Below are 57671 nucleotides of genomic sequence, written 5' to 3'. Positions count from 1 at the left end.
GTTTGCCTTCGTGAGGCCGTCTATCTCGACGAAGCGCGCCGCTTGGAGCATCAGAAGAGAGTCTTCCAAATCTAGCCCGAGCTCGGCGGAGGCGGCAATCTCAGTGATCTCGTCCCAGAAGAGTAACCCATTCCCGCGCCTGGTGGCATGGTCGCGCAGTCGGCGCATCAGGTCAAACGTGTCGTTGTTCAGAAAGGCCTTGCCGTTGGACATAGTCGAGATGAAGCAATGTTCGCCTTCCATGACCGTCCCGTCGGCGACATTGGTGCGGTAGGGTATAAGTCGGATGCCGACGAGCTCTCCCTGGTGCTGAGATGCAGATCAATTTGCCGTCCGGAAACCTTGGATCGTTGACGATCTCGACCGGATCGGCATGTATGTGTCCATGCAGGTAGACGATAGGCTTGTTGCCCTGCAGCAGCTGAGTTCTGACAAATCCGCTGTTGAGCATCTCCGCGTATGGCGTAATGCGCGGAGTCTTTTGTGGCAGCAGATTGTGATGGCCGATCATGATGCCGTAACGCATGTCGGGCTGCTGGAGCAATTCCTGTAGGCCTGCAAGCATCTCACGCGAGATGTATGGCGTGTCCATCTGACCGTAATACTCGTCGTCGGACGCCTCCTTGTCTGGATCGCTGGGAGGTGTCGCGGGCGAATGTCCCGAGGTGTCCGGCGAGCCGAGATCTACAGGTTCTGTAGAAGGACCGAGTGCCTCGAGACGATCACGAAGGAACGCGGGAAGGTTCTGAAGCTCCCAACTGCCTATCGCTGTGTTGACGAGGATGAAGTTTGCGCCTGCGGATCCTGTCGGAAGTCTGAAGTGCACGGGTTGGTCCACGGGAACGGTCTGCCAACCCAAGCGGGCGGCTAAACTCGCCATTTCGCTGAATTTCTCAGTCGGTCCAAGTTCGCGCGCGTCATCACGGTTCACATCGTGATTTCCCGGTACGAATATCAACGGAAGCGCCTTTGAACTGCGCCCCTGTGCGCGGCAGAGCAACGTGAAATGCTGGAATGCCGAAGCAATGAAAGTCTTGTCGCCACGGCTCGTGAAATCCCCCATGAAGGCGATCGAATCCAAGGGCTTCGAAGTCGTCAGCCGCCGAAGCTTCGTCAAGACGGCACGCAGCGAAGACGCGCGTAGCTTCTGCGTTATTTTCGGAGCGAACTTGCTATCCTTGGCATCGATGTTGCTAGAGGAAGGATGCCAATCCGGATAGTGAATATCGCCTACTTGAAGGATTCGCACCCGTCGCATAACTCGCCCCCCCGCCGAGAGCCATAGACTAATCCGTTCGCTTTTGCCAAGCGCGAAACGATCATCCGACCGCATCGCCTGGAAAGCGCGTTTATCTTTTTGTTGGTAATGGAGAGGCACGACGCAATTGTGCCCCCGGTTGCTTGTCTGCCCACCAAATGGGCACTCAATCTGGGCGCATGGCTTATGATTTCTCGAGTTTGTCCCATAACGAGTTTGAGGATTTGGCCCGCGACCTCGTAGGTCGCGAGATCGACAAGCGTTTCGAGGCCTTTCCCGAGGGACCGGACGACGCGATGGATGGTCGACATGCCCTTGCCGGCGGCGACATTGTGCAGGCGAAGCACTACCAGCGGTCAGGCTTCTCGGCGCTGAAATCCAAGATGAAGAGCGAGCGCACAGCCATTGATGGCTTGGCGCCCTCGCGATACTTCCTCGTCACGTCGGCTTCGCCCGCGGCAGGCGGACACCGGCATGCGCAGCAGGATGAAGCCAGTGAGGGCCAGTAATACACGACAATAGTCATTAGGCTAGAGTACAGTCGCCTTGGGAGGCTGTTCGAATTCAATCCGGCGCTTTTCGGCATCCTTTTTTCGTTTGGTGGTGTCGATACGATATTGGTCAATTCCATCAAGATCGCTCTTCATATCGTTTGGTGTTGGAACTGGAATGGCCTTGGCGGACGCCATGTCATGTCCAGAACGCTCCGAAACTCGCTTCATGGCCCAATAGATTCGCTTGTGGTCTTCGTCCTCGACCACCACACCCTTCAGGCTCTGTGTCTTGACATCGCTGTTAAATCGCTCGACGACTTTACCGAGCAGGATTTCTTCAACGAGCCTCTCCCAGGTTTCCCGAAGATCGCTGTAGAAATCCTTCGCTGACCTTCGCCAAGCATCGGTGGTGAAATCAGTGGCGCCGTCGAAGCTCTTCAGGCGCGTCTTGAGAGTCTCGATGCGCTTCGTGACAGACTGTGCGATCCACGGCTCGTCAGTTTCGCTAATCAAGCCAAAACCGGCAGATTCGGACTTGTTGATGTAGTTTCGAACAAGGGGAATCGGCGGATTGGCCTGCGCAGCTGCGTCAACCACCTCGTTGAAGAACAGAAGATTATGGGTGAAAATAATAATCTGACGTCCTGTGGCCGCTTCTTTTACGAGCCTTGCCGCGACCCGCCTGATCCGAACATGGTCGAGAGATGACACGGGGTCGTCGATGATCATGCCTTGACGCGATGTGTCTCCTCCGACCTCGGCTAAGAAACAGGCCAGGGCAAGCGCGCGCTGCTCTCCTTCGCTTAAGACCTTGCTGTTTGAGATCGCTTTTGCCGCGTTGAGCCCGACCTCGAAATAGCTCTGCCCATCTTGACTACGATCATTAACTGCGAACGGGATGTGCGTTAACGCCAGAGTCTCAATCTCGGCGACGACGCGCTTTTCGAGATCCTGCATGACGAGGCTTCGTCGAAGCGACGTCATCTGCCGTGACACCGAGCCTGTTTCGACAGCATCGCAGCATGAGAGAAGCTTGCGCCGCTCTTCGAGATTCGCCAAGCGCGCGAGAACGATGGTGAGATCGTCGCCCAGTTTTTTCCGATCCTTGAGTGTATCGCGACGAGCTCGATCGGTAGCGCGGTTCCCGTCGTCGGCCGCTGCCTTGTCGTCCGTCAGCGCTTCGGCCTCTAGCGCCTCCGCCTCCGTTCGGAGTTTCGATGCAACTGGCGCCGCAAGTTGCGGGAACGCAGCGTACTCGGACAGCGCAGCCGCAACGACAATTGCATCACGCCTTTTACCTGCCTCGACATAATATGCCGAGATCAGGGCCACCATCGCCTTGCGTGCGGCGGACAGATCGCCAAACTCTCCGAGAGCCGCCTCAACCGCCTCCCCGGTCGCAATGGTGAGTCCTTTGATTTGGCGCAGGGCCTCTTCATGGGCAATAGATGCGACTTGCGCCGCCTTATTTGCGGCGCCCGTTACGAAGTCATTGAAGGATTGGATCCGCCCCGCGGCGTCCGCCGTCATCGGCTCCTGGCAGAGCATGCAACGATCGCCTTCCTGATCTGGCAAGTGCTGATGATCGATGCCAGTGACGCTCGCTAAATAGGCTCGTGCATGGTCGAACATATACCGCCAGGGAGAAAGCCCAACGCCGCTCAACGGCATAGTCGCGAACGCTCCTGAGGCGGCAAGTTGTGCAGCCTGCGCTGTAGAATCGGCTGTTGCATATAGATTGCGATAAATCTCGAGGGCCGCCGCTGAGAGAGCCGCGTCGATCTGTTCAGATGCAGTCAGCAGTTTTTCCAAGGCCGCCTTGGCACGCCGACGCTTTGTCGCCATCGTTGAAGGGTCGCTTGCCAGAGCCTGTTCGAGGCCAGCGAGATCAGCCATGTCCTGCTCTGAGAGGGCAGCGAGGTTTTTGATTTCGGCTGCGGAAGGCATCACGTCCTTTGACTTGATTTCGAGACGAGCCAGCAGCTTTACGACCGCGCCGGCAGCTGTGTACCCACTCGGCAATGGTGTCTTTAGGTTCTTTTCGATCGCTTTGATTTCTTCCCGGAAGTCGGCTTCGAGCTCGGTGCGGTGACGTCCATGGCTTTCGAGAAGCGCGATGGCTGCGGGCAGAAAACCGATACGGTTTTGCTTATCGACGTAGAGGCGAGCGTTCGCGGAGTCGAAAACGGAGATCCGTGCAATTGACGCGGGGGGCAGCGTTCCGTCCTTCCAGGTTATGGGGGTCGGTTCCGTAGCACCCTCTTCGAGAAACCGGACAAGCACTTCGGCTGGCGGTTTGGTGCCGATCTCGAACACGTTGCCAAGAAGATCATCCGCCGTCAGACTACGGCAAAGCTTCTTCGCGATCCGGCAATAGCCGCTCTTTCCGCTTCCATTGTCGCCGTAGATAATGGTGATGCCATCGGTGGCGAAACGCAGTTGCTGCTCTTCGGCGAGGCGGTTCAAATGCTTGACGGGGCCGAGTGAGCAAAGCACCGCGCGCGGCTCGTTCGAACTGTTGGCCCTCAAATGCTCCGCCGAGAGCGGAGAGCATTCGGGCAGATCAGCGGTAAATCCACCGACGTGGCGGACCCGAGCTGTTACACCGGCCTTATCCTCCTGCTCGAGGTTGAAGCCCGGCCGCGCGGCGTGTCTTCTTAAGGCATCCCTAATCCAGTCGGGCTGCTTATCCGCCCATTCCAAAAGTCCAACCTCGGCCATTCCTGCCCCCCGAATCTTACCATCATTATACTTATTGATCTGTCCAGATTCGATGAATTCGCTTGTCTGGACAAATTTTCCTCGCGATCGCACATAGAGTGCTGGAGATGTACCAAATAAATGACCTCCCCCCGCGCCGCTAGGTCAGCAAACAAATGCTTCAGCGATCAAACGTCTCCACAACGACATCAGCAATCAAAGGCATTGGACCGCGCGCACGAATTTAGGTAGCCGGCAACGCGTACGAGGAGATAGAGCTGGAAGTGCGTGCCTTTCGATAGTCTATGGGCGGAATTCGACCGCCTCACCGATAGGCCGATCGAGGTTCGCCGTCACTGTCGGGCTGGGTCCGAGTCCGCGATAGGCGCCACGACAGCGCTCGCGATAGGCGCGCAACGCTTGGTCCATGGCGCCCGGACCGCCACACATTTGCGGATGACGTCCTGCCCGTCTTGGGTTTCAGCAGCGTGCGCCGGCGCTCCGATTTCCGCGACTTTTGGATCCCCTCCAATCGTGACGACCGATTATCGCCTGTCTCCATTTCGACCGTTATCTGGGCGGTAACACTTTTAGAAATCTATGCTGCTGGACATAAGCGGCGACCATACCGAGAATTTACTTTCAAATTCTGGCGGCAAAGTTCTATCGTAAATGAAAATAGGGGATGGGGTATGGAAACGAGTTCGGAGACTGGCGATGCTGCCGGTATATCAGCCGCGCCCGTAATAGAAGTCGTGGCGGACATCGCCGCCAGCTTTACATATGCGTCCTTCCAAAATGCTATTCCGGTGATCCGGTCTATCGCGCTCAACAACCCGACCCAGCAGGGTTTCGAAAAATGCACTCTCGAGCTGACATCGAACCCCCCTTTTTTGCGCGCCAAAAGCTGGACAATTGATCGGATCGTTGCTGGCGACCGGCTTCCCTTAAGCGATCGAAAAATCGATCTCGACGCCGGCTATCTGGCCGGTCTCAACGAGGCTGAGCGCGGGGAGATAACGTTGCGCCTAACCTCAGGAGGCGCAGTGCTGGCCGAGCAGCGCGTTGCGGTGCGCCTGCTTGCCCGCGACGAATGGGGTGGCGTCGTCGATATGGCGCAATTGCTCGCCGCATTCGTCATGCCGAACGACCCGGCGATCGCAGGACTGCTGCGTTCCGCAGCGGAGCTGCTCGCAGCGCATGGTCATCCTTCCAGCCTCGATGGCTATCAAAGCGGCAATCCGCAACGCGCATTCATGCTGGCGGCCGCAATTTATTCGGCCATTGCTGGCCTATCGCTGCATTATGCAGAGCCACCTGCGAGCTTCGAAAGCCGCGGCCAAAAAATTCGACGTCCCTCAATTATTACGGCAGAAAAGCTGGCAACCTGTCTCGATACCAGTCTGTTATTCGCGTCCGCCCTGGAGGCGACGGGCTTGCATCCCGTCGTTTTGATGTTTCAGGGACACGCGGCCGTCGGCGTCTGGATGACACAAAGGACGCTCGCCAACGCCATTGAACCCGATGCCATGGAGGTCCGCAAGGCGCTGGCATCGCGCGAACTCATCGTGTTTGAGACGACAGGCGTGACGCATCGGCCGGCGATGACGTTGGAGGCTGCCCAACACGCAATCGAACAGCGGCTCGACGAAACGCAGGTAGCCACCTTTGTCGCAGCCATCGATATACGCCGCTCGCGCAGCGGCGGCATCACACCGCTTGCTTCGCACGAACCGACGCGCCGCAGCGTGGATGCAGAGGTGGCAACCGAAATCGCGTTGCCGTTGCCAGCCGCACCGGCCGTGGTAGCCCTGCCGGTCGAGATCGTCGAGGTAAAGCCGACGACAGCGGCCGGACGGATCGACCGCTGGCAGAAAAAGCTCCTCGATTTGACACTGCGGAACCGCCTGCTCAATTTTCCGGACTCCAAGAAGACAATTCCGTTTCTTTGTACTGACGTCGGCTACCTCGAGGACCGTCTGATGGCAGGCGCTTCGATCCGGCTGATTTCGCTCCCCGAACAGAATCCACTGGGCGAGCGGGATGCTGTCCTCTATCGCGAGGTGCACGGACGTGACCTCCAGCGTGGCTTTGCCGCGGAAGCGCTTCTGCGCGACGAGCTCCCGTCGACGCTCGATGGGCGTCAATTGGAATCCCGGCTGATCGATCTTTACCGGCAAGTGCGCAACGATTTTGCCGAGGGCGGCGCGAATACGCTCTTCCTGGCGGTCGGCTTCCTGCGCTGGAAGAAGAAGGCCGAGGACGAGCGCAGCTATCGCGCGCCATTGCTGCTCGTACCGGTCAAAATCGAGCGCCGCAGCGCAACATCGCATTTTACCTTGCGCTTCCATGAAGATGAACCGCGATTCAACGCAACCTTGTTGCAGTTTCTCGAACGCGACTTCGAGCTCAAACTGCCACAGTTTTCCGGTGAGCTGCCCGAGGACGAAAGCGGCGTTGATGTGCCGAGGCTGCTCGGTCTTATGCGCCAGGCAGTGCGCGACGTCCCCGGCATGGAGGTGGTGGACGAGACGGCGCTGTCGACCTTTTCCTTCGCCAAGTTTCTCATGTGGAAGGATCTGGTCGAGCGTACCGATGCGCTGCGCGAAAACCGTGTCGTGCGCCATCTGATCGACACGCCGGAGATAGCTTTCGAGGGCAATGGCGCATCATTCCGCGACGAGCGCGAACTCGACCGGCACTATGCCCCGTCCGACATGGTTTTGCTGCTGCCGGCCGACTCCTCACAGACCGCCGCAAGTCTTGCCGCCGCTGAGGGTCGCGATTTTGTCATCATCGGTCCTCCCGGCACTGGCAAGAGCCAGACCATTGCCAACATGATTGCCAACTGTCTTTCAGTTGGCAAAACCGTGCTGTTTGTGGCCGAGAAGACGGCGGCGCTCGATGTGGTGTATCGCCGCCTGCGCGAACATGGCCTGGGCGCGCATTGTCTCGAACTCCATTCCAGCAAGGCGGACCGACGCAACTTTCTCACCCAGCTCAGGATCAGCTGGGAAAGCGGCGTGCGCGTGGACGCAGCGGAGTGGATTGCGATCAACGAGCGGCTTCGCGTCCGTCGCGACGAACTGAATGCCTATGTCGAAGCGCTGCATCGGCACCATGTCAATGGTCTGACGCCTTATCTGGCGCTCGGCATCGCTCTCAAGAACAAGCGGCAGCACGCTCCGAGATTGTCCTGGCCATCGCGCGATTCCCATGACGAGGCAAACCGGCTGGCGCTGGAGCATATTGCCGCCGAAACAGGTCTCGCATTTCAGTCGGTGGAGATGCGGTCGGTCTTGCGTCTTATAGATGTCACCGAGTGGACGTCAGGCTGGCAGGACAATTTGCTCGAAGGGGCAAAGACCCTCAAGAATGCGTCCGAGGTTCTAGCGACCGCACTCGACGCCTTCCTGGTGAGCATCGGCCTGCGCGCCAAAGGCGACGCGTCAAAAGCGGAGCTCGAAGCGCTGCGAAAACTAGCAGCGGCACTCCAGGACAGTGCCGGCTATGACGTCAGCATTGTCTTTGATCGAGATTTCGCCCAGTTGCGGGGAGCCCTCGCCACTCTCAATGAGGCAATCGGAGACTATCGCAAGTCTCGCAAGGACCTGTCGGCCCGCTATGACGAGGCTGCCGTTGCGCGCATACGGGTGGAGGACATAGAGCAGCAATGGCAGCAGGCCGCTTCTGCATTCTGGCCAAACAGTCAGTTGGGCAAACGCAAAGTCCAGAAGCTGCTTCAAGGCTATGTCACAGAGGGGGTAGCCGATCCTCAGCACGACTTGCTGCTGTTGCGCCTGATGCAGGACCGCCGGGCCACTGTCGAAGCCAACATCCTATCTGGGAAGCCGATCGGATTTGCCGCACTTGATACCGACACCCACCGTATCGATCAGATACTCTCGATGGCCGAAAGGCTTCGACAGACGCTACGCCTGCCCGGCCTCGGCACGGAGGATTTCAAAGCGCTCCTGCAAGCAACCGCCCCGAGCCTGCGAAGCGGTGCAGCAGATAGCACGATGCGCTATGGGGCAGCCCGCTTCCTTGCGGCTTCTGCAGCATTCGAGGCTGCCAAGACCCAATTTGCGATCCCTGCTGGAAAGACGCCTTCTTGGGCAGAACATGATAACCCGCTGACCGAATTGACGACTGCGATGGGAGACTTGCTCGACGCCCGTCATCTTCTCCGGGACTGGACTTCGTGGTGCGGCATTCGTCGCAGGGCTGTCAGTCACAATCTGGGAGCGTTGGTCGACGATATCGAGGCGGGTCTAGTGCGACCAGCTGAAGCTCAATCCGCGTTCCGCCTGGCCTATGTACGCTGGTGGCTGCCGGCCACGCTGGATGCCGATCCGGTGCTGCGGAATTTCCGTCGCTTCCAGCACGAGCACGCCATCGAAGATTTCCGGGAAATCGACGATCTTGTCCGCGCTCAAGCAAGCCTTCGCGTCATCAGTGCCATCGCTCATGGTTTGCCGGCTGTGCAAGGCGTCCCGCGCAATTCCGAGTTGGGCCTGTTGCGCCATCAGATGGAATTGCAGCGGCCCAGCCGGTCAATCCGCGAGATGATTGGCGCGATGCCGACGAGCTTTGCCAAGCTCGCGCCGTGCATGCTGATGTCCCCTCTTTCAATCGCTCAATATCTACCGCCCGACCAAGCCCTGTTCGACGTGGTGATTTTCGACGAAGCATCGCAGATCACCACCTGGGACGCCGTCGGTGCCATCGCGCGAGCCCATCAAACCATAATCGTAGGCGATCCCAAGCAGTTGCCGCCCACCAATTTCTTTGGCCGCAACGAGGAGGACGAGGAAGTCGTCGAACACGAAAAGGATCTTGAGAGCATTCTCGACGAAGCCAAAGCGGCCGGCATCCCGGTACGTGACCTGCGCTGGCATTATCGTAGCCGCAATGAGTCGCTGATCGCCTTTTCCAACCATCACTACTATCAGAACCGGCTCATCACATTCCCTTCGCCAACGGTGGAAGATCGGGCAGTTCAGCTGCGAAAAATCACGACCGGCATCTATGACCGTGGCAAAAGCCGCACCAATCGAATCGAAGCCCAAGCGGTAACCGACGAGGCGGTCAGCAGGATGCTGCGTTGGCTGGCCCTACCGGAAAAGGACCGACCCACGCTCGGAGTCATCACTTTCAACGCGCAACAGCAGTCGCTCATCCTCGACCTTTTCGACAAGGCACGCCAGACAGAGCCGGAGCTTGAATGGTTCTTTGCCGACGAGCGTATTGAGCCCGCCATCGTCAAGAATCTGGAAAATGTCCAAGGGGACGAGCGTGACATAATCCTGTTTTCGATCACCTTTTCGCAAGATAATGCCGGCAAGCGCAGCATGGATTTCGGCGCGCTGAATCGGGACGGCGGCGAACGCCGGCTGAATGTCGCGGTGACGCGTGCGCGGCAGGAACTGATCGTATTTTCAGGTTTTGCCGCCGACCAGATCGACCCCAACCGAACCAAAGCGATCGGCGTACAGCATCTCAAAGCCTTTCTCGATTTTGCCGAACGCGGCGCTGTGGCATTGCCAGCGCAGGAACGCGGATCGGTCGGAGCCCTGGAATCCCCTTTCGAGGAGGCCGTCGCTGCCGAGCTTGAGAAGCGCGGATGGACCATCGTTCCTCAAGTCGGCATTTCGGGCTTTCGAGTGGATATAGGGATCCGGCATCCCGATCTCGCCGGCGCCTATCTGGCTGGGGTCGAATGCGACGGCGCGACCTATCACAGTTCTGCCACGGCGCGAGATCGAGACAAGGTCCGCGAGCAGGTCCTGCGCGGCCTCGGGTGGAACATTGTCCGGGTATGGTCAACCGATTGGTGGTTTGATCTCGAAGGTTGCACCGAGAGGCTTCATGCCAGCCTGGCCGCGCTGCTCGAGGAAAGCCGTCGCAAACAGGCTGAACAACAGGAAAGTGAAGCCGCGATCCATTGGGACATGGGACATAAGGTCGACCCCATGGACCCATTGCCAGCCGAAGACCTAGCATCGGCCGGCGAACCGGAACATCCGTCGATAAAATCAGAGCCAGAACTTGTCGCCGCTCCCCTCGCGACGGGAGAGCGCCCATCGGCATCTGCAGGAATTTTGCCTGCGGCCGCGCATTCGACGCATGATACCGTACCGACGGGCGGCCGTTATCGCCTGACTGATCTAACCGGATTTTCCACCAGCCCGGATCAGTTTTATGACTTCGTCTACCGAGGCACGCTGCGGTCCATGGTCGACGCGGTGATCGAGCAGGAAGGACCTCTGCGAGAAGACGTCCTTGCGCAGCGCATCGCACGGGCGCATGGCTGGCTCAGAACGGGCAACAAGATTCGGGAGCGGATCGACCTGCATCTGCGCGAGTTCGATAGAACTGAAGAATCCAGCGGCAGCTTCCTATGGAAGAGAGGGACGGTGGTCGACCTGCTTGATTATCGCATGCCGTTCGATGCCGATGCCCGCCGGTCCATTGCCGACATTCCAATCGCCGAGCTGGCCGCTGTCGTCGTTGCGAACGAGGACATTCTGGAACAGTCCGACCCCGCTCTCGACCTTGCACGTCTGCTCGGTGTCGAGCGACTTGCGGCGATTTCACGCTCCCGGCTGGATGAAGCCATCGATCGCGCCCAGCGCAACCTGGCATCGACATAGTCTCGGAGACTCCATGTTTCGATTCATCCACAGCTCCGATCTTCATATCGGCAAGCGGTTCGGCAACATGCCAGAGGATCTGCGCGGGCGGCTCCGTGAAGCGCGCCATGGCGCGATCAGCCGGCTGGCAGAGCAGGCACGCGTCCATGGTGCATCCACCATACTTCTGGCCGGCGATACGTTCGATACCGAAACGCCCACTCCAGCGATGTTGCGGCAGGCCATGGCCGAGATGAGCCAGAGCGCGCCTCTGCGCTGGATATTGCTGCCTGGCAACCATGATTCCCTGTTGGCTGATCAATTGTGGAGTGCAGCGGACAGCGTTGTGCCGGACAATGTCCTGCTGGCGACGCGGCCCGAAACCCTGACCATTGGCGCGGACGTGGCGCTGCTGCCTGCACCTTGCACCACCCGCAGACCCGGTCGCGACCTTACCGAGTGGATGAACAGCGCCGCGACGCCGCAAGGCGCCATCCGGCTCGGCCTTGCTCATGGCGCTATTCAGAACTTTTCCGAAGATTCAGCAGCGTCCGATGTCATTGCACCAGATCGCGCGACCAAGGCCGGCCTCGATTATCTGGCACTTGGCGACTGGCACGGACCCGTCACCATCAATGAGCGCAGCCGTTATAGCGGTGCGCCCGAACCTGACCGTTTCAAGCATGATACACCCGGTCAGGCCCTTGTCGTTTCCATTGCCGGGCCTGGCGCCGTGCCCGAGATCGTGGCCGTTGAAACAGCTAGCTTTTCCTGGAAAACCGCTCCCCTGCATCTGCTGTCTGGCGACGACAGCGCCGCGGCATTTGAAGCGTTGCTTCCACCGGCTCATCTGCGGCGTCAGACTTTGCTGCGAATTGCCGCGTCTGGCCGGGTGCGGTTAAGTGGGCGAACGATCCTTCAAGCGGCGATCGCGGTAGCCGCGCCCGACTTCGCCTATCTGGAACTGGACGGGGACGGGCTCGCGACCGACTGCGAAAGTGGCGATTTGGATCGGATCGACCGCTCTGGTGCCCTTCGCGAGGCAGCGCAGGCACTGTTGGATGAAAGCAGCGACGAAACCCGGTCGGCTGTCGAACGCGACATATCGCGAGAAGCACTGGTTCGGTTGTTCAGCTATTGCGAGGCGATGGGATCATGAAACTTACGGCCCTTCGGCTCCACAACGTCAAACGGTTCGCCGGGCAAGGCGTCGCCATCGAAAACATCGGCGACGGCGTCAACGTGCTTTGCGCGGTCAATGAGTTCGGCAAATCAACCTTCTTCGAAGCGCTGCACGCACTCTTTTTCCAGCCTCACACGGGCACACCCGAAGGCGTGCGACTGTTGCGGCCTTATAGTGGGGGCAATCCGGTGGTGGAGGCCGACATCACCACTTCAGAAGGACGCTATCGACTTGCCAAGCAGTTTTATGGCGGCAGGCTGGCCAGCGTTATTGACCTCGACGGCGGGCGACTGTTGGCTCAAGCCGATGAGGCCGAAGCCTTTATCGGCAAACTAATCCATGGCGGAAGCGCAGGACCGGCAGGATTGCTCTGGGTTCGCCAAGGGGTCACCGGCATCGAAAGGCGCAGCAAAAGCGAGGAGGACGGCGAAAAACGCGTGCGCGAAAGCCTACTGTCCTCGGTTCAGGGGGAAGTTGAAGCCCTGACCGGCGGGCGACGCATGGCCGAAATCGCCGCGGCATGTGAAGAAGAACTCTATAGCCTGGTTACGTCAACGCTGCGTCCCAAGAGCGGCGGTCTCTATGCGGCAGCGCTCGACGAGCGTGACAAGCTGGTGAAAGACGAGCAGCGTCTCAGCGCCGAAGTCACCGGTCTGCGCGATTCGCTCGACAAGCGGCGCATGGCGTTGGCGCGTCTGTCTGAGCTTGAAAACCCCGAAGAAGGCGCCACTCGGCGGGAAGCCATCTCGGCCGCGGAAGCCGCAGTCGAGGCCGCCAAATCGCACAGCGAAGCCTTGAAAGCCGCCGAGGCGGAAGCTGCCCTTGCCGCAATTCACCACGACGCGGCGCAGCAGGCCCTCGATAGTTTTCGGACCGCGCTCAAACGAGCCACGGATTTGCGCCAGCAGTCGACGATTGCGCAGCTTCGCCGCAGTGAGGTTCTCGATCGGCGCGCTTCTGCCATTGCCGAAAACGAACAAGCGATGGGCGAAGTTCAAGCAGCCGAACTGGAAGAGCGCGAAGCACGCGAATTGCTCGCGCGGCTGGATGCGACTCTTTTGGCGCGTGACGCTGCCGAACAACTGGCCGGCTCGGACAACCGGTTGAAACAAGCCGAAGTCGCCAGAACCCAGATCGAAGATGGAGAGGCAGCACTGGCGATGCTGGCGGTGCCGGAACAAGCTGTCGAGCAACTCCAGGCGCTCGAAATCGAGATCGCCAGCCTTCGTGCAGCTCACCTGGCAACCTTGCCGACGCTATGCATGGAATACCGGGACGGCGCCGCCGATTTGGTGACCATCGATGCCAAGCCCTTGCCCCATGCAGAAGACCAAAGCTTTGCTGGCACCGTACGCCTGGATATTGCCGGCATCGGAGCCTTGACCCTGCGATCGAATCGGCCGCAGCAGGCCGACCGGACCATCGAAGACGCCGAAGCGAAGCACCGCAGCCTGCTTGCGTCCCTCGGTGTCGATAGCCTCAGGACGGCACGCCAGCGCCTAGTGGAAGCGCGCGACAAAGCTACCGAACTGGGCTTGGCGCGTCAGCGACTTGCCGATCTCGCGCCCAAGGGGATACAGCAATTACACGAGGAGCTTGCTCGTCTGAGTGCCCTCGGGGCCGGGGACCTCGAACTCAAAGTCGATCCAGAACAGATCCGGCAACATCATGCCGCAGCCGAGCAGCGTGTGGCGACAACACGCAACAGCGTGCGCGAGGCCTTGCCTTTGCGCAGCCATGCCGACGAGGCTGTCATGGCTGCGGAGACGGCTTATGTCACCATCCAGGCGGAACTGACCAGCCTCGAGGTCATATTGGGACCCGATGCAGCGCGCGAGGAAAAGGGGCGCTTGCTGCTCACCGAGGCCACCGCACGACAAAAGCTGCGCGAAGCGGCCGAAATGCGCGCTGCTCCCCTGCGCGACGGCGCTCGCGATCTCACCAGCGCTGAAGCCGTTCTGCGCCGCGCCCGTTCGGTTCAGGATGCCGCCACACAGGAAGCAAGTCAGTTGCGTGTAACCCTGGCCGATCTCAATGGCCATATTCGCACTCGGTCCGACGACGCGGTGGAAGAAGCTTTGCGCGAGGCCACAGAAAAATTGGAAATCGCTGGAGAGCGAGCGAGACGCTTCGAATTCGAAAAAGCCGTCCTCGACCGGCTGCGCACGACGCTGGTCGCTGCGCGCTCGACGGCACGCGATCTTTATCTGAAGCCGGTCATGTCCGAGCTGCGACCGCTGCTTGGATTGCTATTCGATGACATCTCCATAGTGTTCGACGAGAACACACTGTTGCCACAGACCGTTCGCCGCAATGGTCAGGATGAGGATGTCGATAGGTTGAGTGGCGGCATGCGAGAACAGCTTTCGGTTCTGACACGTCTGGCCTTCGCCCGTTTGCTTGCCCGCGACGGCCGACCCACACCGGTTATCCTGGATGACGCTTTGGTTTATTCCGATGACGACCGCATCGAGCGCATGTTCGACGCTTTGCATCGTCAATCACACGATCAGCAGATTCTCGTTTTCTCCTGCCGCCAACGCGCGTTTGCAAAACTCGGCGGTAACATTTTGCAGATGAGCGACTGGCAACCGGGTCGGTCATAAGCGGAGATCGCGCAGCCTCAGCTAGGGCGACGGCAGATCGTATCGTGTTACGATTGCAATGCCGTTTTCGATCTCGATTTCGATAACTTCATTAATCAGGAATTCCTCTGGGCCAAGATCCTCGAGGAGAGCATCGAAGAGCTCTCTCTGTTTTTCAGGCCCGACCTGAGGGACGACGATAATCAGGCCGGCGTGAACCGGTTCTTTGGCATAGAGCTTCCTGAAGTCCTTAGCATTGTTGGTGACGAAGGTGAAATCCTCATCGATAATGAGCGGCATGAGGTCCCAGTCGGTTTCGCCGCTTAGCCCAAGCCAGTTGACGTGGTTTGCTTCATGTCCGCGTTCTTGGGCTACCGCAACCAGAGACGTGTGCAGGCACTCATCGATCAGAAACCTCACGAGGTCACACGCGTCTCGACCTGGCCGACGGACCTGGGTCGCCCTTCAAAACCACGCGCTTCGACGACTTTATTTTCACGCCCTGCTCGACCAGCTTCTTAGGCCGCCCACGAACCGGGTGCGCGGCGACCCACATTCTGGCGAGCTCAATCACGCGCGGCGTTAGCTTCGGATATCCCTCCAGAACCTCCGCTTCATCTGCGCCCTGCGCTAGCATCGTCGTGATCATACGAACAGGGATGCGGGTTCCTTTGAAGACAGGCTCTCCGCCCATCACCCCTTTAACGCGGCCGATGGCGGCCTCCGCTTCATCAAGATCCACGATGCGCGCTTTGAGCTGTTTACGTGCCTCGGCGACGTCGACGATCAGCAGGTCGTCGGCCCTTACGGTCTTGGCCCTTGGGGCAGCTTTGATTTCCTCGAACAGGCGGTAGCGACGATCAGCGGGCAATGTCGCACCCACGCCATACCAAAGCTTGAGCCGCAGCAAATCCTCGCCGGTCAATGCCCGTCGGACGACCCCACCGATGCGCCGAGCAGTGCTTGGCACAGTATCGACAATGCGTTTGTCGATCGCATTGTGCACGGCCTTGATTCCTATCCCGCTGACGGCGGCTGCCTCTGCGGGGGTGTAGATGCGAGCAAGTGTGCCCATTATTCTTCTCCTTATAAAGAATAATATAGGCCGTTTGACCCCCTCCGTAAAGGCACGCGTCTTTGGAATCACGGCGGTTAGCAAAGGCGGTGGTGAGCCGAGAGGCCTCACAAACCCTTGGGGCTCGAGATGGCAGACTCGGCGCAGTATAATTGCGCTAACTATCGAATTTGCAGTTGGCGACAAACGACACACGAGTTCGTCGCGGACTTTTAACTCTGCGAAGGCGCGTCTTCGAGCGCTTTGAAACCCTACACCCATCTGCAGGCCATCTGTATCAAGCTTTGGACCAAAACCGTTTCCATCGCTCACGAGCGTTCTCTCTGGGGGTCTCAAGTGGGGCTTGCCCATGGCCACGAATTTTTGGGCGACAGCGGTGCAGAGGCCGCATACCGCTGCCTGCTTGACGTCGCTGACCGTGTCCATGTCCGAAATTTGCCTACAAATTTCGGACGCCCTTGGGCGCGCTAGATTCGCTATGGAAAGCTGGAAGCACTCGCAAGCCCGGTGGCCACAGCGTCTGCAGCGCCAAGCTATTCCTCCGTATCCAAACCCGCATCCTCATGGCCACTAGCCAACTCTGGCATAATTTCACCAGCAAGCAGCTCATCTCTGCTCAGCAGCCCGGCATCCTCGAGCGCCTCGCAGTCCGGGAGATCGCGAAGCGTGTCGAGGCCGAACTCGAGCAGGACGCTTTTGTCGTCACATAGGTGTAGGGAGCGCCGGGCGTCGGACTGCGCGGGTTCGACGCGATCAGGCCGGTGCCGCAGATGGCCGATCAGGTCGCGACTGATTACTTCCCGAAAACCGACGACAATTCGGCGCGGGTAATCGGCTGGAAGTGCCGATGCACATCAGCATCAGCACGTCCGACCACGTCAGGTCCACGGCACGCCCGCTGCTTCCGCAGGCGCGGATGGCATCGGCATAGGCCGGCCGTGTCAGGTGCTTCCAGCCGCCGGCGACAGCGACGAGGTCATAGGGCCGTCCGCGCAGCTCTCGGATGTCGTCGATGAGAAGGTCACGGGCGAGCTCGCGGGAGAGACTGCACCGCAAGCGCGTCCCGCGCGCGCGAACTGCTCGATCAACTGATCTCAGACGACGACGAATCTCGTCCAGATTCCAAAAGCGGTGGCCGCAGCGGCGCTTTGCGGGCTCGCGTTACCACAGATCGCAGAACTGTGATCTCGCCTTGTGCCCGAGACCGCAATCTGGGCTCGCGACGAAGCATATCGCTTGCGATCATCAAAGGACGCGTCGACGCCGTCGGTTGCCTTTTCCACCGCCGCCTCACACATCGTGTTGGGGCTGAAGAGCTACCTGCAAATCCTCGCAACGGGCGCGGCCGCATCCTTGATTTTACAAATTGACACGTCTTGGTTTTTAGAAAATGCCACGTGCGATGATGGCGCCAAAAAAAAATGTCACGCGAGATGATCATGCCTGAGGTAAATGGTCCGCCAAAGTTGGGAAAGGTATACCGGTTGAATGGTGGATAGGTACGCCGGATAAAAAGGGCTTCGGGTTCCGGAAGACGAACTAATCGACGGATAGGCGCTGCTCGTGAGGGAAACTGCATGCGCATTACGGTTATGACCATCCAGGGATGTCGGATATGATCTTGAATAGTGACATTGCAGGCCAAAGAGCGGCCGAGAAGCTAGCAGAGGGCCTGAAATCGCAGGGCAAGCAGCAATACGAAGAAAGGTCGAGGGAACGCGAACGAGATGTGTCTCGTTAGGTCGCACGTTGCACCAGGGGTGCGTCGGAAGGCACTCCGCCGTGTCCTGAAGAGGTAGCCTGCACTTGAGAATAGCCACGGTGGTACCTTATTTTCGGCTGTGAAGCACACGAGACCCGCGACGTGAGACCCAGTTGCTCAATACCCAGTTGCTGGGTGAGCGTGCATGACTGCCAACGGAAGGTCTTGCACGCACCCTCGCGATCTTGAGCAATGGTCGCCATGACTTTCTTCTTGCAGGCTTTTGAGTGGCCCAGCCTGCAATCACCAGACCCCACCGACTCTAAAGAGCGTGGCAGACGGGATAGTCGAGGTTGCCCGGCACAATTACGCTCAAGGCTTGCGCCGCCCAGAGGACACGCTGAAAAGGCAGCATGGGCGCGCAAGCACGCCATTCACGAGAGTTCGACATGAAGACTATGCAAGAAAAAGACATTCCGGCATTCGTGCAAGCAGTTGTGGAGGCCGGCTGCAACATTTGCGCGATTGGCAACTTGGGATATGTCTTTGGCGATGCTGATTTGACGCCGGCGCAACGGAGGTCCGTCGAGCCACAGCTGCGCAGGATTGCTGAGATCTACGGCGAACGCGATCATCTCATGGACGAGATAGCTGTATATCTGCGGTCGATCGGACGCCATGTCGAGGTTGAGCCGAAGACAGGTGTTTCCTGATGGCCGCGATCGATCGCGTTCCGTAGTCGCCATTTCTATTGGGTAACGAGCAGCCGTCTTCCAACCTCTGAAACAAAAAAGAGGTGACCCCCAAAGGCCGCTCTCGAGACCGCAAGTCTGAGCCGCTAACGCATTGCGATAACCAGGCTGTCCGAACTGGGCGTCGATGCCTTCCTCGACCAGGTCGCGGTAGGCGGCGATCTCATCTACCGCATGCATAGCCAAGCCAGAGAAGTTTTCGGCAGCGGAATTCTCGGTCGCTTCCCCTTTTATGACTAGAGGGTGCGGCCGATCCGGCCGCGACGATCTCGCAGGGATTGCCATATACGGCAACACGAACACCGGCGGATCAATACTCGGATAATGGCGGCCGGCTATGTAGCGATCGATCGCGCACCAACATATCAATGCAATAGCTTAGTTGCTTTCAAAGGCGGGTCTCTACGAACTGCAAGCAAGCTAAACGATTGCGTCAACTCTTCCTCGCAGAGCGAAAACTCCGCGCCCACGCGATTTCTCTGCTGGAACAGCGGCACATCCTCAGCGCCAGGACACGGCCGCCGCCGTCGGGTTTTACGAAGCCGGTGATTGCATAAGTTGCCCGCAAGATATCATTGGTATCGGGAACGCCGCCGATGCCGCATCCTGAATAGAGCGGCCGCTTGCACCTGCCAGCCCGACGACCAGATCATATCTGCAACTCCATCTACCTGGACGTGGTGCAAATCACCTCGCTGAAGCCGCAAATCGTCGCCTTCGACCAGGATAACCACATCCGTGACCGCCTGAGCTACTCGGTCGATCTCGACGCACATGGCCGATACAGTTTTTCCATCCTTCACGAAGCGAATGAGACTTTGGCCATTCCAGCCCTGGTCTACGGGGCGTGACTTGTCCCCGATGCATGCGCGAGCTCTCCGCTCGGCCGGCCGCCGGACGTCGCCACCGGCCGAAGGCGCCCGAAGGCGCCCGAAGGCGCTTGACAAAGCAGCACCGGCCCATTCAACTTGAGGCATTCACCAGGGGAGTCCCGGTAAGGGGCTGAGATACTGCTGGCTTTCGCGGCGCAGTGACCCGTTGAACCTGATCCAGTTCATACTGGCGTAGGGACGGTGCAAGCGCTTTGCGGGAGTTTACGCCCGAGGTCCTGCTGCAGCAGGTCTACAGAAGCGTCTTTTCATCCTTCCGGCACAGAACTGGGTCTCCAATGCATGAGCAAAGGAGCCTCACGATGAATGCCCTCACCCCCGCCGTGTCGACGGGACCACTGCCCGCCTCGCGGAAAATCCACAAGCCCGGCGTCCTCTACCCGCAGATCAGGGTGCCGATGCGCGAGATTTCCGTCCATCCGACGGCCGGCGAACCGCCCGTCACCGTCTACGATCCGTCCGGCCCCTACACCGATCCATCAGTCCAAACCAGCATCGAAAAAGGCCTTGCCCGGCTTCGCCACGAATGGGTCACGGCGCGTTGCGATGTCGAAGCCTATGACGGCCGCCACGTCCGGCCGGAAGACAATGGATTCGCCACCGGCGAGCGCCTGACACCGGAATTTCCGATACGCAATCGGCCGCTCAAGGCCAAGCAGGGCAAGGCGGTGACCCAACTTGCCTATGCGCGCGCCGGCATCATCACGCCAGAAATGGAGTTCGTAGCCATCCGCGAGAATCTCGGCCGCGAGGTGATGCGCGGCAAGCTGCAACGCGACGGCGAAGCCTTCGGCGCGGCGATCCCAGATTTCGTCACACCCGAATTCGTGCGCGACGAGGTGGCGCGCGGACGCGCAATCATTCCCGCCAACATCAATCATCCCGAGAGCGAGCCGATGATCATCGGTCGCAATTTTCTGGTCAAGATCAACGCCAACATCGGCAACTCGGCTGTCACATCATCGATGGCCGAAGAGGTCGAAAAAATGGTCTGGGCGATCCGCTGGGGCGCGGACACGGTGATGGACCTGTCGACCGGCCGCAACATCCACAACATCCGCGACTGGATCGTGCGCAATGCGCCGGTGCCGATCGGTACGGTGCCGCTCTATCAGGCGCTGGAAAAGGTCAACGGCATCGCCGAGGATCTGAACTGGGAGGTCTACCGCGACACGCTGATCGAGCAGGCCGAGCAAGGCGTCGACTATTTCACCATCCACGCCGGCGTGCGGCTGCACTACATACCGCTGACCGTCGACCGGGTCACGGGCATCGTCTCGCGCGGCGGCTCGATCATGGCCAAATGGTGCCTGCACCATCACCGGGAGAGCTTCCTCTACGAGCATTTCGCGGAGATATGCGACATCTGCCGCGCCTATGATGTCTCCTTCTCGCTCGGCGACGGCCTTCGTCCCGGCTCGATCGCCGACGCCAATGACGCGGCGCAATTCGCCGAGCTGGAAACGCTGGGCGAGCTGACGAAAATCGCCTGGGCCAAGGATTGCCAGGTGATGATCGAAGGCCCCGGTCACGTGCCTATGCATAAGATCAAGGAGAACATGGACAAGCAGCTCGCTGTCTGCGGCGAGGCACCGTTCTATACGCTTGGACCGCTGACGACCGACATCGCGCCGGGTTACGACCATATCACCTCAGGCATTGGGGCGGCGATGATCGGCTGGTTCGGCACCGCCATGCTCTGCTACGTCACGCCGAAGGAACATCTCGGCCTTCCCGATCGCAACGATGTCAAGATTGGCGTGATCACCTACAAGATAGCCGCCCATGCCGCCGACCTGGCGAAGGGTCATCCGGCTGCTAAACTCAGGGATGATGCCCTTTCCCGCGCTCGCTTCGAGTTCCGCTGGGAAGACCAGTTCAACCTGTCGCTCGACCCCGAAACCGCGCGCTCCTTCCACGACCAGACCTTGCCCAAGGAGGCGCACAAGCTGGCACATTTCTGCTCGATGTGCGGGCCGAAATTCTGCTCGATGCGCATCTCCCACGACATTCGTGCCGAGGCACAGAAAGAGGGCATGGCGGCAATGGCGGCGAAATACCGCGAGGGCGGCGATCTCTACATGCCAGCTGACGAGACTGGCGTACCGGTCGTGCCAGAGGCTCCCAAACCATCATGAGGGTGCTCGTCAAAGGGGCCGGCGTTGCCGGCCTCACCGTCGCTTTCGAACTCGCCGCCCGCGGCGCGACGGTTACAGTCGCCGAGATGCGGCATGGCCTTGGCGGCAACGCGTCGTGGTTCGCCGGCGGCATGCTGGCGCCATGGAGCGAGCGCGAAAGCGCGGAGCAGCCGGTGCTGGATCTCGGACGCGACGCTGCCGACTGGTGGGATGCGGTGCTGTCGGGTCAGGTGACACGGGCCGGGACATTGGTCGTGGCCGCGCCGCGTGATGCCGGTGAGCTTGACCGGTTCGCCAGTCGCACGTCAGGGCATCGGCGCGTCGATGAAAACGAAATTGCGCTCCTGGAACCCGACCTCGCCGGCCGCTTCCGGCGTGGATTGCTCTTCCCCGACGAGGCTCACCTCGACCCACGCCAGGCGATGGCGGCACTTCATGACAAGCTTGCGACCATGGGTGTCAAATTCCACTTCGGCTGCGACGCCCGGCCTGTTTCGGGTTTCGCCCGTCAGATAGACTGCATGGGAATGGCAGCGGCCGATGACAGGCTGCGCGGTGTTCGCGGCGAAATGCTGATCCTTCGCACGCCTGATGTCTCGCTGTCGCGGCCGGTCCGTTTGCTTCATCCACGCTTTCCGCTTTATGCCGTGCCGCGCACCGATCACCGTTTCATGATCGGAGCGACGATGATTGAAAGCCAGAGCGCCGGACCGGTGACGGCGCGTTCCATGATGGAGCTGCTGGGCGCCGCCCATGCCCTCCATCCGGCCTTTGGTGAGGCCGAGATCGTTGAAACCGGTGTGGGTGTCCGTCCGGCATTTCCCGACAATTTGCCACGCGTCGAAACAGACGGTGAGATCATCGCGATCAACGGTCTTTATCGTCACGGTTTTCTCCTCGCCCCCGCCATGGCGCGCCAGGCTGCCGACCTGGTTTTCAGTCAAGACAGAACCAAGGAGCATGCTCATGAAACTGATGGTCAACGGCGAGGCGCGTGAGATTGCCGCCACCATGCTGGCCGAGTTGCTTGCCGCGCTCGACTATGAGGGCGATTGGCTCGCCACCGCCGTCAACGGCGACCTCGTGCACAAAGCCAACCGCGCGGAGTTCCAGTTGAGCGACGGCGACCGGATCGAAATCCTCTCGCCCATGCAGGGCGGCTAGCATGTTGGAGCTTTATGGAACCGAGCTTTCGTCGCGCCTGCTTCTCGGCACGGCTCAGTATCCTTCGCCGGCCATCCTTGCCGACGCGGTCAAGGCGTCGGGCACGTCGGTGGTGACCGTCTCGTTGCGGCGTGAGATGGCGGGCGGTAGGGCCGGCGAACAATTCTGGTCGTTGATCCGCTCGCTGGGCGCCAGAATCCTGCCCAATACCGCCGGCTGCCTCTCCGTCAAGGAAGCCGTCACCACCGCGAAAATGGCGCGCGAGGTCTTCGGCACCAACTGGATCAAGCTCGAAGTGATCGGCAATCACGACACGCTACAGCCGGATGTGTTCGGTCTGGTTGAAGCCGCCCGCATCCTGTGCGAGGACGGCTTTGCGGTATTCCCCTATACCACCGACGATCTCGTTGTCGCCGAGCGGCTGCTGGAAACGGGCTGCAAGGTCCTGATGCCGTGGTGCGCACCGATCGGTTCCGCCTTGGGACCGGTCAACATGACGGCGCTGCGCTCGATGCGCGGATATTTCCCTGGCGTCCCGCTGATTGTGGATGCGGGGCTCGGACGGCCGTCGCACGCGGCCACCGTCATGGAACTCGGCTTTGACGCCGTGCTCCTGAACACAGCGGTCGCCAAGGCGGCATATCCGGTCGGCATGGCGCGTGCTTTCGGTAAGGCGGTCGACGCCGGTCGTGAGGCGTTCAGCTCGGGAATGCTCGAACCGCGCGAAGTCGCCGTGCCATCGACACCGATGATCGGCAGGGCAGTTTTTTCATGAAGCTCGATCCCTTCTACCTGATCGTCGACAGCGCTGCCTGGATCGAACGGCTGGTCCCACTCGGAGTCCGGCTTCTGCAACTGCGCATCAAGACCGTGGATGAGGCTGGGTTGCGCGCGGAGATCCGCACCGCGAAGGCCTTGTGTGCTCGATACCAGTGCCAACTCATCGTCAACGACCACTGGCGCCTGGCAATCGAGGAAGGCTGCGACTTCATACATCTCGGCCAGGAGGATTTGCAGACCGCTGACCTCTTGGCGATACGGGCAGCCGGCGTAAGGCTCGGACTGAGCACACATGATCATCAGGAGCTGGAAACGGCGATGGCCGCCGAGCCTGACTACATAGCGCTTGGACCCATCTATCCGACCATCCTGAAGAAGATGAAATGGGCGCCGCAAGGGGTCGAACGGATCAGCGAATGGAAGCGCCAGGTCGCGCCGTTTCAATTGGTCGCCATTGGTGGCCTCAACCCTGAGCGGCTCGACGGTGTCTTTGCGGCTGGCGCGGACAGCGCGGCGGTGGTGACCGACATCACGCTCAACGACGACCCCGAGGCGCGCACGCGAGAATGGATCGAGAAGACGGACCAATGGCGCTGAGGCGAGAACCACATGTGCTTGTCGTCGGTGGATCGGACTCCAGTGGCGGTGCTGGAATTGCACGCGATATCGAGACGATCTCTGCCATTGGCGTGCGCACCTGTCTCGCCGTCACAGCGCTAACGGTGCAAACGCATGACGCCGTGATCGAAATCTATTATTCGCCACCTAGCCTGGTGGCCAATCAGATGTGCGCCGCGCTGCAGGCCAACGACGTGGCCACAATCAAGATCGGCATGCTGGCGACTGCCAAGATCATTGTTGCCGTTGCCGCAGTGCTGCGCAAATTTCCGCATGTCCCCGCAGTACTCGACCCTGTGCTGGCCTCCACCTCAGGCCGCGCACTTCTGCAAGCAGGCGCTATCGCTGCCATGAAGCGCGATCTTATGCCGCTTTGCTGCATTGTCACGCCCAACCTCCCTGAACTGGCGCTCCTTAGTGGCTCCGAACTGGCAGTGGATGAGGACGGAGCGCTCCAACAAGGAAAAAGACTGCTGGCCGCCGGCCCTCAAGCCCTGCTGATCAAGGGTGGGCATGCGTCGGGAACCCGGTCGACCGATATTCTGTTACGCTCCGGGCACGAACCCATCCGCTTCGATGCACCGCGCCTTGCCACATCGATGCGCGGGACAGGTTGCATGCTGGCCAGCGCGATTGCGGCGCATCTGGCGAAGCCGAAGCCGCTCGAAGACAGCGTGCGCGAAGGCAAGCTGTTTGTCTTGGAGAGGCTTCAGAAATGCCGGCTGAATAACCACAGCGTTCTGCGTCCAGCCAAGCAGACCCATTTTCCAGAATTTTTCCCGTAGCGAGACTAGAGAAGGGGCTACTGCTTCTCTATGCCATCCTCACAACGCGTTGAGTTTCTCACTGCCAATTATGCGACTTTCGAGGTGCAAATAGCGAATATCGAGTTCTTAGTGACAGAAACGACCGGAATTGGTTGCGTGGATCACCAGGTCGCTACCGATTGGGTCAGCGACTCAATAGAACGTCACATCTCTGTCCACACTCGAGCTTATTTGCCGCAAACGCGTCGAGCCCCGCGTCAATCGGTCTTATAATAGTATCCGGGGCAGCTCCAAAGCTGTGGCATCGGCTACCCGCCGGCCGTGGCGCTTGCTGTTCGAGCGTCGGACGCCGCCTGCCATTGAACATCTGATGGGCTATTGGGTGGCGGCGACACACTCATCCAGGTGCAACTGGCTTTTTCAACTCGGGAACCAGCAGAAGCCTTCGCTGCGTCGCAACATTTGGATTATGTCGTACAGCCCGATCTTCCAGAGAAAACAAGACCTAACGTTCGAAACCTGTCACGCAACCAACCACCGAATGAAAGATCCAGCGTGCGATCGCAGGGAGGTAAGAATAACCGGTCTGGCTTTCCTATCGCCGGTCCAGGTTAAGACCAACGACGTCGTCACGACATCAACACAGTGCGCGAAGCGCTCGTATTCCTGAATCAGTGGCCAAAAGCGCGTCGGGGACCGGTATTCAGTTGCGCGGTGAGAAGCAGCAACGCAGCGATCGCCGGACAGATGACACCCGAGCAGGCGCGGCAAGCATTGTGGGATTTGCCAGGATTGCCGGGCGTGCTGGCCAAATCTGATTTCGTCGTTGGTGGCGACTGATTTAAAGCTGCAGGAAGATCACCGCCGGTAACGCGTTGGCCCGCTGCTCGCCAAGACGGAAAGAACGCCGCCTTGTGAGTTCCAATAATGGGCGATGCGGGAATTGCACATGTCTGTGCCCATCTGTCCGGCCGAAATGCAAATGGCGTCACTGGCGAAGGTCAGCGAACGCGGCACGCAGGGCTGGATTCTTTTGACTTGCGGCAAGCCGACATAGGTGCTGGCTTGATGTCTCGGTCACTGCGACGTGTCATGCCGATTCATTCGTCAGCTACCATGACGATGCGGCGCGTCGCCTGCGATCAGTTGATCGAACCGCGGTGCAATTCGGGACGCTTCGTCGATCCCGACAGTTGCGCAAAGGGAAGCCAAATCAGCGACTAGAGGCAACGTGGCTACGGATTCGAAGGGACCCCGCTGTTGCCGAAGAGGTGACTGGTGGAATGTCAAAGATCACCTCTTGAAAGGCCATTTGGGGCCACCTAATTCGATAAAGCCGGATGCCGCTATCGGGTCCTGGCACGGGAATGACGGTCCGGCCCTACGGTGGATCGAGTTCGGTTCATGTCGCTTCGCAAGGAGGATGTGTTCCGGCGTCTGCCCGAACCCCTCTTTCTCGCATTCTGCGAGGTTGCGCGATCGGGCCGCTCGGTCTCTGTGCTGATCGCCCCTCCTGTTGCCATCGATCGATTCCGCTTCCGGTGCGCACGCACGTGTCGCGCGTGGCAATCATGCAAGGTCGTGAATCATAGGAGGATGTACATGCTTTTGTCGGATTTCGGCCGCATCGGGTTCGATCCGTTTGTGGAAATGCGGCGCATGCAACAGGAAGTAAACCAGCGTTTGGCCGGGCTGACCGCCAGCGCCGCTCAGGAGTTTCCGCCGATCAATCTTTGGACTGGCGAGGACAGCGTGGCGGTGGCCGCGGAACTGCCGGGGATATCACCTGACGAAATCGGCCTCACGGTGCGCGAGAACATTCTGACATTGAAGGGAACGCGCGAGCCTCGAACGGAGGACGAGAAATCCGTCTGGCACCGCCGTGAGCGCGCCTATGGGACCTTCTCCCGGACAGTGCAATTGCCATTCCGCGTCGACCCGGAACGGGTCGAGGCGCGTTTCGCCAACGGGCTGCTCGAAGTCGAGTTGCACCGGCCGGAGGCGGATCGGCCGAAGAAGATCCAGATCAAGGGATAGAGGGAGGCAAGCATGGCTCAGGAACTGAAGACAACCGAGCGCCAGGTGCCAAGTACGCTCGACGGTAGCGAGCGTACCCGTTCGCGTCCGGTGTTCGTGCCGCGCGCCGATATCTACGAGACTCAGGACAATGTCGTCCTTCTCGTTGATATGCCCGGCGTCGCTTCCGACGGGGTCGATATCACGCTCGAGAAGCGAACGCTGGCGATCCGTGGCTACGCGGCCAATCAGCAGCACCAGAACTATCGCCAAGTCTACGCGGAATATGACGCGGGCGACTACGAGCGTGTCTTCACCTTGTCCGAGGACATAGATCGCGACGGCATCGAGGCGTCGCAGAAGGACGGCGTCCTGCGTCTTGTGTTGCCAAAGGCGGCGCCGGCTAAGGCCCGCAAGATTCCACTCAAGATGGCTTAGCCTTGGAGATATGAGGAGGTTGACGATGCAGATCAGAGACCTGATCCCCTGGGGCAATAACAGGGGAAACGAAGTCGCGAAACGCGAGGAGGATAACCCCGTCCTTTCGCTGCAGCGTGACGTGAACCGATCTTCGAGGATTTCTGGAAACGGTTCGATCAACCGTTCGGCGCATTCGGACGCCTGGATGTCAGCGGACCTCCAGTTGATATCGCTGAAACCGACAGCGCGCTCGAGGTATCGGTCGAGCTTCCCGGCATCGATCGGAAGGATGTTGACGTCTCTGTGACGGACAATGCGATCACCATCAAGGGTGAGAAGAAGAGCGAACGAGAAGAGAAGTCGAAGGGCTATCACCTGTCGGAGCGTGCGCGTGGTTCGTTCTATCGGTCGATCCCTCTGCCGTTCGGCGTCGACACGGAAAAGGTCAACGCCGAATTCAGGCACGGCATCCTTACCGTGACGCTGCCAAAGACCCAGGAAGCACTGTCACGGGTGAAGAAGATCGAAGTGAAAGCGAACTAAAAACGCCACACGAATATCATCAGACGCGGCGGACAATTTACCGCCGCGTCTCATGTTACTGCGCCAATTTATGCCGCGTATATACAGTGAGCGCGGTTCGGGCGCGCGCCAAATCTTCTCGCGCAACGAGCAGCATCTCGTCCGCCGTATCCAGCGCGGCCAAGGCTCTCGCGGTCGGACTGGGGCACTCGATGTTGACGCGAGCCCATGCGCGGTCGATTTCGGCCAGAGCCGCGCGAACATTGGCGATCGCGCGTTCGATGGCGTCGTAAAGTGCGATCTCCTCCTCAGCCAGGGCTTTGCCAGCCATTAAACTTCAAGCGAAACGCCGTCACTTTGCCCGCTGAATATCATCAAAAACGAGGCTGCCAACACCACATCACGTTATCGCGCAGCGACGGCGCAATCATCATCTTTGGAGGTGCACCTGCCGGAGTTCGCGGAGTGCTCATACAGGCGCGCACAAAGGTGATGAGTTGCTCAAGGGTCGTTGGATCCCACGGTTTGGTGATCGCACCCAGCGCGCCTGGGATCTGCTCAGGAGTGCCGGTCACGAAAACAACCAGAGCGGCAAATTCATGGGCCAATGCCGATGCAATTTGCGGTCCGGTGAGGCCGTTATGCAGGTTGAGATCGACGAGCGCGAGATCGGGAATGGCGGCCTGCCCAGAGCAAGAGTCTGCTTGGCGTCAGAAGCTGTCCCGACCACTTCGTCACCGAGCGTGGTCAGGTGTGACTCCAGATCCATCGCGAGAACTATCTCATCCTCGACGATCAAAACCTTGAGCGGCTCTATTGCCTCTCCATCTGCTTTCGTAAAAATGCGCGTCGGCGTATCTCCTGCCGAAAAGCGCGCCGAGCAGCCCCCGGTAACGAGGCTAACGCCTGACCGGTCGAACCGCCGCCACGTTCAAAGGGGCCATAGTAGGCGTCGAAGGACGGCAGCACGAAGCTGTGCTCTTCAGTGCCAGTCTGAATGTCCCGAAAGCCGATCTCGGCGAAGAGCCGCTAGAGCCGCTCCGCGTCGCCGAGTGCGAATGTCCGAGATGCGCCCTGAACATCGATCTAAGTGCCGGACTGCCAGCGCCGCGAGGGTAGCCCGAAGTAGGCCGCGACGTCTCGCGAGCGGCGGAAGCGCGTGGGATCGTCGATCGCGTCATGAACGAAAACCGCCGTTACCGAGCCGACGCCGGGATGGCCATGAAGCGCCGGCATGGTTCGCTGCGCGCCACCGTTTTGACGACGCAATCGTGCAGCCGGCAATACTGTCTCCACAGTGCCGCGCGCGCCGACAGCGTTGCATCCATCAGTTCGGTTGACAGCAGATTGTCCGCCACAGCCCCTGCTTGAAAACCCCGCGTCCGTGGCAATCCAAGTTTCTCGAGTTCTGGATTGCAGCCAGGGCGACAGCGATCCGGCCTCGTGGCCGACGCGGTGCAGTCGCGCCAGACACGGCTCCAGCACCGCAAACTGTGCCTCGGGATCCGTCACCATCGTTGCCGCCAGATCAAAGACGACGTGCGTTGCCTGGTGGTGGTCGCAGTGGAGGAGATAAACGGCTTGGTGATGCTGAAATGCGGCGCCTCCCTGCCACCGGAAAGCGCTCGATTCAGGCTTGCTTGTAAAAGTCGTCCGGAGTTCCCCCCGTTCGGACGGGAGTGCGGCACGCAGCTTGATGGACGATGGTCTGGACGCACCCAAAGAGCTTACCGCGAGATGCCACCAATAAAAGCTAGGTCGCCATGACACAGAAAAACAGCAAACTTTGCGGTCAAAAACAGCGACGAGAGGGCACGAAGCTACCGTGGCCGGCGAATTCAATTCGCGACAATGGTCGGGCAAGGGTATAAGGTCCATGCTTGGAGAGGCAAAACGCCGCTCGTCCGGCTTTTTGCCCATGTTTCAACCCGTCGTGAATATCGAAGACGCGCAGACGCTGGCGCAGGCGATCGTCAATACGATCACCGAGCCGTTTCTCGTGCTCGACGAGCAGTTTCGCGTGCTGGCGGCCAGCCGCTCCTTCTACTACACATTCGAAGTCGACCCAGGGCAGACCCAAGGCTCGCTGCTTTACGCGCTCGGCGACGGTCAGTGGGATATTCCGGCACTTCGCCTGCTGCTGGAGACGATCATTCCCGAGAAGACCGCCATGGACGATTTCGAGGTCGAACATGATTTCCCGCGGATCGGCCGTCGCACCATGCTGCTCAATGCCCGCAAGGTGCTTTACGACCATAGTTCGGCCATCACCATCCTTCTCGCCTTCAATGACATAACGGCCCGTCGTATCATCGAGCGGGAGAAGGAAGAACTGCTCGGTCGCACCGAAGACCTGCTTCGGCAGAAAGACGTCCTGCTGCGCGAGATGGAGCATCGGGTTGCCAACAGCCTGCAGATCATTGCCTCGATCCTGTTGCTGAAGGCACGCTCGGTGACGTCGGAAGAGACGCGCCAGCATCTCAAGGACGCCCATCAGCGCGTTCTGTCCGTGGCCGAGGTGCAACGCCATCTCCACACCTCCGCCGGCGTCGACGAGATCGATGTCGGCTCTTACCTACCGAAATTGTGCAGCAGCCTCGCCTCGTCGATGGTCGGCGAAGCCCAGCCGATCACGGTCACCGTGATGGCCGAAGGCGGCAGGATAGATTCGCAAAGGGCAGTCAGTCTGGGACTAATTGTCACCGAACTCGTGCTCAACGCCATCAAATATGCTTTCCCCAAGAAGAGAACCGGCGCTCGCATCCAGGTGAGCTACGAGACCGCGGGCAGTGACTGGAAACTGACGGTTTCGGACAATGGCGTCGGCAAGATCGCCAACGACGTACCGGCTACCGGACTTGGAACAGCCATCGTCGAAGCACTGGTGAAACAACTGGAGGCCAGGGTGGAGATTATCAGCGATATTGACGGCACCAGCGTGTCGGTCACCCGGGCGACGTTCACCTCGCGCGTGCCGCGAGCGGCGTAAAAACCGTTACTACGATGCTGCCTTCCGGACATCGCCTGATGTCCAGGGGATCTTCTGCCGCCACGGCCTTGTCCCCGGAGCGCAGGACTGCCAGTCGCATCGCATAAGCCGAAACCTCTCAGTCGGTTGAGGGCGCTTCCGATGGCCAAGATCCGCTTTTTTGGCGTTCAGCCGGTGGGACCAAGCTCTGAAGCTGACGCTGCGCAGGTCTTTGCGTGGATGACTCGGTGCGGTCGGTAAACTCGAAGTGGCGGTTGTGTGCGTCAAGTTCTGCAAAATGGGGCGGCCACGATGCTGGTCATGCGGCTTGGCGTAGAGCGAGCTTCTTGTGCTCGCGCAGGTCGTCAATGTTGATGTAGGGCCTCCATCCAGTTTTCGTTGGTTTCGACAGCCGGCGCCCTGACGAGGCGCAGGCAGCTTTCGGCGTTGGGGAAGATGCGCACGACATAGGTGCGCCGGCGGATTTCCTCATTGAGCCGTTCAAGCATGTTGGTGCTCTTGAGATGCTTGTGATGCTGGCGCGGCAGGCAAAAGAAGGTCAGCGTGCGCTCGATGGTCTCCTCCACCGTCGTCCATCTCGGCCTCGAGCACCTCCTGCATCACCGCACGGATCATTTCGTGAAGTCCGTCCGGGTCTGAAAGCAGAATGTCTTTGACGGCAGCGCTGGCGGTCTTACTTTCAATCTTGGTCATGGTGGCGTTCCTTCGCGGGAATCGGCGACATGAACAATCACCAGATCCCATGGCGACGGATGGATAGCGGCGCGTGCTCTGGCAGAGTGACGCTGCTAACAAACACCCCGCGGAGGAACACCATGCATGTAGTGGCCGACCGATCCGAAACTCTGACTGCTATCCGGACTGGTCTGGGCGCAATCTTCGTATCGCTGGAGCTCAGCCGTTCAACCTGGCTGATCTCGTCGTTGTCGCCAGGTGGCGGCGAGAAGTTGTCGAAACACAGTGTCCCCAGTGGTGATTTATCCGCCTTGTTCCGTCGCTTCGATAGCGTGCGAGAGAAGGCAAGAGCACGCATGGGGCCAGACTTCCCCGTCGTCGCTATCCAGGAAGCCGGGCTCGATGGCTCCTGGATCCATCGGGTTCTGAGCAAGGCGGGGATCGAGAGCTACGTCGTTGATCCCGCTTCTATCGCAGTGTCTCGTCGCAGTCGCCGAGCCAAAACCGATAAGATCGATGGTGAAACGCTCGTCTCTCCTTGCCTTCAAGCGAGGCGAACCGCGCATATGTGCAATGGTCAAAGAGCCAACACCGGAGCAGGAGGATCGCCGGCGTATCTGTCGTGAACGCAAGGTACTGACGACCGAACGGGTATATAAAACGCCGCTCACTCAGAATGGTCTCGTCGCCCGAGCCCAGCGGCCGTAGGCGGGATGTTGGTGCAGCCGTGAAGAGCAGCGACCGAATGTGAGGTTGATCTGCTCGGTTACGAGCAGAGTCCTGCAAGTCGGGTTCAACCTGGATCCCATAATCGATATGACAAGCTAATCCCACTTTGACCGGCGCTCAGCACACCTAATTTCGAGCCGCGCCGACCTACACACCCGCTATCGACATGATCCGAGTGGCGGCCTGAACTAGGCCGGCAAACTCATGTTCGTTGGCACTGTTTTTCGCTTGCATCCCGGTTAGGCGGGGACAGACGCCCTACTGCGACGCCTGCCCGGCTTGTCCGTGTCTCGCTCGCCTGACGTTTCGGGTTCGGTCTCAATGATCTCGCCCGCCACCACGGCGCGGGTCCGCTCCAGCATCGCGGGGATGTCCCGCGCGGGCAGCGGGCGGCTGAGCAGGAAGCCCTGCGCCTCGGTGCAGCCTTCTCTTCGGACCCGTTCCAGCTGCTCCACGGTCTCGACGCCCTCGGCGGTGGTCTGCATCCCGAGGCTGTTGCCGAGGCTCGTGACCGCTCGAATGATGGCGACGGAACTGTCGATATCTCCGGCGTCCGTGATGAAGGATTGATCGATCTTGATCTTGTCGAATGGGAACGAGCGCAGATAGCTCAAGCTCGAATATCCGGTTCCGAAGTCGTCCATCGCGATATGAACGCCGAGCATGTGGATATGTTGCAGCATCGAGAGAGTCGCCTGGCTGTTGGCCAGCAGCACTGTCTCGGTGATCTCAAGCTCAAGCCGGCTGGGGGGCAGTCCCGAGATATCCAATGCCTCGACGATGGTGGAGAGCAAGCGCGCGTTGCGAAATTGCGCCGGCGACAGATTGACGGCGACCTTGATGCTACCGGGCCAGCTTGCCGCGTCGAGACAGGCTTGCTTGATAACCCATTCACCGATCGGGACGATGAGGCCGATGTCCTCGGCCAGCGGGATGAATTCTCCCGGGGATACGATGCCGCGCGTCGGGTGATGCCAGCGCAGCAGCGCCTCGAAGCAGCTGACCTCGCCGCGGTCGAGATTGAGGAGCGGTTGGTAGTAGATTTCGAACTGCTGCCGCACCACCGCTTCGCGCAGGTCGAGTTCGAGAAACCGCCGCGCTTGCATGCGCGCATCCATTTCCGGTTCGAAGAACCTATAGGTTCTGCGTCCTTCCGCCTTTGCCCGGTAGAGCGCCATGTCGCCGGTCTTGAGAAGTTGGTCGGCGTCCCAGCCATCGTTCGGCGCAATCGAGATGCCGACGCTGGCGCTGATCATCACGCCATGGCCATCGACAACATAAAGTGCGCTCAGCCCATCAATGACTCGTTAGGCAAGGGCTGTAGATTCGACCGGCTGATCAACCGCGGTTTGAATGATCACGAATTCATCGCCACCGAGCCTGGCCACGGTGTCGCCTTCACGGACGACCTGTTTCAGTCTAGCGGCAACCTCCCTCAGCAAGGCGTCGCCAGCCGGGTGCCCCAGCGTGTCGTTGACCGCTTTGAAGTGATCGAGATCGAGGCAGAGGAAAGCAATCTTGCTACCATCACGCCGCATCTCGACCAAAGCCTCCTCGGCGCGTTCGCGAAACAATATGCGGTTTGGAAGCTCGGTAAGTCCGTCGTGGCGCGCCATGTGGGAAATTTTGGCCTCGCTGCGCCGCAAGTCGGTCACGTCATGGTGCGTGGCAAGCCACCCGCCGCCCGGCAGCGGCTGATGAATGAGGTCGATAGTGCGCCCGTCCCTGAGTTCCACTAGGCTCACCACGCGCTCGGCACGATCGATAGTCGCCGTCAGCTGCTGCAGATACTTTTCCGGGTCTTGGCCGACATAGAGGCCCGCCGCGATCCGGAACCGCATCAAATCGACCCATGGCGTGCCGGGACGAGTCAGAACCTCTGGCACATGGTAGAGATCGGCGTAGCTTTGGTTGCACAGAACCAGCCGCCTCTCCGCATCGAACATGCAAAGCCCCACGGGCATATTGGCGGCAGCCGCAGCCAGTTGCTGACGCTCCAGCTCGGCTTCGCGGGCCAGGGCATCGCTGCGCTCCAGACTGGCTCGGTAGCCGGCAAAGGCCGAGAACAGCACTCCTACCTCGTCCCGACGATCTCTTTTCAGCGCAATGAGGCTCGAGCGGCGCTCGCCCTGCGCCAAGCAACGCATCGCCTCGGTCACGGCGAGGATCGGCTTGCTGACATTGTGGCGTATCCAGGCGACAAGCCCACCAAGACACCCGGCGGCAAAGAGAACTGCCAGCCAAGTCAATCTTTGCGCGACGGTATAGGTGCTATCCGCCATCGTCGCGGCGGCCGTGCTGCGCTCATTGGTGAGGGCCAGCAGATCGTCCAATCGCTGCGAGGCGGCGGCAACGGTCGGGAGCGATACCGTCTCGAACTCCTTGACAGCCATTGTTCGCCCTCCTGTTTCGAGGAGCGGGAAAATCGATGTCAGGGAATCTTCGTAGGCCGTCCATAGGTTGACGAACTGGTCGAACAGCTGCTGCTCGGCCAGCGATCCGGCACTCCGGCGATAGGCGCGCCGACCTTGCAGTATTTCGTCGCTTTCCCTCGCCATCTCCTTCTCAATGCCGGCTATCTGCGCAGCCTCGGCAGTGCGCACGCGCAACGTCGCATAGAGCTGGTGTTCCGCGAGGTTGCGCTTCATCTCGCCGACGATCTGGACCTGGGGCAACCAAACGCTGGTGATCTCGCTCGTGACCTTGTTGAGTGATCGCAGTTGCGCGACCCCAAATACTCCCACGGCCACGACGCACAGCAGCGCCAGCCCAAAGCCCAACGAGAGCTTGGTCCCGACGCTAATGTCCTTTAGCCCTCTCATCTAGAAAACTGCAAACGCAAGACCAGTCCTCGTCAAATAGCATCGAGCTTTAGCGAATAGTAAAAGTATTCCTAGTGTCGCGTCTAAGGTATTAATGCTGGCTTAAGACTGCGTAATCCCCTAGAGGATCGACCAAACCACGTTGTAAAAGGCCGGCGGATGAAGCTCACCGATTTCCATATGATCCGATGACGGGCCTACAAAAAGATCGAGGTGCTCGCACCTAGTCTTGGAAGCCGCTTGCAGCTTCTCTCACCGCACCGTGGGATCGGCCTTCGATCCCCTTCGAATGTAGCGAGGCCAGCCCATATTATGCACGACGATGGGGCTTTGAGGCTGGCAGTCGAATCTATGATCGGCAGTGTTCATCAGCCGAGGAAGGAGCGCCGCGGCGCGCGCCGAGGCGGTGCGCGAACTCGAGCGTGATCGCCGAGATCGAGGCGAAGGAGCCGCTCGAAGCGCTCGACACCTTCATGGCGCAGAACGCATCGATGATCCAGGCCCAGCATGCAGCCTCCAGCTTCGATGTCCATCGGGTCCTTCAGGCCATGGACCACGAGCCGAGACCGCCGCAAGGCGATGCCGGACTGATGCGGCTGCCGGTGGTCGACATGCAAGGCCGGCCGCTGGCCAGCGAAGCCGAGTTGCGCTATTCCATTTTCCACCGCTTGACCTCGGGCGCGGTGAAGGTGGTGGCGGTGCAGCTAAAGGGAACTCCGACTGGAGCCATGCTGACACGCACGTTCACCGTGGAGGGCGTGCCCTACCGCATGGACCTGTTCGGCGGCAGCAAACTGAAGCCGCCGCAAAAGAGCCTGAACCAGCTTGCCTCTCACCTGCCTTTCACGGCCGCAGAGGCCCCAAGCGGCAAGCTTTTGGCGATCCCCTATGCCGAGACGGCTCCGGGTACGGCCTTTGAGCAGCTGTCGCGGGCCTGGGCGCCGTTCAAGGAAGCCTATTACTATACCCAGCGCCGCGGATTTGCCGCGCCGCCGGGCATCCCCGACATTGGCCCCCATGATTATGCGCTGGAAGGGTGCTTCAAGCTGTCCCTTCTGCCCGACCATCCCGCAGGCGCAGTGCATCCCTTCCGGTTCGAGGGGCGAGACGGCGAGATCGCCTTGCGGCCGCATGACGGCTGCGGCTTCATTAGGGCCTCACTGGCCGAGCGCATGCCGTCCATTGCCCGGGCTCGCCACGACGCTCCCGAGCGGATGCCTGCCTATGCCGATAAAAGGCAATCGGCGGTACCGCCCTCGGCGCTGCAACATTATCCGCGTAGCGTCGAGGTAGCACAGGAGACCCGCGAGAAGGCTCAGGCTTGGCTCGAAACCCATCAAAGCCTCACCGCCGAGGAGCTGTTCCGGACGGTCACGGGCGGGCATATCGAGGGTTCGAGCGCTATCGCCGTGCCGTCCAGCGACGAATGCCTGCATGTGCCGACGGGCAAGAGCAAGACCTTGACCCGTGACGCTGGCGTGCTTGTCGGACGCTCCCCCTATGACAAGCCCAACCTGCGCCCGTTCGCCGCCGACCGGGTCAGGTCGGCGCGCGATGGCGACCGGACCGCGGCGTTCCTGGATCGGTGCGTGGCCTTCCAATATAGCTTCAACGTCGCGCACAGGTCGGGGGCTGGGCTTGCCGCCGACGATCCGACCTTCTTTGCCAAAGGCATCTTGATCGTTGTGCCCGACGAAATGTGGCCGGCGGACTTCGCCGAGCGCGGGGTCGTGATGTCTGCCGAGGACGTAAAGTGCCATTCGTACTGGCTGGAGGAAAAGGACCGGGTCAAGGCCGACACCGCGCTCGAGTGCGTCGGCATCCTGCAGGCGACGGAGGTGTTCGCGCCCGGCTCTTTGGTTGCGGTTCCGAGCGTCGAACAAAAAATGCTCGACGGCGATTTTGATGGCGACACCGTCGTCATCATTGGCGACCAGCCTCGCCTTTACGAGCATGTGCGCCAGTTCGACGCGCAGCTGCAGGCGCGCGGCATCGCCTCGATGAAGCCGCCGAAGTCGCACACGCCGGCCATTGAGAAAAGCGGCTACCAGTTCACCCGGTCCAAGCAGATCCTGTCGGCCACCGGGCTGGTGCTGGAGACCTACAGCTGCCTGCAGCGCAACGTGCTGGCGCAGCCGCTGGAGGCGCAACGCTGGTTTGCCGAGCGTGCCATCTTCGGCACCTACGAGGGCATTCATAATGAGCTCAAGGCCGACATCCGCGCACTGTTGCAGGAAGATCGGCCGGATGGCCAGGCCCTCCATGAGCTCATCGCCAGGGCGAGGGAAGACAGCAAGGCCGCCAGGCATCCGGTGGCCTGCGAACTGGCCGCGTTGTTAGTGGCCGAGCTCCAGGACTGGAACCTGCAGCTCAATAGCGAGCCGGCTCATGAGCAGTCGGAAGTCAAGCTGCATGAAAGCGCCATCAATCTGTTGAGCGTCGGCATCAAGGTCGGCACTGACGCCTACAAGTCCGATACCGGTGCGCGGGTGTTCATGCAAAAAACCACCGAATTGCAGCGGCTCTTGGAGCAGAGGCCGGGCTTCAAGTCGGCGCCATATGTCAAGGCGCAGGCGGCAAAGCTCCACCAGGGCCGGTTCGACGTCGATGGCAGCCTGGCGGATCTGAAGGACAACCCCACGCTGGCGGCATCGGTCATGGAGGCCTCGATCAGACTCGCCGTCGAAAAGCGCATTCTGCTCAGCGCCTTAGCAATCTCGGCCGAAGACGACCGCGCCAGCACGATAACGCTGAGCAGCGAACAGGCCCTTGAGCGGGCCAGGCTCGAAGCCGCCCCCGCCGAAGCGCAAGAAAGCGCGATTACCAAAAATTGTGCATGCGGTTGCCGAGCTTTTGCGGCAGGACGGCATCGAGGTGAAGGTGCCGCATCTTGACCAACGGTCGGGCGGGCAGGTCTGGATAGCCGACGAGTTGACCGGCCAGAGCGTGAGCACGGCGCCGGAGGCCCAACTGGTCACCAATGCCGTGCGCCATGTCTTCGAGATCCCGGACGAGGCTTTTACGCGCGCCTTCAGGAAGGCGGCACTGGCCTTCGAGGAGCGGGACTGCAGCGAGGTCGAGACCACCAACTGGGTCATCAGGATGGACAGGCCGCGGTTACGCGGCGTTCACACGGCGTTCAGAACCGCGCAGAACTATCGCTTCGAGGTCGAGTTCCCTACGCCGGCCAGTTATCGGGCCGAGCTCGCGCACCGCGCGCAGAGCGAATGCGAGCTAGTCCCCATTCCCCGTGGTGCTGGGAGATATTACACTGGGACTCGTCAGGAGAAAGCAGGTCGAGGGCGGCAGGGACCTCCAGGTCGCCCATCGTCGCAAGACAACAGATTGCGGTCGCTCGCTCGCCGCAAGCCGGCGAGATCCTCGCGGCCCTCGGTACGCGGCCGGTCGTGCTCGTCGGCATGCCGGCGAGCGGCAAGTCGACCATCGGCGCCCAGCTTGCCAAGGAGTTGGGGGTGGAGTTTGTCGACATCGATAAGCATATCGTCGCCGATCACGGCAATCTGATGGAGATGTTCGCCGACCCTGGCCGTGGCGAGGCGCACTTCAGGGACCTGGAGACCAAAGAGCTCGCCAAGCAGCTGGAGAGAGGCCCCATCGTCATCGCAACCGGCGGCGGCTGCTTTGGCAAGGAGTCCAATCAAGCCCTGATTCTTAATAAGGCGAGGTCGATCTGGCTCGACACCCGAGCTGAAAGAGCTCCGCAGGCGCCTCGAGAGGGACACCAGCCGGCCGCTGCTGCAAGGCGCCGACATCGAGCAGAAGGTTGACCAGCTGTACGAAGAGCGCAGTCCGTTCTACCAAAAGGCCGATATCAGGTTGCCCCTCGTCCCGCCCTTTCAAAAAGACAAGAAGGACGCCCGCATTTGCGTGAAGGAACTCTACGCTTTCCTGTGCAGCGACAGAGAAGCCGCTCTGCCCGCTGCCGAGATATCACATGTCTCCGGTGCTTCCGGCACCGCCACCAGCATGTCCCCAACAGCTCAGCGCATGCACGATGATCATCACAACGGCTACGATTGCGGGGGCGGCGTCGTGGAAACCATCCAGGCGCCGGCGGCACTATTGAGTGAAAGGGAACGGCCGCCGCTCCTCGACACCCTCACCGCCGACCCGCAGCCTTTGCTGGCCGGCAATAACGCACGAGCGAATTTAGCGTCTTCCACGAGAAGCAGGGAACGCTCAAGTCGAGGACGATAGCTTAGGCGTCGCAGGTTTGGTGCAGGGTGCGGGTTCGCACCGAATGCTAATAAAAGTGGGAAACGCATGCATAAGTCGTGAGAAGCCTGATGGCCGAGTTGATCCGGCCTGGATGACACAAACGTACAAAGACGAACCGCCGGTGCCGGGTCGCGCGCCAAATCCTGGTGATCGACCGGAAAGGATCAGCTCCGAGTCTAAACGGCATCGTCAACTTAATGAAGCGCGGATACTATGACAGAGTGACCCAATCCACCGCCGCGCCATTGCGTCGGTTTCGACAGATAAGATGGATTGGGCAGGCGAGCTCAAAAGAGCGATTGTAAATCGCAGTTGTAGCAGTGTAACAAACTGCGTAACAAAAAGCGCGAAAAGATTAGCATTTTCAGCAGGATAGGCGTGAAACCGAATCCCTCCCTCTCCGCCATTTAGTCCAAAAACCTGACATCTCCCGGGCTGCTAGCCGCCTGCGGCACATCGCGCAGCCAAAAGGACAAAGCCGCCCGAGCCGGGACACCCTGGCTTCGCGGAGGCCGTAAGGCTTCGGCGATGGGCAGGCCCATTCGGCATCTCCGCACATGGCTTTCTGTCCGCAAGCGCAGCCATGCCGCTGTGAATTTGCCAGCCGGTTTAGCCCAAATGGGGGAAGAGGCCCGGCCCGAGATCTCGTAATGGTTGGTTCGCCCAGCCAGTTAGGAGACCACCATGCGCAAAGCCTCTTTCGCCATCACAGTCGCCGGCACGGCCTTCTTCAGTCTTTCCACTGTCGCATCGGCATGCTTGTCGATGGACGGCAACTTCGTCGTAAACAACTGCAATTATCGCGTCATGGGAAATTACAAGGGCTCGGATGGCAGTTGGGGTGGCTTCGGACCCATCCGCGCGGGCGGTCGTGAGGTAACGTCCAAAAGACGCGATGCCGGCTGGGACATCAGCTATTGCAACTACGATTCATGGGTGGCAGGCACCTGCCGGCCGAAGGATCCCAGGCAGATGTAAGTCGCTTTCAAGCGCGTCACTTTGCGCGCTCGGCTGACGATGTGGCCGGCGTCGAACACCGGCCACTCTGACAGCGCACGGTAAATCCGTTATTGCTCCTTCTTGAACAGATCCTGGAAGATCAGCTGGCCCCAAGTGCGGCCGCGTGCGTGCACCAGTGCGCCGCCCTCGTTGAGCTTCCCCAGCTTGACCGGTGCGAACCCGAGTTGTTTGGCCAAGACCGCCACGGGAGCGATCGCGTCCTCGTCGTCACCAGACAGAAAGACGACCCGGTGGCCGCCCTCGACGATCGGATCGGCAGCCAGGGTGGCCGCAATCAGGTGATTGAAGCCTTTGACGAGCTTGGCGCCGGTGAACGCCTTTGCGACGAAGGCGGAGGACGGCAGACCGTCCAGTTCTTCGGGGACTGGAAACACGTTCGTCGCGTCGATGATCGTCTTGCCTTCCCAGCTTGACAGCGCCTTCGCGACATCTGGGTGCGATTCAAAGCGGACAGCCAAAAAGATGATGTCCGCCTTGACCGCGTCCGCCAGCGTTTTCGGGATGATCGTGGGTCCGATCGCGGCCGCGGCTGATGCAAAGCTTTCCGGGTCGCGCGTGGTTGCCACGGACACTTCGATGCCGTTGCGGGCAAACGCCTTGGCAAGAGCTTGGCCGATCTTGCCGAAGCCGATAATTGCATAGCTCATGTATATTCTCCTTCAGTTTGCCAGGCCCTGCGGGCTCGGGATATCGAATGGAATGAACGGCGGGGGTAGCGGGTCAGATTTGCGCCAAGCCCCCGTCGACGGCGACCTCGCTGGCGGTCATGAAGCTGCTGTCGGGCGACGCGAGAAACGCAGCCGCCGCCCCGATCTCCGCTGGATCGGCCATCCGCTGAAGCGGATTCATCGAGGCGAAGACCTTCAAGCCCTCCTCGCCTATCGCTGCCTTCGCGAGTTCGGTCGCCGTCGGCCCGGGCGACAGCACGTTTACCCGGATGCCGGTGCCTTTCAAGTCTTCCGCCCACGTCCGCGCGAGGTTGCGCACGGCCGCCTTGCTCGCGCTATAGACGCTGAATGCGGGCGCGCCCGTGGTGCCGGCGCTCGATCCGGTCAGGATAATCGAACCGCCCTCGCCCATCAGCGGCAGCGCCTTCTGGACCGTAAAAATCGTACCCTTCACATTGGTGTTGAAGGTTTCGTCAATGTGCTCGGCGGTGAGCTTGCCGAGCGGAAGCAGGCTTCCCACCCCGGCGTTGGCGAAGATGATGTCGAGGGTTCCGCGCTCGGCCTTCACCGCCGCATAGAGCCGATCAAGGTCGGCCTCATCCGAGACCGAGCCCTTCACCGCGCGGGCATTGGGCCCGAGTTCGGCCACAGCGGCGTCTAGCGCGTCCTGCCGGCGGCCGAAGATGAAGACGAAGGCGCCCTCCTCGATGAAGCGCTTCGCTGCGGCGCGGCCGATGCCGGTGGCGCCACCCGTAATAACCGCAACCTTACCGTCCAGTTTTCCCATGACTCAATCCTTCCAGCTTCTGTCTTTGGTCGTTCGGGTACGCCCCGAGGACCTCTAGATGGGCCCGTCGGGGTCAGGTGGTGAGTGCGGAAGCGCGCACATCCGTGGTGCAAAATCGATCCGCCTTCAGGACTGACGCCAGCCGCGACGATCCGTGTCCGCCATTCGGAATTGCGCCGCCCTGTCGACATAAGCCGTGATGTACCGCCCCTACTGCTGTAGGATGTGTTAGATACGGGGTTTGGAAGGCGCACCGCGCGGTGCCGGATTGCACCATGATCGACTGGGATGATATTCGCTACTTTCTAGCCGTCGCACGCGGAGGCTCGGTGCGGGCTGCCGGCGCGCAGCTCGGGGTGAATCACTCGACCGTGCTGCGACGCATCGCACAGCTTGAGGAACGCCTCGGGGCGCAAATGTTCGAAAAGCTGCCTTCGGGCTATCGCCTGACCGCTGCGGGCGAGGAGGTCCTCGAGCTCGCGAACCAAATGGAAGCGTCGTCTCACCAGCTGGAGACGCGCGTGTTCGGGCGCGACCAGAGCGTGCGCGGGCTTCTGCGGGTGACGCTGGCACCGCCCCTCGCGACACACCTGCTCATGCCGGACTTCGCCGACTTCGCGCGTCTGCACCCGGACATCGAGATGGAAATCTTGTCGTCCGGCGAACTGGCAAATCTGACCAACCGAGAGGCCGACGTGGCGATCCGCGTCGTCTACGACCGCAAAACCCTGCCGCTCAATCTTCACGGCCTGAAGGGAGCGGAGGTGTTCGGCAGCGTCTACATGTCCCGCGATCGCCTGGCCGCGTGGCGTGCGGGCGCACCTGATCCCATCCGGTGGATCGTCATAAGCGTTCATGGGATTCCGGAATGGGCCAGCGCGGGTGAGGTTCGCACCACGGGGGTTCCATTCAGGACCACGGACGCCGAGGCGCAGATCGTTGCCGTACGGCAAGGTCTCGGGATCACGACACTGCCGTGCTTCGTCGGAGATGCCGACCCCGTGCTGGTGAGGGTGCCGGGCACCGACCTGCACATGTACGGAACGCTCTGGCTTCTCACCCAGGGTGAGACACGCAAGACCAAGCGCGTGCGGCTCTTCACGGAGTTCATATCCCGCAGGCTCGCTGCCTACGCTCCGCTTCTCACGGGACTGTCTGTATCGCGCGACTGACGCCCAGCGGGTCGACGCTGCGGTGAATGATCGGACAGCGGCACCTATTGCGGTTGCAGATGCTCAGCCATGAAGTCGATGAACGCCTCGGTCTAAACCTGATCTGTCGACTGGCCGGCCAGAGAACATTGAACTGATCGGTCTCCGCGGGGGCATGGCGGTGGAGGAATGGGCGGCGACGGAACAGAAGCTCTCGGAACGGATGCCTTCTCCGAAGATCCCTATGCTTCAGGGCGCGTGACCAGTCGCTGATCTGACCTCAGGCCGAGCCATCGGATTGGTGCTCGGCAATCGCACTCAGAAAAACCTGGCCGAACTCCTTCAGCTTTGCCGCCCCAACTCCATTCACTTCAGCGAAGGCGTCGAGGTCGTGCGGGCGGCGCTCGGCCATGTCGATCAGGGTGCGATCGGAAAACACCACATAGGCCGGCACCTGACGCTCCTTGGCGAGCCGCAGTCGCAAGGTCTTCAGCGCGGCCAGCAGCCCGGTGTCCACATCCGATTGCCCGAAATCCTGCCCGGAGCGCGTCTTGCCGCGCAAGGCGCGGCTGCGCACCTCGACACGATAATGGAACGGCATCTCGCCACGGCCAAGCGCATGGCCCTTTTCGGCGATGGCGAGGCCGCCATGACCGGCCGGATCCGGCATCAGAAACCCGCCGGCGACGAGCTGCCGGATCAGCGACAGCCAGAAATCCTTCTTGTGCGCCAGACCGCTGCCGAAACTCGTGAGCCTCTGCTGGTTCCTGGCAAGCACCTTCTCGGTTTCATGGCCGAGCAGGATGTCGATGACATGGCCGGCACCGAAGCGTTCGCCGCTCTGCGCGATGGCTGCCAGGATGATCCGCGCCTCCGCTCCGCCGTCGGCGCGCGGCGCCTGGTCGAGGCAGGTGTCGCAATTGCCGCAAGGCTGCGCGTCCTCGCCGAAATAGCCGAGCAGCACCTGGCGGCGGCACTGCGCCGTCTCGCAATAGCCGATCAGCGTGTCGAGCCGGCCATGTGAGCGCCTCTTGTGCTCGGCCGGCGCATCTTCATCGTCGATGAACATCCGGCGCATGCGGATATCGCCAAGGCCGAACAGCATATGTGCCTCGGCGTCCCGCCCATCGCGGCCGGCGCGGCCGATCTCCTGGTAGTAGGCCTCCAGGCTGCCCGGCATGTCGGTGTGGAAGACATAGGCGACGTCAGGCTTGTCGATGCCCATGCCGAAAGCGATGGTCGCCACCATGACGACGCCTGAAAGGGTCATGAAGCTGTTCTGGTTGGCGTCACGCGCCTCCTTGCTCATGCCGGCATGATAGGCGAGCGCGGTGACGCCGTTCTTCTCGAGGAAGGCCGCCATCTCCTCCGTCTTCTTGCGCGACAGGCAGTAGACGATGCCGCTGCGGCCGGGATGGCGCTCGACGAAGCGCAGCAATTGCCGCTTGCTGTCCTGCTTGGCCTCGATGGCAAGCTTGATGTTCGGCCGGTCGAAGCCCAGCACCAGGGTCTCGACGCGCTCGGCAAACAGCCGGGCTTCGATATCGGTGCGCGTGCCTTCGTCCGCCGTTGCCGTCAGCGCGATGATCGGCACGTTGGGGAAGATGCCGCGCAGCCGCGACAAATCCTCGTATTCGCGCCGGAACGCCGGCCCCCATTGCGAGATGCAATGCGCCTCGTCGACGGCGATCAGGCTGACATCGAGCCTGGCCAGCGCCTCGAGCATCCGCTCGGTCATCAGCCGCTCCGGCGCGAGATAGAGCAGGCGCGTCTGGCCCGAGGCGACGCGACGCCATGCGGCGATATTGGCATCGCGGTCGATCGAGGAATTGATCGTATCGGCAGCCACGCCGGCAAGCCGCAAGGCGGCGACCTGATCCTGCATCAGCGCCACCAACGGCGAAACGACAATGGTGAGCCCGCCCAGGACAAGTGCCGGGACCTGGTAGCAGAGCGATTTGCCCGCACCCGTCGGCATGACGGCCAGGACATGCCGCCCGGCCAGCAGCGCATCCATGACATCGGCCTGGCCGGGGCGAAAATCATCGAAGCCGAACACGTCCTTCAGCACGCGCCGCTTGGGATCTCGCTCTTCTGTCGCGACGGCCGCCGGTGCCTGCATCACCGCGCGTCCACGGTCGGCGTGCTCATTGGCATGTCATAGCCGAACTCGGCGCAGAAACGCTGGACTCGGACGAGAAATGCCGGGGGCAGGCCGCCGAGATAACTCCTGAATTCTTCATTCCTTTCCCATTTTCTCAACGAAGCCAACCGGATCGGATTGTCCGGATTCTCGCTGAAACGAATGCGCGGTGTCAGTCCGAACGACTGCGCGATTTTGTCCTGCTGCGCATCGGGCACGCCGATCATGTCTTCGTAGCGGACAAAGAGTATCTGCCGGTGCGGTTGTGCATTCTTCAGCCGGGTCAGCGCGTCGTATTCGGCTAGCCAGCGATGCGGCGTGACGTGGAACCGACGCTCGTTGCGTGTTTGCGGATGCGAACTTGTCAGCGTGTCGAACGGATGGCGCACGCAATAGATCAAGCCGATGGAGGGAGGGAGCTTCGCCAGATGCGCAAAACCGCGCGCATCGCGCTTGACGACGAGGTTCGATTCCGGCCGGTCCAACATGTCCAGCATTGTGTATCGCGCTTCGGGTGGATGGACGAAAATGTCCTCGAAACACCTCATCAGCCGCTGTGTCAGCGTCGTGCCGCTGCGCGCGCAACCCGAAATGAAAATTCTGTTGGCGGGCGCCGCGCGTGCGTATGTGTGTTTTTGCATGCGCTGTTTCAGAGACAGCGGCACGAACCGCAGAAACTCCCGCACAATCCTTCGCGCAGCCGCTCCAAACGCAGCCTCAAGCCTGTGAGCGCCCTTCATCCGCAATTCCGCTGGGCCGCCCGGCACGAAACGCGCCGCTTGGGGTCCATGGCCAAGATACTCGATATCAGCATCAGGCAGACACCGGACTGGAATTCCTGGATGGGAGAGGATGGGAAATCGGTCAAAACGACTCTCTGCATGGGCACCATGCCTTAGCGCAGCTGTCATCGTGCCACAACAGGAACAGGTCGCCTGCAGCCTGCGCCTTCCCTTGCAACACCTTTACCTCGCTGGATTCCTTCACCCAGCAATGTAAGCTCGGCTCCGCTAGCCAGGGAGGATGCGATGCTGCAGACCAGACAGGATGTTCTCGGCGAGCGGTTCCACCTGCAGCGCGCCGCCTTCGAGGCGCAGCCTTTCCCCAACTTTGGCATCCGCAAGGATCGCCTGAAACGCCTGTTGGCGCTGACCGAGCGGCATGAAGCCGACATCTGCACCGCCATCGACACCGACTTCGGTGGCCGTTCGGCACACGAGACGCGTCTTGCGGAACTGTTCGTGGTGCGTGCCGGCATCCGCCACGCGCTTTCGCATCTCAGGGGCTGGATGCGCGAACGCCGCATTGCCACCACCATGCCGTTCCTGCCGGGCAGAAATCGCCTCATTCCACAGCCGCTCGGCGTGGTCGGCATCGTGTCGCCCTGGAATTATCCTTTCCAGCTCGCTGTCGCGCCGGTCACGGCGGCACTCGCGGCCGGCAATCGCGTGCTTATAAAACCTTCCGAATTGACGCCGGCATTCTCAGTGCTGCTGGCCAAACTCGTTGCCGAGCATTTCGCACCCGATGAGCTCAGCGTCATCACCGGCGATGCCGAGATGGGAAAGGCCTTCGTGTCGATGCCTTTCGATCATTTGCTGTTCACCGGCTCGACCGCGGTCGGACGCCAGGTCGCGATCGCCGCGGCCGCCAACCTGACCCCGGTCACGCTCGAACTCGGCGGCAAGTCGCCGGCAATCTTCGATCCGTCCTGCGATCTCGATGCGGCGGTATCCAGCATTGCCTATGGCAAGCTCTTGAATGCCGGGCAGACCTGCATCGCGCCGGATTATCTGCTGGTGCCGAAGGGGCAGGCAGGCACGGTCGCTGTCAAGCTCGCAACGGCGATCGCGAAGCTCTACCCGACCTTGCGCGACAACCCCGATTATACCGCCATCATCAGCGACCGGCACCACCAGCGCCTGCGCGACATGATCACTGAAGCGCGTGACGCAGGCGCCGATGTCACCGAAATCAACCCGGCCGGCGAAGAGCTGGGTGCCAAAAGCCGGAAGCTGCTGCCGACCCTGGTCCGCAACGCCGGCGCAAACCTGCGGCTGATGCGCGAGGAGATTTTTGGGCCGGTGCTGCCCATCGTAGAATACACCGGGATCGACGAGGCGATTGCCCATGTGAACGGAGCGGAGCGCCCGCTGGCGCTCTACTGGTTCGGCCGCGACAGCGGCAATCGTCAACGCATCCTGCACGAGACTATTGCCGGCGGTGTCACCATCAACGACTGCATGCTGCATCTGGTACAGGAAAACCAGCCTTTCGGCGGGGTCGGCGCCAGCGGCATGGGCGCCTATCACGGCGAGTGGGGATTCCGGACCTTCAGCAAGGAGAAGCCGGTTTTCACCCAGTCGCGGCTGAGCGCCGGAGCCTTGTTGCGCCCGCCCTACGGCAAGACGTTCGAGCGGCTCTTCAGCCTGATCCGGCATATCACCTGACCGACGCAGCCACTGCCATAGCGAACACCCGGCGCGTTAAGCCTATGTTCACCATCATGCGGCAGGTTTCGCATCCTGCGGTCATGTCTTGAGTACCGCGGCGCCACAAGCGCCCAGGCAACAACCCGCGCCTCTTTTGAGGTGCGGGTCTTCCCTGCTCGATCTCCTACCCTTGGCTAGAGCAATTCCAGGAAAAGTGTGAAGCGGTTTTCCCGGGAAAAACGCATAGCGTTTTCCCTTGGGAATTGCGTCAAATCAAAGAGAAAGAAAATCGGCCCGGTGCGGTGTAAAGCTGTCGACCAGCCGCCCTGCTTCCAGCGCCTTGACGCCGTGCACCAGACCGGACGGCACGATGAAGCTGCCGCCGGTCTCGATGGTTTCGGTCCGACCGTCGATGGTCACCTCGAAGCGGCCTTCGGCGACGTAGCTTGCCTGGACATGCGGGTGCGAATGCAGGGCGCCGACGCCACCCTTGTCGAAGCCGAATTCGACCAGCATCAACTCATCGGTGTGCAGGAGGACGCGCCGCCTGTTGCCGTCCAGCGTTGTCGTCCAGGCGCCCTCGCCGGCTTGCGCGAAAATCTTTGCGGTCATTGTTGTCTCCTCAGAGCAATTCCAGGAAAAGTGTGAAACGGTTTTCCGTCCGGAATTGCGTTAGAACAATGAGATAGCGCGGTTCAGCGTTTCCGCTAAACGATGAACCTCGCTAGCGCGCCAGCCAGCCGCCATCCACCGGCACCACCGCTCCATGCATATAGTCCGATGCCGGCGCCAGCAGGAAGACGGCGGCGTCGCCAATGTCGCCCGCCTCGCCCCAGCGGCCGGCCGGGATACGCGCCAGGATGGCGGCGCTGCGGTCGGGATCGGCGCGCAGCGCCTGCGTGTTGTTGGTCTCGATATAGCCCGGCGCGATGGCGTTGACGTTGATGCCTTTTTGCGCCCATTCGCAGGCGAGCAGACGCGTGATGCCGAGCACACCGTGCTTCGAGGCAGTGTAGGACGCAACGCGGATGCCACCCTGGAAACTCAGCACGGAGGCAATGTTGACGATCTTGCCTTTCCGCTCAGCGGCCAAGGCACGCCTTGCAAAGCTTTGGCAGAGCAAAAAAACCGTTTTCAGATTGACGTCCATGACGTCGTCCCAATCGGCCTCGCTGAGATCGACGGCATCGGCGCGGCGGATGATGCCGGCATTGTTGACCAGCCCGTCGAGCGGACCGCTTTCGTCCCAGATCCGGTCGTGCAACGGGCCGGCGGCCGAAATGTCGGCAAGGTCGGCGCTGACCGCCTCGAATTGCCCTCCCAGCGCGGCGACCTTGTCTGCCGTATCAACCATCGACGAGCGGCCGACGCCGACCACCGCGCCCCCGGCGCGTGCGATCGATACGGCGATGCCCTGGCCGATGCCGGTGTTGGCGCCGGTGACCAGGAAACGTTTTCCGGCAAGGCTGAAGGGGTCGCTCACCGCAGATCGCTCAACGCCACCGGGTCGACATCGGTATAGTCGACATTGTCGCCGGCCATCGCCCAGATGAAAGCATAATTGGAAGTGCCGGCGCCCGAATGGATCGACCAGCCCGGCGACAGCACCGCTTCCTCGTTGCCCATGACGATATGGCGCGTCTCGTCCGGCTCGCCCATGAAGTGGAAGACGCGTGCCGTCTCCGCCAGGTCGAAATAGAGATAGGCCTCCATGCGCCGGTCATGCACATGGCACGGCATGGTGTTCCACACCGAGCCCGGCGCCAGCTGAGTCATGCCGACCACCAGCTGGCAGGTCTTCACGCCGTCGGCATGGATGAACTGGAAGATCGAACGCTCGTTGCAGGTGTCCTTGCTGCCGAGATCGAGGCGCTTGGCGTCGCCGATGCGGATCAGCCGGCTGGGCCAGGCCTGATGCGCCGGCGCGCTGAGCAGATAGAATTTGGCCGGCGCATCTGCATCGGCCGACGCGAACGACACATCAGCGATGCCCATGCCGAGATAGAGCATGTCGCGCGCCTGCAATTCGAAGGACTGGCCGCCGGCCTTGATGACGCCTGCACCGCCGATGTTAACGGCGATCAGCTCGCGACGGTCGAGAAAGTTCTTGGTGCCGGTCGGCTTGATCGTTTCCAGTTGAAGCGCGGCGTCCGTCGGCACGGCGCCGCCGACGATCATGCGGTCGTAATGTGTGTAGGTCAGGCTGATGCGGCCGGGCTGGAAGAGGCCGTCAATGTGAAAGTTGTGGCGCAGCTCATCGGTTCCCATCGCCGCGGCGGCGACCGGGTCGATGGCAAAGCGGGATGTATAGTCGGTGTGGCTCTGGTTCATTTCAATCCTGACTTGAGATGGGTCATTCGCCGGCGGCGGCCTTGACCGAACTGGAATAAAAAGCCTGACGCGCATGCAGGCGTTCGCGGTAACGCTGCTGGCTGGCGGTGAGGTGCGCGCGCATCGCCTCTCGCGCGGCCTCGGCATCGCCAGAGGTAATGGCGTTGAGGATCACCAGGTGCTCGCGCTGCAGTCCGCGCTGGTAGCTATCGGATTGCGCCAATTCGGTCGACCAGGGCGAAGTCACGTCGCACGGGATGGCGCGCCGGCCGAGCACGTCGAGCATCTCGACATAGAATGGGTTGCTGGTGGCGCTGGCGATCGCGCGATGGAAGGCGAGGTCGGCCGGACCGGTCGGCTCGCTGGCAAGCAGCAGCCGCTCGAATTCGAAGAAGGCTTCCTGGATCGCCGCCTCCTGCGCGGCATTGCGGCGGACGGCGGCGATCCCGGCCGATTCAATCTCGATCGCCAGCCGCACTTCGAGCACGTTGAGCGCGATCGAATCCTTGCTGCCCATGTCGGCGGCCAGCGCGCCGAACATTGTCGAGATGTGCTCTGTGACGAAGACGCCGGCGCCCTGGCGCGGTTCGACCAGCCCGTCGGCGGCAAGCTTGGCCAGCGCCTCGCGGATGACGGTGCGGCTGACGCCGAAGGTTTCGGTCAGTTGGCCTTCGGTCGGCAATTTATGGCCGGGCAGGATCTCACCCGCCTGCAACTGCTTGCGGATCGTCGTGACCACTGTCTCCGACAATTTGGGTTTTCTCTCGACCCTGAGGTCGGTTGCGGTGTCCGATGCCATGTCGCCCCTATTTGAAGACGCTCGGTAGCCAGAGCGAAATGGCCGGAATGTAAGTGACGAGCCCCAGTACCACGAGCCCGGCCCCATAGAACGGCCAGATCGAGCGCATCGCTTCCCAGACGGATATCTTGCCCACTGCGCACGCCACGAACTGCACAGCGCCCACCGGCGGCGTATTCAGCCCGATGCCGAAGTTGAGGATCATGATAACGCCAAAATGCACCGGGTCGACGCCGTAGGCTTGCGCCACGGGCAGGAAGATCGGCGTACAGATGATGATCGTCGGCCCCATGTCCATGAAGGTGCCGAGGAACAGCATCAAGACGTTGAGCAGGAGAAGCACGACCAGCGGATCGTCCGAGATTGCGTTCATGGAGGCTATGAGCGCTGCCGGCACTTTCAGGAAGGCCATCAACCACGAGAACGCCGCCGCCATGCCGATGATGAGCAGCACCATGGCCGTGGTGCGCACGGCACCATGGGTGGCATGAACGAAACCTTCCCAAGTCATCTGCCGGTAAACGAAGACAGTGACGAGCAACGCATAGATGACCGCGACGCAGGAACTCTCGGTCGCCGTGAAAACGCCCGATCGTACGCCACCGAAGATGATCGCGATCAGCAGCAGGCCGGGCACCGCGACAGCGAAGAGATGCGCGACGGCGGTGAAGCCCGGAAACGGCTCGGTCGGATAGCCGCGGGAGCGCGCCACGAAATAGGCGGTGATCATCAGCGACAGGGCCAACAGCAGGCCCGGAATGATGCCGGCCGTGAACAGGTCGGCGATGGAGATCTTTCCACCTGCCGAGATCGAGTAGATGATCATGTTGTGCGACGGCGGCAGGAGCAGCGCGATCAGCGCTGCCATCGACGTGACGTTGACGGCGTAATCCGCTCCATATCCACGCGCCTTCATCTGCGGGATCATCAAGCCGCCGACCGCCGCTGCCTCGGCCACCGCGGACCCCGAAATGCCGCCGAACAGTGTAGCGGTCGCAATGTTGACCTGCCCGAGGCCTCCGCGCAAATGGCCGACGAGCGAGCCGGCGAAGGCAACGATCTTGCTGGCGATGCCGCCGCGCACCATCAAGTCGCCGGCATAGATGAAGAAGGGAATGGCCAGCAGCGAAAAGACGCTCATGCCGGAATTCAGGCGCTGGAACACGATGAGCGGCGGCAGGCCCATATAGAGGACGGTGGCAAAGCTTGCGACGCCGAGGCAGAAAGCGATCGGCGTGCCGATAAGCATCAGAAGGGTGAAGACGCCGAAGAGAATCCAGAGTTCCATGGCGTCAGACCTTCACGTTCGCCGTGTCGAGTTCGGTTGCGACTTCCGCCGGCGGCAGTTGATCGAGCACATCGTCGATCGGCGCACCGGAAAGACGAAGCACGATGCGCTCCAGCGTGAAGAGCACGACGAGCACGCCTCCCGCGACCAGCGGGACGTAGTCCCAGCCCCCGGATATGCCGAGCGACGGCAAGGTAGCGCCCCAGGTCAATGCAACCAGTTGGCTGCCATACCAGATCATACCGATGCCGAAGGCGAGCGCGACGAGGTCCGAGATCATCCGCAGCCAACGCTTGCCGCCTTTGGGCAGCACGTAGAGCAGGACGTCGAAGCCGAGGTGATAGTTCTCGCGCACCCCGACGGCAGCGCCGAGGAAAATGAACCAGCTCATCAGCATCACCGAGCCCTGCTCGGTCCAGCTTGGCGAGCGGTTCAGGACATAACGACCGAACACCTGCCAGGCGACGAAGGCGGTCATCAGCACCAGCCCGATGCCTGCGACCCATAGCGCCGCTGTGCTGACGCGCGACATCATGCGCGCGACGCCGGACAGGGGCGGTCTGTGTTCTGGGCTGGAGGTCACCGGTTCTCTCCGCAAGAGGATGGCGGCGCGGAATGCCCGCGCCGCCGCTTGATCACTGCACGGCCTTGATGGCTTCGACCATGGCCTTCAGCTTGTCGTCCTTGACGTGCTTCTCGTAGACCGGACCCATGGCGTCGATGAAGGGCTGCTTGTCCGGCGTCGTGATCTGCGAACCGGCCGCCTCGACCTTGGCGCGCGATTCCTTGACCTTGGCGGTCCACAGCTCGCGCTGCCTGGCGACGCTGTCCTTGGCGGCCGCCTTGAAGATCGCCTGATCCTCCGGCGTCAGCTTGTCCCAGCTCGACTTCGCCATGACGAAGGCTTCCGGCACCATAGTGTGCTCGTCGAGCGAATAGAACTTGGCGACTTCCGCATGCTTGGCGGTGTCGTAGCTCGGAAAATTGTTTTCCGCGCCGTCGATGACCCCGGTCTCGATCGCCGAATACACCTCGCCATACGGCATCGGCGTCGCGTTGGCGCCGAGTGCCGCCACCATGTCAACGAAGATGTCGGACTGGATGACGCGGAACTTCATGCCGGACAGATCGGCTAATGAGTTGATCGGTTTCTTCGAATTGTAGAAGGAGCGCGCGCCACTGTCGTAAAAGGCGAGCAGCACCAGCCCGACCTGTTCGAACGCCGCCGCGATCTGGTCGCCGACCGCCCCGTCCATGACCTTGTGCATATGGTCTTCCGAGCGGAAGATGTAGGGCAGCGAGGGCACCGTGGTTTCGGGAATGAGCCCGTTGAACGGCGCCATCGAGATGCGGTTGAGGTCGATCACGCCGGTGCGCACCTGCTCGATCGTGTCCTTTTCTTCGCCGAGCTGCGCGGAATGATAGAGCTCGACCGCATAGCGGCCGGCCGTACGCTCCTTTACAAGCTCGCCGAAATATTTGACTGCCTCGACCGTCGGATAGCCGTCCGGGTGGGTGTCGGACGAGCGCAGAACCGTCTGGGCGCTTGCCGTTCCGGCCATCAGTGCGGCGGCGAGTAGCGCAGCTCCCGTCAGTCTTGAAAAATGCAACATGGTTTCCTCCCTTTGCATTGCGGGCAAGTTGCCCCTTCAGAGCCGATACGCCTTTTTCGCCAGCGTATAGGTCAGTTCCCGCGCCAGCTCATGCGCCTCGTCCTCGCGCAGCCGATGCTCGGCGACGAGACGCGCCAGGAACGCGCAGTCGACTCGCCGCGCCACATCGTGACGCGCCGGGATCGATGGAAAGGCACGGGTGTCGTCGTTGAAACCGACGGTGTTGTAGAAGCCGGCCGTCTCGGTGGTCATCTCGCGGAAGCGCCGCATGCCTTCCGGGCTGTCGTGGAACCACCATGCCGGCCCGAGCTTCAGCGCCGGGTAGACACCGGCCAGCGGCGCCAGCTCGCGCGCATAACTGGTCTCGTCGAGCGTAAACAGGATGACGGTGAGGTCGCGCTCCAGCCCGACGCAGTCGAGCAGCGGCTTCAGCGCCGTCACATAGTCGGTCCGGGTCGGGATATCGAAACCCTTGTCGCGGCCGAAATTCTGGACGATCGAGGGTGAATGGTTGCGCCAGGAGCCGGGATGGATCTGCAGGACCAGTCCATCGTCGAGGCTCATCTTGGCCATCTCGGTCAGCATCTGGGCGCGGAACAGTTTTCGCTCGCGCTCATCGTCGGAACCACGGCGAATCCGATTGAACAGCTCTTGCGCCGCCGCATCCGAAAGATTGGCGGTCTCGGCCGTCGGATGGCCATGATCCGACGAAGTCGCGCCGAAGCTTTTGAAGAAGGCACGCCGCTGGCGATGCGCATCGAGATAGCCGGCCCAATTGCCGGTGTCGCAGCCGGTGATCTCACCGAGCCGGTTGAGATTGGTTGAAAACCCTTCGAAATCGGGGTCGACGACCGCGTCCGGCCGATAGGCGGTGATAACGCGGCCCTGCCAGCCGCTGTCGCGGATCATCTGGTGCCATTGGAGATCGTCGAGCGCGCCTTCCGTGGTCGCGATGACCTCGATGTTGAAACGCTCGAACAGCGCGCGCGGGCGAAAATTCTCCCACTGCAGCAGCGTCGCGATGGTGTCGTAGTGGCGGTCGGCAGTCGCCGCGGTCAGCGGTTCGTCGATGCCGAACAGATCGGCGAGCACATGATCGAACCACAGCCGGGTCGGCGTGCCGCGAAACAGATGATAGTGCTCGGCAAAAAGCCGCCAGATCGCCCTGCCGTCGGTCTCGACCGGCGCGCCGTCGAGCGTCGCCACGCCGAGATCCTCGAGGCGGACGCCTTGGCTGAACAGCATGCGGAAGATGTAGTGATCCGGGACGATGAGCAGTTGCGCTGGATCCGGGAATGGCTCGTTCAGCGCATACCAGCGCGGATCGGTGTGACCATGCGGGCTGACAAGGGGCAGGTCCTTGATCCCGGCATAGAGATCACGGGCAATCGCGCGCGAATGCGCCTCGGCGGGAAACAGCAAATCCGCATGGGTCAGTGCCACGATCATCCTCCCAAGCCACTATCGGTAGGGGCGGCAAGAAATAATGTCAACATACAAAAATGCGATTGTTGTATGATGACTTTTCGACCCATTGTGTGGCAGGAAATCGAATGTTACGCCGCTTTGCCGATCCCTGCCGAGGCCACTCATGTCATCCGACCAGACCAGTCGCACCACGACGACCGAACGCCTTTCCACGAAGACCGCGCGCGCACTGCCGGCTTCGATCGCGACACCTGCGTATGATCGCAGCCGCGTCGTCCCGGGCATCGTGCACCTTGGTGTCGGCGCCTTCCACCGCGCCCATCAGGCAGCCTATGTCGACGATTGCCTGGCGGCAGGCGAGGCGGATTGGGGCATAACAGGCGTTTCGCTGCGCAGCACCGACACGCGCGACGCTCTCACGCCGCAGGACGGGCTCTACACGCTGGCGATCAGAAGCAGTGGAACCGAAAAGCTTCAGGTCATCGGCTCGATCGGTGCGATGCTGGTGGCGCCGGAGAATCCGGGCGCGGTGCTGGCCACGCTGACCGATCCGCGCACCCGCATCGTCACGCTGACGATCACCGAAAAAGCCTATCTGAGGGCGGCAGGCGGGGGATTGGATGCCGCCCATCCCGATATCGTCCATGATCTGGCCAATCCCCGGATGCCGAAGACAGCGCATGGTTTCCTGACCGAGGCGCTTGCCCTGCGACGCGCCGCCGGCACGCCGCCCTTCACTGTCCTGTGTTGCGACAATTTGCCGGCCAACGGCGCCACGCTGCACCGGCTGTTGGTCGAATTCGCCCAGTTGCGAGATGCCGGGCTCGCCCAATCGAGTGATGTCGGAATTGCCGACCACATCGCACACCAGGTCGCATTTCCCTCCAGCATGGTCGATCGCATCGTGCCTGCAACCACCGACGCCGATCGGGCGCGGATCGCAGAAGAACTCGGCGTCGAGGATGCCTGGCCCGTGATGACCGAGCCGTTCTGCCAATGGGTGGTCGAAGATAAGTTCCCGACTGGCCGGCCGGGGTGGGAACAATTCGGCGTCACTATGGTTCGCGATGTCGGCCCGTTCGAGGACATGAAGCTCAGGCTGCTCAACGGCTCGCATTCGGCCATCGCCTATCTTGGCCTGCTCAGCGGTCATGCCACCGTCGACCGCGCCTTCGCCGACCCGGCGATCCGCCAATTCGTCGATGCCTTGTGGGCCGAAGCCATCCCGACCCTGCCCGAGGATGCCGGATTGGACACGAGCGCCTATATTGCGGAGCTCGCGGAGCGTTTTTCCAACACTGCACTTGCCCATCGCACGGCGCAGATCGCCAATGACGGCAGCCAGAAACTGCCGCAGCGCATCGTCGCTTCCGCCATCGAATGCCTGGAAGCCGGTACCGAACTGGTCCATCTGACCCTGGTGGTGGCTGCCTGGATCGCCGCCTGCGCCGCGCGAGGGAAAACCTTGCCGGAGGGGCATTTCACCGATCCGCTCGACGCGGCGTTGACGGAACTTTTGAGTGAGCAACTGCCGGCGAATGAAACCGTGACCGCGGTGTTCGACCTGGCCGGCTTCGCTGGGGACCATGCCGAGCGGCAGACATTGATCGAACTCGTGGCTGTCCATCTCGTCCACCTGCGACGCGATGGTCCGGTTCTGGCCTTCGCTGCGCTCGGCATAGACATGAAGTAGTCATCAACCAGATTTGGCGCGGGTCCGAACCAACTCGATTCAGGCTTATTTGCCGACCGAACCGTCCAGCGTTTGCCGGGAAGAATACTCCGTGCCTTTTGAATTCCAGAACAATCGCACGGCCTTGCCGACGAGGTTTTCGTAGGGAACGAAGCCGACCATGAATCGGCTGTCGGAGGCATTGTCGCGATTGTCGCCCAGCATGAAATAGTGACCTTCGGGCACCTCAAATTCCCGCGTGTTGTCGCCGATGGAACTGTCCGTCAGGTCGAGAACGAAATGGGTGACACCACCCGGCAGGGTCTCCCGTTGAAGCCTGGCAGGTTGCTCGCGTTCCTCGTAGGAGAAAGTGCCTGCATCATTGAGGCCGACGGCCACATCGTTGATGTGCAGCACGCCATTGACCATCTGGATTTTGTCCCCGGGAAGACCGACGATCCGCTGGATGTAATCCACGCCGGGGTCGGGCGGGAATTTGAACACCACCACATCCCCTCGCCTGGGCTCCGCGCCGAACATGCGGCCTTCTATCGGCAACAGATTGAACGGCACGCTGTAGCGGCTGTAGCCATATGCGAATTTGGAGACGAAGAGATAGTCGCCGCCTTGCAATGTCGGCACCATACTGCTGGATGGTATCGAAAACGGCTGGAACAGAAACGAACGGATCGCAAATGCAGCCGGATAGGTAGTCAGAAAGACAAGCACCAGCACCCAAAACCCGTGCGCATACCATCTCACCGGCTTGAACCGATGGGCGAAGGGCACGACGAGCGCTGCCCCCAGGATCATCGAACCGATACCTGAAAAATTGGCCAGCCAGGTAAGATCGGTTCCCAGCAGCACCGGAAATCCGGTGTAGGCGAGTGCGAAAACGATGGCGCTGATCACCACCAGGCTGGCAACCGCCGGCTTGCCGCTGCCGATCCACAGAAATCCGCCGAATGGACCGCCAAAGGCCGACACCAGGGCCGTCGACCACCAGGAGCGTGAGGCTGTTTCTCGTTGCGCTGTTTCTTCCGTCACCGGCCCACCCCCATCCCAAGGCAGCGCGACTGTCCAACAAACAAAAAAGCGAGGCAAGGCCCCGCTTTTTACTCTTTCATCGAAACCTAATTTCAAGCCGGAAGAATAGCACCTTCCAGCGTGGTGAGCTGGCTAAGGA

At 60.9% G+C, this 57671-nt stretch carries 44 protein-coding genes, 5 pseudogenes and 1 riboswitch; of the genes and pseudogenes, 25 read left to right on the top strand and 24 right to left on the bottom strand.

Annotated elements, in window-relative coordinates; genetic code table 11:
• Positions 1-172: 172 nt before the first annotated feature.
• A complete protein-coding gene (locus tag EOD15_RS00545) occupies positions 173-1378 on the bottom strand; it encodes a metallophosphoesterase (protein WP_127319045.1) in 1206 nt (401 codons plus the stop codon).
• 104 nt (positions 1379-1482) lie between these two features.
• Here EOD15_RS00545 and EOD15_RS00540 point away from each other — a divergent pair, with 104 nt between their 5' ends.
• On the top strand, positions 1483-1767 hold the full coding sequence (locus tag EOD15_RS00540; RefSeq protein WP_185928960.1) for a hypothetical protein: 285 nt from the start codon (positions 1483-1485) through the stop codon (positions 1765-1767).
• Between the two features lie 21 nt (positions 1768-1788).
• Here EOD15_RS00540 and EOD15_RS00535 read toward each other — a convergent pair whose 3' ends face one another.
• A complete protein-coding gene (locus tag EOD15_RS00535) occupies positions 1789-4473 on the bottom strand; it encodes an AAA family ATPase (protein ID WP_126063811.1) in 2685 nt (894 codons plus the stop codon).
• Positions 4474-5144: 671 nt separating this feature from the next.
• Here EOD15_RS00535 and EOD15_RS00530 point away from each other — a divergent pair.
• Genes EOD15_RS00530 through EOD15_RS00520 form a run of 3 tightly spaced genes read left to right on the top strand, consistent with a single transcriptional unit; the run spans position 5145 to position 14876 of the window.
• Positions 5145-11108: a DUF3320 domain-containing protein gene (locus EOD15_RS00530; RefSeq protein WP_127319047.1), complete on the top strand. Its 5964-nt coding sequence runs from the start codon at positions 5145-5147 to the stop codon at positions 11106-11108.
• Positions 11109-11121: 13 nt separating this feature from the next.
• Positions 11122-12246, top strand: a complete 1125-nt coding sequence (locus tag EOD15_RS00525; RefSeq protein ID WP_126057626.1) for a DNA repair exonuclease — start codon at positions 11122-11124, stop codon at positions 12244-12246.
• Complete coding sequence (locus EOD15_RS00520; protein WP_126063810.1) at positions 12243-14876, top strand: ATP-binding protein; 2634 nt, start codon at positions 12243-12245, stop codon at positions 14874-14876. The genes EOD15_RS00525 and EOD15_RS00520 overlap by 4 nt, the downstream gene beginning before the upstream one ends.
• A 21-nt stretch (positions 14877-14897) precedes the next feature.
• Here the strand turns inward: EOD15_RS00520 and EOD15_RS00515 are convergent, their stop codons facing one another.
• The 3 genes and pseudogenes from EOD15_RS00515 to EOD15_RS36450 form a co-directional block, all read right to left on the bottom strand.
• A complete protein-coding gene (locus EOD15_RS00515; RefSeq protein WP_126057625.1) occupies positions 14898-15275 on the bottom strand; it encodes a DUF5615 family PIN-like protein in 378 nt (125 codons plus the stop codon).
• Positions 15276-15279: 4 nt separating this feature from the next.
• Complete coding sequence (locus tag EOD15_RS00510; RefSeq protein ID WP_126057624.1) at positions 15280-15930, bottom strand: DUF433 domain-containing protein; 651 nt, start codon at positions 15928-15930, stop codon at positions 15280-15282.
• Positions 15931-16463: 533 nt separating this feature from the next.
• Positions 16464-16986, bottom strand: a pseudogene (locus EOD15_RS36450) (SMC-Scp complex subunit ScpB).
• Positions 16987-18045: 1059 nt separating this feature from the next.
• Here EOD15_RS36450 and EOD15_RS00500 point away from each other — a divergent pair.
• The 12 genes from EOD15_RS00500 (at position 18046) to EOD15_RS36445 (ending at position 27720) form a co-directional block, all read left to right on the top strand.
• A complete protein-coding gene (locus EOD15_RS00500; protein WP_245463529.1) occupies positions 18046-18345 on the top strand; it encodes a hypothetical protein in 300 nt (99 codons plus the stop codon).
• A 662-nt stretch (positions 18346-19007) separates the two neighbouring features.
• Positions 19008-19235 (top strand): hypothetical protein, encoded by a 228-nt coding sequence (locus EOD15_RS00495; protein ID WP_245454713.1) that lies wholly within the window; start codon positions 19008-19010, stop codon positions 19233-19235.
• 121 nt (positions 19236-19356) lie between these two features.
• Positions 19357-19473, top strand: a riboswitch (TPP riboswitch).
• 103 nt (positions 19474-19576) lie between these two features.
• Positions 19577-21412: a phosphomethylpyrimidine synthase ThiC gene (gene thiC / locus EOD15_RS00490; RefSeq protein WP_127318682.1), complete on the top strand. Its 1836-nt coding sequence runs from the start codon at positions 19577-19579 to the stop codon at positions 21410-21412.
• Positions 21409-22410, top strand: coding sequence for a glycine oxidase ThiO (gene thiO, locus EOD15_RS00485; RefSeq protein WP_127318684.1), 1002 nt, complete (start codon positions 21409-21411; stop codon positions 22408-22410). Before thiC ends, thiO begins: the two co-directional genes overlap by 4 nt.
• Positions 22379-22576 carry a sulfur carrier protein ThiS gene (gene thiS / locus EOD15_RS00480; RefSeq protein ID WP_127318686.1) on the top strand — a complete coding sequence of 66 codons (198 nt, stop codon included), beginning with the start codon at positions 22379-22381 and terminating at the stop codon, positions 22574-22576. Before thiO ends, thiS begins: the two co-directional genes overlap by 32 nt.
• 1 nt (position 22577) lies before the next feature.
• The gene (locus EOD15_RS00475) at positions 22578-23351 is read left to right on the top strand and encodes a thiazole synthase (protein WP_127318688.1); all 774 of its coding nucleotides are present in this window, start codon (positions 22578-22580) and stop codon (positions 23349-23351) included.
• Positions 23348-23953: a thiamine phosphate synthase gene (locus EOD15_RS00470; RefSeq protein ID WP_126057618.1), complete on the top strand. Its 606-nt coding sequence runs from the start codon at positions 23348-23350 to the stop codon at positions 23951-23953. The genes EOD15_RS00475 and EOD15_RS00470 overlap by 4 nt, the downstream gene beginning before the upstream one ends.
• A complete protein-coding gene (locus tag EOD15_RS00465; protein ID WP_126057617.1) occupies positions 23944-24759 on the top strand; it encodes a hydroxymethylpyrimidine/phosphomethylpyrimidine kinase in 816 nt (271 codons plus the stop codon). Before EOD15_RS00470 ends, EOD15_RS00465 begins: the two co-directional genes overlap by 10 nt.
• 627 nt (positions 24760-25386) lie before the next feature.
• A complete protein-coding gene (locus tag EOD15_RS00455; protein ID WP_245463528.1) occupies positions 25387-25581 on the top strand; it encodes a DUF982 domain-containing protein in 195 nt (64 codons plus the stop codon).
• Between the two features lie 564 nt (positions 25582-26145).
• Positions 26146-26778 carry an Hsp20/alpha crystallin family protein gene (locus tag EOD15_RS00450; protein ID WP_126057616.1) on the top strand — a complete coding sequence of 211 codons (633 nt, stop codon included), beginning with the start codon at positions 26146-26148 and terminating at the stop codon, positions 26776-26778.
• Between the two features lie 12 nt (positions 26779-26790).
• Positions 26791-27195: an Hsp20/alpha crystallin family protein gene (locus EOD15_RS00445; protein WP_127318690.1), complete on the top strand. Its 405-nt coding sequence runs from the start codon at positions 26791-26793 to the stop codon at positions 27193-27195.
• A 129-nt stretch (positions 27196-27324) separates the two neighbouring features.
• Positions 27325-27720: an Hsp20/alpha crystallin family protein gene (locus EOD15_RS36445; protein ID WP_346016474.1), complete on the top strand. Its 396-nt coding sequence runs from the start codon at positions 27325-27327 to the stop codon at positions 27718-27720.
• 55 nt (positions 27721-27775) lie between these two features.
• Here EOD15_RS36445 and EOD15_RS00435 read toward each other — a convergent pair whose 3' ends face one another.
• The 3 genes and pseudogenes from EOD15_RS00435 to EOD15_RS00425 all read right to left on the bottom strand — a co-directional run.
• The gene (locus tag EOD15_RS00435) at positions 27776-28030 is read right to left on the bottom strand and encodes a hypothetical protein (protein WP_127318692.1); all 255 of its coding nucleotides are present in this window, start codon (positions 28028-28030) and stop codon (positions 27776-27778) included.
• A gap of 43 nt (positions 28031-28073) precedes the next feature.
• The gene (locus EOD15_RS00430; RefSeq protein ID WP_127318694.1) at positions 28074-28307 is read right to left on the bottom strand and encodes a hypothetical protein; all 234 of its coding nucleotides are present in this window, start codon (positions 28305-28307) and stop codon (positions 28074-28076) included.
• Positions 28308-28788: 481 nt separating this feature from the next.
• Positions 28789-29226 (bottom strand): annotated as a pseudogene (locus EOD15_RS00425) (transposase); the annotation flags it as partial.
• Between the two features lie 391 nt (positions 29227-29617).
• On the opposite strand from EOD15_RS00425, the gene EOD15_RS00420 reads away from it, so the two are divergent.
• Entirely contained in the window at positions 29618-30688 is a 1071-nt protein-coding gene (locus tag EOD15_RS00420; protein ID WP_127318696.1) for a PAS domain-containing sensor histidine kinase, read from the top strand.
• Between the two features lie 298 nt (positions 30689-30986).
• On the opposite strand, the pseudogene EOD15_RS00415 reads toward EOD15_RS00420, so the two are convergent.
• Positions 30987-31269: pseudogene (locus tag EOD15_RS00415) on the bottom strand (transposase); the annotation flags it as partial.
• On the bottom strand, positions 31169-31381 hold the full coding sequence (locus EOD15_RS00410; RefSeq protein ID WP_126057615.1) for a hypothetical protein: 213 nt from the start codon (positions 31379-31381) through the stop codon (positions 31169-31171). The gene EOD15_RS00410 and the pseudogene EOD15_RS00415, both read right to left, overlap by 101 nt.
• 122 nt (positions 31382-31503) lie before the next feature.
• Here EOD15_RS00410 and EOD15_RS35600 point away from each other — a divergent pair.
• A pseudogene (locus tag EOD15_RS35600) lies at positions 31504-32017 on the top strand (transposase); the annotation flags it as partial.
• Between the two features lie 314 nt (positions 32018-32331).
• Here EOD15_RS35600 and EOD15_RS37305 read toward each other — a convergent pair.
• Positions 32332-34914: pseudogene (locus tag EOD15_RS37305) on the bottom strand (EAL domain-containing protein).
• Between the two features lie 422 nt (positions 34915-35336).
• On the opposite strand from EOD15_RS37305, the gene EOD15_RS00390 reads away from it, so the two are divergent.
• From EOD15_RS00390 to EOD15_RS00385, 4 genes are all read left to right on the top strand, one after another.
• On the top strand, positions 35337-37808 hold the full coding sequence (locus EOD15_RS00390; protein ID WP_245463527.1) for a hypothetical protein: 2472 nt from the start codon (positions 35337-35339) through the stop codon (positions 37806-37808).
• A gap of 513 nt (positions 37809-38321) precedes the next feature.
• Positions 38322-38702, top strand: a complete 381-nt coding sequence (locus tag EOD15_RS36440; RefSeq protein ID WP_245463526.1) for a shikimate kinase — start codon at positions 38322-38324, stop codon at positions 38700-38702.
• Positions 38590-39132, top strand: coding sequence for a shikimate kinase (locus tag EOD15_RS36435; protein WP_346016473.1), 543 nt, complete (start codon positions 38590-38592; stop codon positions 39130-39132). Before EOD15_RS36440 ends, EOD15_RS36435 begins: the two co-directional genes overlap by 113 nt.
• Positions 39133-39837: 705 nt before the next feature.
• Positions 39838-40131: a hypothetical protein gene (locus EOD15_RS00385; RefSeq protein ID WP_164761749.1), complete on the top strand. Its 294-nt coding sequence runs from the start codon at positions 39838-39840 to the stop codon at positions 40129-40131.
• Between the two features lie 89 nt (positions 40132-40220).
• Here EOD15_RS00385 and EOD15_RS00380 read toward each other — a convergent pair whose 3' ends face one another.
• Entirely contained in the window at positions 40221-40820 is a 600-nt protein-coding gene (locus tag EOD15_RS00380) for an NADPH-dependent F420 reductase (RefSeq protein ID WP_127320811.1), read from the bottom strand.
• Positions 40821-40893: 73 nt separating this feature from the next.
• Positions 40894-41628: an SDR family oxidoreductase gene (locus EOD15_RS00375; protein ID WP_127320812.1), complete on the bottom strand. Its 735-nt coding sequence runs from the start codon at positions 41626-41628 to the stop codon at positions 40894-40896.
• 275 nt (positions 41629-41903) lie between these two features.
• On the opposite strand from EOD15_RS00375, the gene EOD15_RS00370 reads away from it, so the two are divergent.
• A complete protein-coding gene (locus EOD15_RS00370) occupies positions 41904-42800 on the top strand; it encodes a LysR family transcriptional regulator (protein WP_127320813.1) in 897 nt (298 codons plus the stop codon).
• A 259-nt stretch (positions 42801-43059) separates the two neighbouring features.
• Here the strand turns inward: EOD15_RS00370 and recQ are convergent, their stop codons facing one another.
• Together recQ and EOD15_RS00360 are read right to left on the bottom strand one after the other, a co-directional pair.
• Positions 43060-44901: a DNA helicase RecQ gene (gene recQ, locus EOD15_RS00365; RefSeq protein WP_127320814.1), complete on the bottom strand. Its 1842-nt coding sequence runs from the start codon at positions 44899-44901 to the stop codon at positions 43060-43062.
• Complete coding sequence (locus EOD15_RS00360) at positions 44901-45662, bottom strand: sulfotransferase (protein ID WP_127320815.1); 762 nt, start codon at positions 45660-45662, stop codon at positions 44901-44903. Before EOD15_RS00360 ends, recQ begins: the two co-directional genes overlap by 1 nt.
• A gap of 288 nt (positions 45663-45950) precedes the next feature.
• Between EOD15_RS00360 and EOD15_RS00355 the strand changes: the two genes are divergently transcribed.
• Positions 45951-47372: a coniferyl aldehyde dehydrogenase gene (locus EOD15_RS00355; protein ID WP_127408234.1), complete on the top strand. Its 1422-nt coding sequence runs from the start codon at positions 45951-45953 to the stop codon at positions 47370-47372.
• Positions 47373-47627: 255 nt separating this feature from the next.
• Here the strand turns inward: EOD15_RS00355 and EOD15_RS00350 are convergent, their stop codons facing one another.
• From EOD15_RS00350 to uxaC, 8 genes are all read right to left on the bottom strand, one after another.
• The gene (locus EOD15_RS00350; RefSeq protein ID WP_127322113.1) at positions 47628-47966 is read right to left on the bottom strand and encodes a cupin domain-containing protein; all 339 of its coding nucleotides are present in this window, start codon (positions 47964-47966) and stop codon (positions 47628-47630) included.
• A gap of 112 nt (positions 47967-48078) precedes the next feature.
• Positions 48079-48837, bottom strand: a complete 759-nt coding sequence (kduD, locus tag EOD15_RS00345) for a 2-dehydro-3-deoxy-D-gluconate 5-dehydrogenase KduD (RefSeq protein WP_127322112.1) — start codon at positions 48835-48837, stop codon at positions 48079-48081.
• Positions 48834-49685 carry a 5-dehydro-4-deoxy-D-glucuronate isomerase gene (gene kduI, locus EOD15_RS00340; RefSeq protein WP_127270496.1) on the bottom strand — a complete coding sequence of 284 codons (852 nt, stop codon included), beginning with the start codon at positions 49683-49685 and terminating at the stop codon, positions 48834-48836. Before kduI ends, kduD begins: the two co-directional genes overlap by 4 nt.
• Before the next feature lie 22 nt (positions 49686-49707).
• Positions 49708-50484, bottom strand: a complete 777-nt coding sequence (locus EOD15_RS00335) for a FadR/GntR family transcriptional regulator (protein ID WP_127269375.1) — start codon at positions 50482-50484, stop codon at positions 49708-49710.
• 7 nt (positions 50485-50491) lie between these two features.
• Positions 50492-51772 (bottom strand): TRAP transporter large permease, encoded by a 1281-nt coding sequence (locus EOD15_RS00330; RefSeq protein ID WP_127269374.1) that lies wholly within the window; start codon positions 51770-51772, stop codon positions 50492-50494.
• Between the two features lie 4 nt (positions 51773-51776).
• The gene (locus tag EOD15_RS00325) at positions 51777-52307 is read right to left on the bottom strand and encodes a TRAP transporter small permease (protein ID WP_127321895.1); all 531 of its coding nucleotides are present in this window, start codon (positions 52305-52307) and stop codon (positions 51777-51779) included.
• Positions 52308-52407: 100 nt separating this feature from the next.
• Positions 52408-53385 (bottom strand): TRAP transporter substrate-binding protein, encoded by a 978-nt coding sequence (locus tag EOD15_RS00320; RefSeq protein WP_127321892.1) that lies wholly within the window; start codon positions 53383-53385, stop codon positions 52408-52410.
• 36 nt (positions 53386-53421) lie between these two features.
• Positions 53422-54834, bottom strand: a complete 1413-nt coding sequence (uxaC, locus tag EOD15_RS00315; protein ID WP_164761910.1) for a glucuronate isomerase — start codon at positions 54832-54834, stop codon at positions 53422-53424.
• A gap of 142 nt (positions 54835-54976) precedes the next feature.
• Between uxaC and EOD15_RS00310 the strand changes: the two genes are divergently transcribed.
• Positions 54977-56506 (top strand): mannitol dehydrogenase family protein, encoded by a 1530-nt coding sequence (locus tag EOD15_RS00310; RefSeq protein ID WP_127321890.1) that lies wholly within the window; start codon positions 54977-54979, stop codon positions 56504-56506.
• Positions 56507-56551: 45 nt separating this feature from the next.
• On the opposite strand, the gene lepB is transcribed toward EOD15_RS00310, so the two are convergent.
• Positions 56552-57298 carry a signal peptidase I gene (gene lepB, locus EOD15_RS00305; protein ID WP_127321894.1) on the bottom strand — a complete coding sequence of 249 codons (747 nt, stop codon included), beginning with the start codon at positions 57296-57298 and terminating at the stop codon, positions 56552-56554.
• Between the last annotated feature and the right edge of the window lie 373 nt (positions 57299-57671).

The organism is Mesorhizobium sp. M7A.T.Ca.US.000.02.2.1 (assembly GCF_003996995.1).
Lineage (GTDB): Bacteria > Pseudomonadota > Alphaproteobacteria > Rhizobiales > Rhizobiaceae > Mesorhizobium.
The sequence above is the reverse complement of the archived record's forward strand: the minus strand, read 5'-3'. Positions and strand labels throughout refer to the sequence as shown.

Bases quoted from the DNA above. Each gene is read 5' to 3' on its own strand.
- thiC (WP_127318682.1), top strand. From the start codon at position 19,577: ATGAATGCCCTCACCCCCGCCGTGTCGACGGGACCACTGCCCGCCTCG.
- EOD15_RS00470 (WP_126057618.1), top strand. From the start codon at position 23,348: ATGAAGCTCGATCCCTTCTACCTGATCGTCGACAGCGCTGCCTGGATC.
- EOD15_RS00510 (WP_126057624.1), bottom strand. From the start codon at position 15,930: ATGGGCACACTTGCTCGCATCTACACCCCCGCAGAGGCAGCCGCCGTC.
- EOD15_RS00435 (WP_127318692.1), bottom strand. From the start codon at position 28,030: ATGGCTGGCAAAGCCCTGGCTGAGGAGGAGATCGCACTTTACGACGCC.
- EOD15_RS00520 (WP_126063810.1), top strand. From the start codon at position 12,243: ATGAAACTTACGGCCCTTCGGCTCCACAACGTCAAACGGTTCGCCGGG.
- EOD15_RS00325 (WP_127321895.1), bottom strand. From the start codon at position 52,307: ATGATGTCGCGCGTCAGCACAGCGGCGCTATGGGTCGCAGGCATCGGG.
- thiO (WP_127318684.1), top strand. From the start codon at position 21,409: ATGAGGGTGCTCGTCAAAGGGGCCGGCGTTGCCGGCCTCACCGTCGCT.
- EOD15_RS00450 (WP_126057616.1), top strand. From the start codon at position 26,146: ATGTCGCTTCGCAAGGAGGATGTGTTCCGGCGTCTGCCCGAACCCCTC.
- EOD15_RS00530 (WP_127319047.1), top strand. From the start codon at position 5,145: ATGGAAACGAGTTCGGAGACTGGCGATGCTGCCGGTATATCAGCCGCG.
- EOD15_RS00385 (WP_164761749.1), top strand. From the start codon at position 39,838: ATGCGCAAAGCCTCTTTCGCCATCACAGTCGCCGGCACGGCCTTCTTC.
- EOD15_RS00500 (WP_245463529.1), top strand. From the start codon at position 18,046: ATGGGCGCGCAAGCACGCCATTCACGAGAGTTCGACATGAAGACTATG.
- kduI (WP_127270496.1), bottom strand. From the start codon at position 49,685: ATGAACCAGAGCCACACCGACTATACATCCCGCTTTGCCATCGACCCG.
- EOD15_RS00330 (WP_127269374.1), bottom strand. From the start codon at position 51,772: ATGGAACTCTGGATTCTCTTCGGCGTCTTCACCCTTCTGATGCTTATC.
- uxaC (WP_164761910.1), bottom strand. From the start codon at position 54,834: ATGATCGTGGCACTGACCCATGCGGATTTGCTGTTTCCCGCCGAGGCG.
- EOD15_RS00310 (WP_127321890.1), top strand. From the start codon at position 54,977: ATGTCATCCGACCAGACCAGTCGCACCACGACGACCGAACGCCTTTCC.
- EOD15_RS00360 (WP_127320815.1), bottom strand. From the start codon at position 45,662: ATGAAGGGCGCTCACAGGCTTGAGGCTGCGTTTGGAGCGGCTGCGCGA.
- EOD15_RS00445 (WP_127318690.1), top strand. From the start codon at position 26,791: ATGGCTCAGGAACTGAAGACAACCGAGCGCCAGGTGCCAAGTACGCTC.
- EOD15_RS00535 (WP_126063811.1), bottom strand. From the start codon at position 4,473: ATGGCCGAGGTTGGACTTTTGGAATGGGCGGATAAGCAGCCCGACTGG.
- lepB (WP_127321894.1), bottom strand. From the start codon at position 57,298: ATGATCCTGGGGGCAGCGCTCGTCGTGCCCTTCGCCCATCGGTTCAAG.
- thiS (WP_127318686.1), top strand. From the start codon at position 22,379: ATGAAACTGATGGTCAACGGCGAGGCGCGTGAGATTGCCGCCACCATG.
- EOD15_RS00335 (WP_127269375.1), bottom strand. From the start codon at position 50,484: ATGGCATCGGACACCGCAACCGACCTCAGGGTCGAGAGAAAACCCAAA.
- EOD15_RS00420 (WP_127318696.1), top strand. From the start codon at position 29,618: ATGTTTCAACCCGTCGTGAATATCGAAGACGCGCAGACGCTGGCGCAG.
- EOD15_RS00320 (WP_127321892.1), bottom strand. From the start codon at position 53,385: ATGTTGCATTTTTCAAGACTGACGGGAGCTGCGCTACTCGCCGCCGCA.
- EOD15_RS00355 (WP_127408234.1), top strand. From the start codon at position 45,951: ATGCTGCAGACCAGACAGGATGTTCTCGGCGAGCGGTTCCACCTGCAG.
- EOD15_RS00410 (WP_126057615.1), bottom strand. From the start codon at position 31,381: ATGACCAAGATTGAAAGTAAGACCGCCAGCGCTGCCGTCAAAGACATT.
- EOD15_RS00525 (WP_126057626.1), top strand. From the start codon at position 11,122: ATGTTTCGATTCATCCACAGCTCCGATCTTCATATCGGCAAGCGGTTC.
- EOD15_RS00350 (WP_127322113.1), bottom strand. From the start codon at position 47,966: ATGACCGCAAAGATTTTCGCGCAAGCCGGCGAGGGCGCCTGGACGACA.
- EOD15_RS00465 (WP_126057617.1), top strand. From the start codon at position 23,944: ATGGCGCTGAGGCGAGAACCACATGTGCTTGTCGTCGGTGGATCGGAC.
- EOD15_RS00370 (WP_127320813.1), top strand. From the start codon at position 41,904: ATGATCGACTGGGATGATATTCGCTACTTTCTAGCCGTCGCACGCGGA.
- EOD15_RS00475 (WP_127318688.1), top strand. From the start codon at position 22,578: ATGTTGGAGCTTTATGGAACCGAGCTTTCGTCGCGCCTGCTTCTCGGC.
- recQ (WP_127320814.1), bottom strand. From the start codon at position 44,901: ATGCAGGCACCGGCGGCCGTCGCGACAGAAGAGCGAGATCCCAAGCGG.
- EOD15_RS00380 (WP_127320811.1), bottom strand. From the start codon at position 40,820: ATGAGCTATGCAATTATCGGCTTCGGCAAGATCGGCCAAGCTCTTGCC.
- EOD15_RS00375 (WP_127320812.1), bottom strand. From the start codon at position 41,628: ATGGGAAAACTGGACGGTAAGGTTGCGGTTATTACGGGTGGCGCCACC.